Source organism: Corynebacterium pilbarense (assembly GCF_026930265.1).
GTDB classification, from domain to species: domain Bacteria; phylum Actinomycetota; class Actinomycetes; order Mycobacteriales; family Mycobacteriaceae; genus Corynebacterium; species Corynebacterium pilbarense.
The window spans coordinates 1-43,693 of sequence record NZ_JANRML010000015.1 but is presented as its reverse complement, the minus strand read 5'-3'; the positions used below and the strand labels follow the sequence as shown (position 1 = coordinate 43,693).

Annotated in this window: 37 protein-coding genes; 16 read left to right on the top strand and 21 right to left on the bottom strand. The window is 65.2% G+C overall.

Features of this window, described 5'->3' with window-relative positions:
• Positions 1–51: 51 nt before the first annotated feature.
• Both NUW87_RS09970 and NUW87_RS09965 read right to left on the bottom strand, forming a co-directional pair.
• Positions 52–459, bottom strand: a complete 408-nt coding sequence (locus tag NUW87_RS09970; RefSeq protein WP_269028349.1) for a hypothetical protein — start codon at positions 457–459, stop codon at positions 52–54.
• A gap of 83 nt (positions 460–542) precedes the next feature.
• Positions 543–1,052: a hypothetical protein gene (locus NUW87_RS09965; RefSeq protein WP_239357105.1), complete on the bottom strand. Its 510-nt coding sequence runs from the start codon at positions 1,050–1,052 to the stop codon at positions 543–545.
• A gap of 244 nt (positions 1,053–1,296) precedes the next feature.
• On the opposite strand from NUW87_RS09965, the gene NUW87_RS09960 reads away from it, so the two are divergent.
• A complete protein-coding gene (locus NUW87_RS09960; protein ID WP_181889102.1) occupies positions 1,297–1,620 on the top strand; it encodes a helix-turn-helix transcriptional regulator in 324 nt (107 codons plus the stop codon).
• A gap of 2 nt (positions 1,621–1,622) precedes the next feature.
• Here the strand turns inward: NUW87_RS09960 and NUW87_RS09955 are convergent, their stop codons facing one another.
• From NUW87_RS09955 to groL, 6 genes are all read right to left on the bottom strand, one after another.
• On the bottom strand, positions 1,623–2,132 hold the full coding sequence (locus NUW87_RS09955; RefSeq protein ID WP_239357104.1) for a hypothetical protein: 510 nt from the start codon (positions 2,130–2,132) through the stop codon (positions 1,623–1,625).
• 72 nt (positions 2,133–2,204) lie between these two features.
• Entirely contained in the window at positions 2,205–3,983 is a 1,779-nt protein-coding gene (locus NUW87_RS09950; RefSeq protein ID WP_269028347.1) for a metallophosphoesterase family protein, read from the bottom strand.
• A gap of 60 nt (positions 3,984–4,043) precedes the next feature.
• Entirely contained in the window at positions 4,044–4,943 is a 900-nt protein-coding gene (gene ppk2, locus NUW87_RS09945; RefSeq protein WP_269028345.1) for a polyphosphate kinase 2, read from the bottom strand.
• Positions 4,944–5,048: 105 nt separating this feature from the next.
• Positions 5,049–5,195: a hypothetical protein gene (locus tag NUW87_RS09940; protein ID WP_269028344.1), complete on the bottom strand. Its 147-nt coding sequence runs from the start codon at positions 5,193–5,195 to the stop codon at positions 5,049–5,051.
• 44 nt (positions 5,196–5,239) lie between these two features.
• On the bottom strand, positions 5,240–5,368 hold the full coding sequence (locus tag NUW87_RS09935; RefSeq protein ID WP_269028343.1) for a hypothetical protein: 129 nt from the start codon (positions 5,366–5,368) through the stop codon (positions 5,240–5,242).
• Positions 5,369–5,769: 401 nt separating this feature from the next.
• Positions 5,770–7,407, bottom strand: coding sequence for a chaperonin GroEL (groL, locus tag NUW87_RS09930; RefSeq protein ID WP_269028341.1), 1,638 nt, complete (start codon positions 7,405–7,407; stop codon positions 5,770–5,772).
• Positions 7,408–7,821: 414 nt separating this feature from the next.
• Between groL and NUW87_RS09925 the strand changes: the two genes are divergently transcribed.
• From NUW87_RS09925 to NUW87_RS09895, 7 genes are all read left to right on the top strand, one after another.
• Positions 7,822–9,165, top strand: a complete 1,344-nt coding sequence (locus NUW87_RS09925) for a dipeptidase (RefSeq protein WP_269028339.1) — start codon at positions 7,822–7,824, stop codon at positions 9,163–9,165.
• Between the two features lie 167 nt (positions 9,166–9,332).
• On the top strand, positions 9,333–12,317 hold the full coding sequence (locus tag NUW87_RS09920; RefSeq protein ID WP_269028337.1) for a Na+/H+ antiporter subunit A: 2,985 nt from the start codon (positions 9,333–9,335) through the stop codon (positions 12,315–12,317).
• Positions 12,318–12,812, top strand: a complete 495-nt coding sequence (locus NUW87_RS09915; RefSeq protein WP_239217923.1) for a Na(+)/H(+) antiporter subunit C — start codon at positions 12,318–12,320, stop codon at positions 12,810–12,812.
• Positions 12,802–14,598 carry a Na+/H+ antiporter subunit D gene (locus tag NUW87_RS09910; protein ID WP_269028334.1) on the top strand — a complete coding sequence of 599 codons (1,797 nt, stop codon included), beginning with the start codon at positions 12,802–12,804 and terminating at the stop codon, positions 14,596–14,598. The genes NUW87_RS09915 and NUW87_RS09910 overlap by 11 nt, the downstream gene beginning before the upstream one ends.
• Complete coding sequence (locus tag NUW87_RS09905) at positions 14,598–15,110, top strand: Na+/H+ antiporter subunit E (protein WP_269028332.1); 513 nt, start codon at positions 14,598–14,600, stop codon at positions 15,108–15,110. The genes NUW87_RS09910 and NUW87_RS09905 overlap by 1 nt, the downstream gene beginning before the upstream one ends.
• Before the next feature lies 1 nt (position 15,111).
• Positions 15,112–15,390: a monovalent cation/H+ antiporter complex subunit F gene (locus NUW87_RS09900; RefSeq protein WP_269028330.1), complete on the top strand. Its 279-nt coding sequence runs from the start codon at positions 15,112–15,114 to the stop codon at positions 15,388–15,390.
• Positions 15,387–15,767: a monovalent cation/H(+) antiporter subunit G gene (locus NUW87_RS09895; protein ID WP_239217916.1), complete on the top strand. Its 381-nt coding sequence runs from the start codon at positions 15,387–15,389 to the stop codon at positions 15,765–15,767. The genes NUW87_RS09900 and NUW87_RS09895 overlap by 4 nt, the downstream gene beginning before the upstream one ends.
• On the opposite strand, the gene NUW87_RS09890 is transcribed toward NUW87_RS09895, so the two are convergent.
• The 3 genes from NUW87_RS09890 to NUW87_RS09880 form a co-directional block, all read right to left on the bottom strand.
• A complete protein-coding gene (locus NUW87_RS09890) occupies positions 15,757–16,887 on the bottom strand; it encodes a glutamate--cysteine ligase (protein WP_269028327.1) in 1,131 nt (376 codons plus the stop codon). The genes NUW87_RS09895 and NUW87_RS09890 overlap by 11 nt on opposite strands.
• Before the next feature lie 278 nt (positions 16,888–17,165).
• Positions 17,166–18,296, bottom strand: coding sequence for a LytR C-terminal domain-containing protein (locus tag NUW87_RS11805; protein WP_269028326.1), 1,131 nt, complete (start codon positions 18,294–18,296; stop codon positions 17,166–17,168).
• A 58-nt stretch (positions 18,297–18,354) separates the two neighbouring features.
• Entirely contained in the window at positions 18,355–18,579 is a 225-nt protein-coding gene (locus tag NUW87_RS09880) for a DUF3263 domain-containing protein (protein ID WP_239217910.1), read from the bottom strand.
• Between the two features lie 15 nt (positions 18,580–18,594).
• Between NUW87_RS09880 and NUW87_RS09875 the strand changes: the two genes are divergently transcribed.
• From NUW87_RS09875 to NUW87_RS09855, 5 genes are read left to right on the top strand one after another with little or no spacing between them, the layout of a single operon-like run.
• Positions 18,595–19,173 carry a peptide deformylase gene (locus NUW87_RS09875; protein ID WP_035000125.1) on the top strand — a complete coding sequence of 193 codons (579 nt, stop codon included), beginning with the start codon at positions 18,595–18,597 and terminating at the stop codon, positions 19,171–19,173.
• Between the two features lie 18 nt (positions 19,174–19,191).
• Positions 19,192–20,262: a hypothetical protein gene (locus NUW87_RS09870; RefSeq protein ID WP_269028325.1), complete on the top strand. Its 1,071-nt coding sequence runs from the start codon at positions 19,192–19,194 to the stop codon at positions 20,260–20,262.
• 2 nt (positions 20,263–20,264) lie between these two features.
• Positions 20,265–20,861, top strand: coding sequence for a GNAT family N-acetyltransferase, cg3035/Rv0428c family (locus NUW87_RS09865; RefSeq protein WP_269028324.1), 597 nt, complete (start codon positions 20,265–20,267; stop codon positions 20,859–20,861).
• 5 nt (positions 20,862–20,866) lie between these two features.
• On the top strand, positions 20,867–21,658 hold the full coding sequence (locus NUW87_RS09860; protein WP_269028323.1) for an exodeoxyribonuclease III: 792 nt from the start codon (positions 20,867–20,869) through the stop codon (positions 21,656–21,658).
• Entirely contained in the window at positions 21,655–23,115 is a 1,461-nt protein-coding gene (locus NUW87_RS09855; RefSeq protein WP_269028322.1) for a phospholipase D-like domain-containing protein, read from the top strand. The genes NUW87_RS09860 and NUW87_RS09855 overlap by 4 nt, the downstream gene beginning before the upstream one ends.
• Before the next feature lie 188 nt (positions 23,116–23,303).
• Here the strand turns inward: NUW87_RS09855 and NUW87_RS09850 are convergent, their stop codons facing one another.
• The 4 genes from NUW87_RS09850 to NUW87_RS09835 form a co-directional block, all read right to left on the bottom strand.
• Positions 23,304–24,245 (bottom strand): endonuclease domain-containing protein, encoded by a 942-nt coding sequence (locus tag NUW87_RS09850; protein ID WP_269028321.1) that lies wholly within the window; start codon positions 24,243–24,245, stop codon positions 23,304–23,306.
• 195 nt (positions 24,246–24,440) lie between these two features.
• On the bottom strand, positions 24,441–25,172 hold the full coding sequence (locus NUW87_RS09845; RefSeq protein ID WP_239220014.1) for an ABC transporter permease: 732 nt from the start codon (positions 25,170–25,172) through the stop codon (positions 24,441–24,443).
• Positions 25,165–26,106, bottom strand: coding sequence for an ABC transporter ATP-binding protein (locus NUW87_RS09840; RefSeq protein ID WP_269028319.1), 942 nt, complete (start codon positions 26,104–26,106; stop codon positions 25,165–25,167). The genes NUW87_RS09845 and NUW87_RS09840 overlap by 8 nt, the downstream gene beginning before the upstream one ends.
• Positions 26,099–26,578: an NUDIX domain-containing protein gene (locus tag NUW87_RS09835; protein WP_269028317.1), complete on the bottom strand. Its 480-nt coding sequence runs from the start codon at positions 26,576–26,578 to the stop codon at positions 26,099–26,101. Before NUW87_RS09835 ends, NUW87_RS09840 begins: the two co-directional genes overlap by 8 nt.
• A 40-nt stretch (positions 26,579–26,618) precedes the next feature.
• Between NUW87_RS09835 and NUW87_RS09830 the strand changes: the two genes are divergently transcribed.
• From NUW87_RS09830 to NUW87_RS09820, 3 genes are read left to right on the top strand one after another with little or no spacing between them, the layout of a single operon-like run.
• Positions 26,619–28,001, top strand: a complete 1,383-nt coding sequence (locus tag NUW87_RS09830; RefSeq protein WP_269028316.1) for a GlnX family signal transduction membrane protein — start codon at positions 26,619–26,621, stop codon at positions 27,999–28,001.
• The gene (locus NUW87_RS09825; protein ID WP_269028315.1) at positions 27,998–29,008 is read left to right on the top strand and encodes a glutamate ABC transporter substrate-binding protein; all 1,011 of its coding nucleotides are present in this window, start codon (positions 27,998–28,000) and stop codon (positions 29,006–29,008) included. The genes NUW87_RS09830 and NUW87_RS09825 overlap by 4 nt, the downstream gene beginning before the upstream one ends.
• The gene (locus tag NUW87_RS09820) at positions 29,005–31,422 is read left to right on the top strand and encodes a serine/threonine protein kinase (RefSeq protein WP_336296922.1); all 2,418 of its coding nucleotides are present in this window, start codon (positions 29,005–29,007) and stop codon (positions 31,420–31,422) included. The genes NUW87_RS09825 and NUW87_RS09820 overlap by 4 nt, the downstream gene beginning before the upstream one ends.
• 285 nt (positions 31,423–31,707) lie before the next feature.
• On the opposite strand, the gene NUW87_RS09815 is transcribed toward NUW87_RS09820, so the two are convergent.
• The 6 genes from NUW87_RS09815 to NUW87_RS09790 all read right to left on the bottom strand — a co-directional run.
• Positions 31,708–34,131: a hypothetical protein gene (locus NUW87_RS09815; RefSeq protein WP_269028314.1), complete on the bottom strand. Its 2,424-nt coding sequence runs from the start codon at positions 34,129–34,131 to the stop codon at positions 31,708–31,710.
• Between the two features lie 4 nt (positions 34,132–34,135).
• A complete protein-coding gene (locus NUW87_RS09810) occupies positions 34,136–37,468 on the bottom strand; it encodes a Rib/alpha-like domain-containing protein (RefSeq protein ID WP_269028312.1) in 3,333 nt (1,110 codons plus the stop codon).
• 607 nt (positions 37,469–38,075) lie between these two features.
• Entirely contained in the window at positions 38,076–39,281 is a 1,206-nt protein-coding gene (locus tag NUW87_RS09805; protein WP_239220029.1) for an acetate kinase, read from the bottom strand.
• On the bottom strand, positions 39,282–40,625 hold the full coding sequence (gene pta, locus NUW87_RS09800) for a phosphate acetyltransferase (RefSeq protein WP_269028311.1): 1,344 nt from the start codon (positions 40,623–40,625) through the stop codon (positions 39,282–39,284).
• Between the two features lie 78 nt (positions 40,626–40,703).
• Positions 40,704–41,915, bottom strand: a complete 1,212-nt coding sequence (locus NUW87_RS09795) for an ATP-grasp domain-containing protein (protein WP_269028309.1) — start codon at positions 41,913–41,915, stop codon at positions 40,704–40,706.
• A gap of 326 nt (positions 41,916–42,241) precedes the next feature.
• Positions 42,242–43,693, bottom strand: a 1,452-nt coding sequence (locus NUW87_RS09790) for a hypothetical protein (RefSeq protein ID WP_269028308.1), incomplete at its 5' end; no start/stop codon positions are given.

Genomic DNA, 43,693 nt, shown 5'->3' with positions numbered 1-43,693 from the left:
CTTCGGTGACACCGTAGTCATTATCGGTGAAACTCCTTCTAGATCAGAGCCTCACACACAAACTTCCTGACACCCTCCAAGGGCGGACCAGACGTTAGGCAATCTGACCGTATGTGCCGCGCTGACCGGAACCTCAAGCACGTCTTTCGGCGTGCCGCTTGCAAGTTTCCCGAGCGCTGACTTGGAACCAGGGCATTTCACAACGTTGTATCCGCGCCATCGGTCAGGCGTGCGATCGCTGTCGATTCCCATCACGTCCACTTGAGGCCCCTCTTGATGACGAAACTGATGGAGAAACCCGTCTCGCCTCAGCGGCGTGATTTGCTCGTACCCTCTGTTCTCCAGCGTTTCCGCCACGCCGACCAGCGTCGAATGGTTAATCGGATCAACGACGACGTCCACGTCTTCCGTGGATCTTCCGTAGCCAACATCATTCAAGGTGCAATGCAGCTGGGTCATTGCCCCACCTACGAGCAACCAGTCCTCACCATCCAACACAGCTGCGACCTGGTGTAGCCCGGGGTACACGCCGCCCACCATGCCTATGCCGCGCTCGCCGCGTTCTCTCTGATGTATGTCCGGACTGCACCTTGCACACGTGCTCCCCCAAGCATGTAGGCATCTGCGAGCGCTTGCTTTTCTGAGCAATCTGGCTCTCTGACGAGGACACCTACGCGCGATGTCTGATCGCTCAGCCCTAAAATTCCTGCGTTGATGAGGTCCCTCAAACCAGCTGCCTGAACGTACCTCCGACCCCCTGGGGCAAGCCCCAACGCACTGGCATCCAACAGTCCGAGTTCAGCCGGGAGCAGCCGATCAGCGTGGTTGAAGTACTCCGCTTCAACAAAGCCGATATCCCGAGCAACGAAAGCCTGATCCGTACCGAAAAACTCAACAAACTCGTCGGACACATAGCGCGCCAACGCTTGGGCAAGCATGAGATTGACAGTCCCCTGCTCATCCAGAGCCACGCAACCGCTTTCAACGACACGCGCGATCTCATCGAAATCAGAGCGAAAGTAGTCGGCAGCCTGCGCTAACGTAACCCTCATCTCGCTTGCCCTCCTTTCTGGCCTCTCGGCTCAAGTGGAACTCAGCTTAAACGCTTGAGCTGCGTCTTTCTAGTCCCCTACTGCTGCACCCACCGCGGAATCAAGCGGTCCGGCGCGGGGCTTCGGCGGTGGGAGGCTCGAGCGCGGGCGCGTCAGTGCCGGCCCGAAGCATGCTAGCCGTTGCCCCAGGCGGTCAACTTCTGTACCATAAATGATACAAACCGTGACAAGAAGGGGGAGTCCTGTGAGCGATACATTCAACGCACTGCTGCGGGCACAAACAGAGAAGGACCCAGCGTTCGCTGAAGTCTATGAGCGTGAGCTGAAACGGATCCAAACCTACGACCGGATCGTCAACACGATTGAGGAGCACCGCGAAAATCTGGGGCTCACCAAAAAGCGCATGGCTCAGGATTCCGGCATCCCCTACTCTTCCGTTCGCCGGTTGCTTACCTCGTCTGGGCGTGAAGTGAATCCAACTGTTGGCACGCTCGCGGACTTGGCAGCATCTGTAAATCTACGTCTCACGCTAGAGCCTGATGCTGAACGCTTGGAAACACATTCGTAGGTTCACGTCCGAGCAATATAACTCGCAACCAGGCTAGCCGGGGCAAGAGACCGAACTGGCCGACCGTTTTCGTCGGGCCTGAAGTACTCGTCTCGAAGCTCACTTAATTCCACATAACGGCTCTCCGCGAATACCTCGCCATTCGGCTTCGAATCTGCGTCGATGACGGTTAACAGTGGCCGGTCCACGTTCTCCGCAAGAACATCGAGCACGCAGAACAGGCGGTAGTGCACGCCGTCGATCCTCGCCCTCACCTCATACATCCCAGTGCAGGTGCCATGCATTGCTTCCCACTTACCACCACCAGCGAACTTTTTCGGAGGAGCCTCTGCTACAGCAGCGAGGACAGGTAAGAGCTTCCTCGCTGCTTTATTTGGCCACGCGGCAAAGGTTTCAAGAGACGGCACTGCACCATCATCAGGACGCATGAAGAACTCAACCGAGTGCGATGCGTCGGACGAAAGCCGCGGTGTAGCCCTTTCGCGCGATTTCAACCGTTTACGTTTCCCCACCATTCCCCCTTGATGTTGGGGCAAACTTTAACAAACGCTGCGTCGACGCGCAGCCGAGTGTTCCCCTCAGCGCTACCGGAGCCCCGGGAGCAACCCGCGCAGCTGATCGCCGAACTGCGAGGCGACGAACGCGAAGGCCCCGCCGAGCGCGGCCACGATGCCGATGACCAGGGCGGCCTTCGCACCGGCAGAGGATCCCTCCACCGAAACGGAATCAGCATCTGCCTCCGGGGTGGGCTCTGCCGGGGGCTGCACCGGAGGCGTCGATAGGCGGTGCTGCTTGGCAAAGTCCTGGTACTTAATCATCTTCGCCTCGCCGTCGGGGTTGAGCAGGCTATGGCCGTCCTTGAAGTCCCAGGCCTCGACGCGGATGCGATCGTCGTAGACCTTCACGCGCAGGCCGGTAGCGGCCTTGTCATCCACAATCTCCTCGTCGTGGTCGCCGTCCGGCAAGTACTCGTTGAGGATCGCGCCGGTGTTGACCACGGGAAAGCCGATGGCGCCTTGCGGGGTGCCGTCGTAACGCCTGGTGCCCCACCAGTTGTTCTGCTTCAGCGAGGAATGCGAGTGGCTGGTAAACGCCACGATGTCGTTGTACTTGGACAGCACGTCCGAGATGGCCTGCTCGTCCTCGAAATCGTTCTGGTACCAGGCGGAATGGCTCATGGACACGGTCCCCGGCAGCAGCGGGTGCGTGAACACAAGCGCGGTCACGCCCTGCTTATCCCAGTGCGCGAGGCGCTCATCCAGCCACTTCAGCTGCTCGGCGGAGATGCGCTGGAACGGCTCCTTGCCTCCGCGGTCGACGTCCGAGTAGTACTCCGTGTTGATGGAAATCAGCGGCGTGCCATTCACCACCACCTCGTTCCACGGCCTCTCCTGCCCGGAGTATTTGAGGAAGCGCTGCATGTGCACCTCCGAGGATTCCTTGCCGTACATCTCGTGGTTGCCGATAGTCCACAGCTCCACGCCCGAATCATGCGGGACCTCCTTGCGCGCGGCGAGGAACTTGTCCCACTGCTCCTGGCTGCCGTTATCCACCAGGTCGCCGTTGATCACCAGCGCGCCCGCCTTCTCCGGCATGGCGTTGAGGCGCCGGACGGCCAGCTTGAAGTCCTCCGGGTCGTCCTGCGTATCGGAGATGACGTCGATGACGGTGTTCGGCTTCTCCGCGGCCTGGGTGAACGGCGCGCGCACCGCGACGTTGTCCACGGCCCACCAGTAGTCGTCGTTGCCGCCGAGGTAGCTAAACGTCACCTGCATCGTCTTCGCACCTTCCGGCACGTCGAGCTCGAAGTACTCGTGGGAGGAGTAACGGTTGCTAGTTAGCCTATCGACGACCTCCGGTTCCCCACCATCGAACCCCACCGCAACCAGTGCGGTTTGGCCCTTCTTACCCTGCCGGTAGTGCTGGTCGAACTCGAGGGCGACCTTGCTCTGGCCGGCGACGTCGATCGGCTCCGTGGTCATGCGCGCGTCCATGGAGTCGCGCTCGGCGAGGCGCTGCTGCTTCGAATCGATGATGGCGAACTGGTCGTGCCCCTGGGTGAAAAAGTGGCGCTCGTCGGTGCCGGCGGCCCAGGTCCAGTGGCGCACATCCGAGACGGTCCAGCCGTTCCAGCGGGCCTCGCCGGAGGACACGCCCTCGACGTCCTGCGACCAGCCGTCCGGCAAGTCGTGCGTGAAGTGGGCGGGGTTGTCCACCCCGTCGAAGCTCTGGAAGTACAGGTACGGGCGGGTCGATTCGGGGAACGCCTCCGGCTGGGCGGCGTTAGCGGGAACGGTTGTGGTGGCGGCTGTGGCGGTGAAAACGGCAGCGGTGGTGGCGGCGAGTGCGCGGCGGGACATCATGCGTCAAAAATTAGCGCCACCTGAGGGATCCCGCAGCGCGAACTCGGCCCGTGCCGCCTACTAGTCGCCGATCTGGTCGCGGCCGCGCTTCACGATCAGCGGATCCGGCTCGCCGACAACCTCGTGGTCCTTGTTCGTGTACTCGAACTTGCTCAGGATGTAGCGCATCGCGTTGAGGCGGGCGCGCTTCTTGTCGTTGGACTTAATGGTGATCCACGGCGACTCGTCCGTGTCGGTGTAGCGGAACTGCTCCTCCTTGGCGCGGGTGTAGTCCTCCCACTTGTCCAGGGATGCCAGGTCCATCGGCGAGAGCTTCCACTGGCGCACCGGGTCCACCTGGCGGATGGCGAAGCGGGTGCGCTGCTCCTTCTGGGTCACGGAGAACCAGAACTTAGTCAGGGAGATGCCGGAGCCGAGGATCATGTTCTCCAGCATCGGCACCTCGCGCAGGAACTCTGCATGCTGGGATTCGGTGCAGAAACCCATGACGCGCTCGACGCCGGAGCGGTTGTACCAGGAGCGGTCGAAGAAGACGATCTCGCCGGCCGACGGGAAGTGCTGAATGTAGCGCTGGAAGTACCAGGAGGTGGACTCGCGCGGGGACGGCTTCTCCAGCGCCACGGTGCGCGCACCACGGGGGTTGAGGTGCTCGTTGAAGCGCTTGATGGTGCCGCCCTTGCCGGCCGCGTCGCGGCCCTCGAAGAGGATGATGTGGCGCTGGCCGGTGTCCTTGGTCCAGTTCTGCCACTTCAGCAGCTCGATCTGCAGGGCGCGCTTTTCCTTCTCGTAGTCGTCGCGGGAAAGACGCTCGTCGTAGGGGTAGTTCTCGCGCCACGTCTGGATGGCGGTGCCGTCCGGCATGAGCAGGACCGGGTCGTCCTCGTCGGTGTCGTCCACAACCCAGCCTTCGGTCTGGGCAAGGTCGATCATCGGCAGTTCGTCGTCTTTGTTGTCAGCCATGTCTTCCAGTCTATTCGGCCCGGGATCGGTATGCCGGAGAAGTACGCGGGAATGCAAAAAGGCCCCGCCGCTTAGCGACGGGACCTTCGGCTATGCGCGTTACAGTTACGCGACCAGGCCCATCAGCTTGGAAACAGCCTCAGCCAGCTCGCCGAGGTTGCCCAGCAGCTCAACGAGAGCGCCCGGGACGCGGGTGACGCCGTTGTCGCCGTTACCGGAGGAAAGTGCAACCCAGTTGGTCAATGCTTCCATGATGATTCTCCTTTAGAAAAGTTTGTATTGAGTGGGGTGAAGGCTTACTTGGAGACCTTGTCAGCGAAGTCCTTGATGGTCTTCGGGGTCTTGGTGAAGAGCTTGGAGAGGTTCTTCGCGAAGGTTGCGAACTGATCCAGGGCCTTCTTAGCGGACTTGAGATCGAAAGGCATTGATTTCCCCTTTTCGATAGGTGCCAGTGTGTGTCTGGCAAAACTTGACAGGTACTGACACCCTGCGGGCGTCACAGGAGGAATTTTGCCACATCAACCAGCTACGTCAAGCGCTTTCTAAAAATAGGATTTGCGCCACACAGGCAGCTTCCAGCTGGTATACGTTCACCGAAACGTAACCTTTTCGCGACCGGGCCGATAACCTGCCCCGACCGATTTTCGAAAGTTAACACCAATTGAATACCCACCAGAACGTGTAACTCAAGCGGCCCTAATGGCGATCTGTACAGGTTCAAATTTCGACCACCGCCGTGACTTTTTACACCAATACGGGGGTGGGGCGGAGCTGACGTCGATAAGCAAAAAGCGCGCCCCGAAGGACGCGCTTTAGACGGGCTGATTTACATCATGCCCATGGCTTCCGGGTCCATGCCCGGGTTCGCACCAGCCGGCTCCGGCTTATCAGCCACGACAGCCTCGGTGGTGAGGAACAGTGCGGCGATGGACGCGGCGTTCTGGAGCGCAGAACGGGTCACCTTGGCCGGGTCGGCGATGCCGCTGGCCAGCATGTCCACGTACTCGCCGGTGGCGGCGTTCAGGCCCTCGCCGTCCGGGAGGTTGGCAACCTTGTCGGACACCACACCCGGCTCCAGGCCAGCGTTCAGCGCAATCTGCTTCAGCGGCGCGGACAGGGCCTCGCGGACGATCTTCACGCCGGTGGCCTCGTCGCCCTCCAGGCCGAGGTCGTCGGCGAGCTCATTGGCGGCCTGCAGCAGGGCCACGCCGCCGCCGGCGACGATGCCCTCCTCAACGGCAGCCTTCGCGTTACGCACAGCATCCTCGATACGCAGCTTCTGCTCCTTCAGCTCCACCTCGGTGGCGGCGCCGACCTTGATCACCGCAACGCCACCGGCCAGCTTGGCCAGGCGCTCCTGCAGCTTCTCGCGGTCATACTCGGAGTCGGAGTTGTCGATCTCGGCGCGGATCTGCTTCACGCGGCCGTCGATCTGCGCCTGCTCGCCGGCGCCCTGGACGATGGTGGTCTCGTCCTTGGTCACCACAACCTTGCGGGCCTGGCCGAGCAGCTCGATGCCGGCGGTCTCCAGCGACAGGCCGACCTCCTCGGAGATGACCTGGCCGCCGGTGAGGATAGCCAGGTCCTGCAGCATGGCCTTGCGACGATCACCGAAGCCCGGAGCCTTCACAGCCACGGACTTGAAGGTGCCGCGGATCTTGTTCACCACGAGGGTGGACAGGGCCTCGCCCTCGACGTCCTCGGCGATGATCAGCAGCGGCTTGCCGGACTGCATGACCTGCTCCAGCACCGGCACGAGCTCCTTGACGTTGGAGATCTTGCCGGAAACCAGCAGGATGTACGGGTCCTCGAGCACGGCCTCGCCGCGCTCCATGTCGGTGGCGAAGTATGCGGAGATGAAACCCTTGTCAAAGCGCATACCCTCGGTGACTTCGAGGTCCACGCCGAAGGTGTTGGATTCCTCAACCGTGATCACGGATTCCTTGTTCACGGCACCGTTGCCCACGGCGTACATCGCCTCGGCGATCTTCTTGCCGATCTCCGGGTCGGACGCGGAAATACCAGCGGTGGAGGCGATCTCCTCCTGGGTCTCAACTTCCTTAGCCTGGTCCAGCAGGTACTTGGACACCTTGTCGGTGGCGGCCTGGATGCCACGCTTGATGCCCATCGGGTTGGAGCCAGCCGCGACGTTGCGCAGGCCCTCGCGCACCAGGGCCTGAGCGAGCACGGTGGCGGTGGTGGTGCCGTCGCCGGCGACGTCGTCGGTCTTCTTGGCAACTTCCTTGACCAGCTCGGCGCCGATCTTCTCGTACGGGTCCTCGAGGTCGATCTCCTTGGCGATGCTCACGCCATCGTTGGTGATGGTCGGGGCGCCCCAGGACTTCTCCAGCACCACGTTGCGGCCCTTCGGGCCGAGCGTGACCTTCACGGCGTCAGCCAGGGTGTTCAGGCCGGTTTCGAGGCCGCGACGTGCTTCCTCGTCGAATGCAATCATCTTTGCCATGTGAGTGTGTCACTCCTTGTATATAGGCGTTCATGGACGATCACTCAGGTCGTCGGTGCAAGCAGGCGCCCGCGACGGCACGGCTGACGAGTGGTCTCAGCCTCACCCGCTCTATTCGTTTTATTTGGCACTCGGTTTGCGTGAGTGCCAGCCACATTTTTAGCACTCGGCGGGGTTGAGTGCAAGGAACGCAAGGGGTGTGGAGGATGCCGGGGCGAGGATGCTTACTGCTAGATGCTTACCGGTCCGAGGATGCTTACTGCAGGATGCTTACTTCTCGGGTAGCACGGGCGAGAACGCCGGAGGTTACTCGAACAATAAGCATCCTGGGGTAAGCATCTAGCTGAACGACACCGCCCCCAACCGCCCCCAATACCGCCGAACCGGCCCCGCCAACGCTGCTAGCGTGGTGCCATGACTACGCAGAACTACCAACCGCAACGCGACCGCATCTTCAACGACCTGTCCAAGCTGGTCTCCTTCAATTCCGTGCACTCCACCCCTGAGCTGGCGGATCAGCACGAGGACGCCTGCGCCTGGACGGTGAACGCCCTGAAGGATCTTGGACTGGACGTGACTCGCTACCCCACGGTGGATGACGCGGACACGATCGTCGCCAAGCGGGAGCCCAAAAACGGCGCACCGACGGTACTGTTGTACTCCCACTACGACGTCGTCCCCGCGAACAACCCGGACGCCTGGACGAACAGCCCGTTCGAGCTGACCGAGCGAAACGGCCGCTGGTACGGCCGCGGCGCCGCGGATTGCAAGGGCAACCTGGCTATGCACTTAGAGGCGCTGCGCCTGCTGGAGGAAAACGGCGGCACTGACCTGGGCCTGAAGGTTGTGGTCGAGGGCTCCGAGGAGCTCGGCGGCAAGGACGGTCTGGGCAAGCTCATCGTGGAAAAGCCCGAGGTGTTCGAGGCGGACGCGATCCTCATCGCGGACTCCGGCAACGTGGCTGTCGGTGTACCTACGTTGACCACCTCGCTGCGCGGCGGTGCACAGGTGAAGGTGACAGTGGAGACGCTGGCTAACCAGGTCCACTCCGGCAGCTACGGCGGCGGCGCCCCGGACGCCGCGCACGCCCTGGTGGTCATCGCGAACTCGCTTTTCGACGAGCACGGCCGCACCACCATCGACGGCGTGGACACCACCGCGAAGTGGGACGGCGACTCGTACGACCGTGAGTCCTTCCGCCAGGATGCGACTGTGCTCGAGGGCGTGCAGCTGCTCGGCACCGCGGACGACGAGCCGGCCGACCTGGTGTGGGCCCGCCCGGCAGTGACCATGATCGGCTTCACCTCCACCCCGGTGGCCGAGGCCATGAACGCGGTGAACGCCCGCGCGGAGGCCCAGTTCAACCTGCGCGTGCCGGCCGGCCAGAACGCCGCCGAGATCGCGCAGAAGATGGAGCAGCACATCAAATCCCACACCCCGTGGGGCGCCAAGGTCGAGGTTGAGGTCAGCGGCGTCAACGAGCCCTTTGCGACGGATCCTTCGGCGGGCGCCGTGGCCGCACTCGGCGAGTGCCTCAAGGAGGCCTACGGTGCCGACAAGCTGTCCGTGGTCGGCTCCGGCGGCTCCATCCCGCTGACCATCACGCTGCAGAACACCTTCCCGGACGCGGAGATCGCGCTCTACGGCGTGGAGGAGCCGATGTGCGGCATCCACGGCGTGGACGAGTCCGTGGACCCGACGGAGATCGAGCGCATCGCGGCAGCGGAGGCTGCCTTCCTGCAGCGTTTCGGCAAGTAGCACCAAAAATCGCTACAGTTAATTCCCAACGGCCGCGCCACCGGTGTTGACGCGTAGATACCCAGTTACCGCTGGAGTCAGTATTTTCTGTGTGAACTCAATGAGCTCCCCCGCTTGAGGCGCGGTGTGCCCTGCACGCACGCAACCAGAGGAGGGCCGCGCACCTCGTGCTGATACTGCTCATCGCGCTCACCGCTGCCACGCTGGCCGCCCCTGTGCTCATCCGCACGGTGGGCCGCGCCGCGTTTGGTCTCCTCGCGCTCGTTCCGCTGAGCGGGTTCATCTGGGTGGCGCGCCTGTTCGCCACCGGGATGTTCCGCGACGGCGGCGAGGTCAAAGCGGTGTTTACATGGATGCCGTCGACGAACCTCAACCTGGAGTTCCGCCTGGACGCCCTCGCGGGCCTGTTCAGCCTGATCATCCTGGGTATCGGCGCGTTGGTGCTGTTTTACTGTTGGGGCTACTTCGACTCCAACCCGCGGCGCCTGGCCAAGTTCGGCTTCGAGCTGACGTTCTTCGCCACGGTCATGTACGGCCTGGTCATCGCCGACAACTTCCTGCTCATGTACGTGTTCTGGGAGTTGACGTCCATTCTGTCGTACATGCTCGTGTCCTACTACGGCGAGCGAGCATCTTCGAGACGTGCCGCCATGCAGGCGCTGATGGTGACCACCATGGGCGGGCTTGCCATGCTCGTGGGCATCAACCTGCTGGGCTTCAAGGCGCAGATTTGGAAGCTGTCGGAGATCCCTCAGATCACCGATATTGAAAACACCCCGGCGATCTCCGCCGCCATCGTGCTGATCATGCTGGGCGCGCTGACAAAATCCGCCCAGTCCCCCTGGCATTTCTGGCTGCCCGGCGCGATGGCCGCGCCCACCCCGGTATCGGCGTACCTGCACTCCGCGGCGATGGTGAAGGCCGGCATCTACCTGGTGGCTCGCTTGGCGCCGGACTTGTCCGCGGTGAACACCTGGCACCTGGTGGTGTTGTCCACCGGCGGTTTCACCATGCTGCTGGGCGGCTGGATGGCGCTGAAGCAGCGGGACCTGAAGCTGATTTTGGCCTACGGCACCGTCAGCCAGCTTGGTTTTATCACCACCGTCATCGGCGTGGGCTCGCGCGAGGCCACCATGGCCGGGTTGGCCATCACGTTCGCGCACTCCCTGTTCAAGGCCGCGCTGTTCATGATCGTCGGCGCGATCGACCACGCCACCGGAACCCGCGACATCCACGAGCTGTCCGGGCTGGGCAGAAAGCAGCCGCTTCTGGCCACGCTGGCCGTCATCTCCGCAGCGTCGATGGCGGGCATCCCTCCACTGTTCGGGTTTGTGGCCAAGGAGACCGCGCTGGATGCCATCCTCCACGAGGAACTGCTCGTCGGTATGCCGGGCAAAATCACCCTGGTGGCGTTGGTGGCCGGCTCGATCCTCACCATGGCGTACTCGCTGTACTTCGTCTACGGCGCATTTGCCACCAAGGGCCAGCCGTGGGCGGACGGGCAGTCCCCGGCGGTGCGCGACATGCACTCCCCGGGCCCGAAACTGTGGCTTTCCCCGGCCGTCCTCACCGCCTGCACAGTGGGCTTCGGCCTGTTGCCGGTGGGGCTATCGGCCCCCATCAACGAGTACCTCAACGTGCGCTTCCCGGACGTCGAGGGTGTGGAGCTTGCACTGTGGCACGGGTTCACGGTGCCGCTGGCACTGTCCGGCGTAATCATCTTCGCGGGCGCCATCATGTTCTGGCAGAACGACGTGGTGGCCAAGGCGCAGTTCGAGCGCCCCGCACTCGGCGACGCCAACGCGGTGTGGGACGCCCTGATGGACACGCTGCGCCGCTGGTCGCTGAAGTTGACGGCATCCACGCAACGCGGCTCGCTGACCATCAACCTGGCCGTCATCTTCACCTTCCTGGCCGTGGTGCCGCTGGCCGCGCTGATCCTGGGTGAATCCAACAACATCCGCATGCAGGTGTGGGACAACGTCTGGCAAGGCCTGGCGGTCACTGTCATGGCCGGGCTCGCGTTTTTCGCCGCCGTGCAGCGCAACCGCCTCTCCGGCGTGATCATGGTGGGCCTGACCGGCTACTTCATGGCGCTAATCTTCGTGCTGCACGGTGCACCGGACCTGGCGTTGACGCAGGCACTGGTTGAGACCATCGTGATGGTGGTGTTCATGCTGGTGCTGCGCAAGATGCCAACGGAAACAGAGCAGCGCAACGAGGACAACCGCTTGCGCGCCTGGTTGTCCATCGGCACCGGCGTTTCCGTGGTCACGGTGGCCATGACGGCCATGTCCGCGCGCGTCGCCGAGCCGATTTCCAAGTACATGCCGGAACTGGCATACGAGATCGGCCACGGCCGCAACACCGTCAACGTGTTGCTGGTGGACCTGCGTGCGGCGGACACCTACGGCGAGACGCTGGTGTTGGTGGTCGCCGCCACCGGCATCGCCAGCCTGATCTTCGGCACCTTCCGCTTCGACCCAGAATCGCGCCGTCCCACCCTGTCCACCACCAAGGCGCGCTGGCTAGCCTCCGGCGTGGAAACGGAGACTGCGCAGAACCGCTCCATCCTGGTGGATGTGGTCACGCGCCTGCTCTTCCCGTCGATGATGCTGCTGTCCGCCTACTTCTTCTTTTCCGGCCACAACGCCCCGGGCGGCGGTTTCGCCGGCGGGCTCGTCGCAGCGCTTGCGCTGACGTTGCGGTACTTGGCTGGAGGACGCAGCGAGGCAGAGGAAACGCTCCCTGTGCACCCGGGCAAGGTGCTGGGCATCGGCATCATGTTCACCACCGCGGCCGCGGTGGCCCCGATGTTCTTCGGGATGCCTCCGCTGACCTCCTCTTACGCGGAGTTCAGCGTGCCGCTCATCGGCGACGTGACGGTGCCGTCCGCCCTGATCTTCGACGCGGGCGTCTACATCATCGTCGTTGGTCTGATCATGCACGTGCTGGCCTCCATGGGCGCCTACCTGGACCGCGAGGAGGACACCCGAAAGCAGCGCGCCCGCGACCGCGCGCGCGAACTGCAGGCGAAAAACGAGCAGCGCCGCAGGCTCATGTCCAGAAACCGCAGGGCGCGTTACGACGAGCGCAGGGCGGTGGCGGCCAGCGGGTCGTCTATAAGCAAACGCGAAAGGAGAGGCGAGTAAATGGAAGCGAACCTGTTTTTGCTCATCGGCTCCGGCGTGCTGATCGCGTGCGGCGTGTACCTGATGCTGGACAAGTCCATGACCCGCATGATCATGGGCGTGACCCTGATCGGCAACGGCGCCAACCTCCTGCTGCTGCAGTCCGGCGGGCCCGCCGGCTCCCCGCCGATCATCGGACGCGACTCCGAGGCGGCCGCCGACAGCGCGGACCCGCTGGCGCAGGCGATGATTTTGACCGCCATCGTGATCTCCATGGCCATGGTCGGCTTCATGCTCGCCCTGGCCTACCGCCAATACCGCTACCGCACAGACGACATCGTCGAGCGCGACGAGGAGGATCGCGCAATCGCCTCGCGGCCCAAATCAGCCTCCCCGGACCGCGACAAATCCGACGACGCGCAAACCGGTAAAGCCAGCCCGTCCGGCGACGCTTTTGGTCCTAAGCCGTTCGAGGACCCGGTGAAGGAAGTCAAGGGAGGCAACGATGCGAAATAGCTTCATGGCCTTCGCCGACTGGGTGCTGCCCGCCATGCCGTACCTGACGGTCATGCCGATCATCCTCCCCGCGTTCGCCGCCGGTCTGATCTTGCTGTTCCGCGGCGTGAACCTGCAACGTTTCATCGCTTTGGGCACCCTGGCCGCACTGACCGTGATCGCGGCGGTGCTTATCATCGTGGCCGACACCCACGGCATCCAGACAGTGCAGATGGGCGGCTGGGACGCGCCGGTGGGCATCACGATGGTGGCGGACCGGTTGAGCTCCATCATGCTGTTCGTCTCATCCATCGTGCTGTTCGCGGTGATGTGGTACGGCATCTCGCAGGGGCTTCGCGACGGCGACGAGGACGACCCCGTCGCCGTCTTCCTACCTACCTACATGCTGCTAAGCATGGGCGTGAACCTGTCGTTCCTCGCCGGCGACCTGTTCAACCTCTACGTCGGCTTCGAAGTCTTCCTGGTCGCCTCCTACGTGCTGTTGACCCTGGGCGCCTCGCCACAGCGTGTGCGCGCAGGCATCGGCTACGTCATGGTCTCCATGGCGTCCTCCATGGTCTTCCTGTTCGCGCTCGCGCTGGTCTACGCGTCAGTGGGCACTGTGAACATGGCGCAGGCCGGCATCCGCATGGAGGAGCTGCCCACCGGCACCCGCGCGGCCATCTTCGCCACCTTCATCGTGGCCTTCGGCATCAAGGCGGCGATCTTCCCGCTGGACGCGTGGCTGCCGGACTCCTACCCCACCGCCGCTTCCATCGTCACAGCCGTCTTCGCGGGACTTCTGACCAAGGTGGGCGTGTACGCCCTCATCCGCGTGCGCTCCACCGTGTTCACCGGCGGCGCCTTAGATTCCACGCTGATGGTGATCGCGCTTCTGACCATGATCGTGGGCGTGATGGGCGCGATCGCCCAAAACGACATTAAACGCTTGATGTCGTTCACCCTGGTCAGCCACATCGGCTACATGATCTTCGGCATCGCGCTCGGCTCGGTTGCGGGCTTGTCCGGCGCCATCTTCTACGCGGTGCACCACATTCTGGTGCAGACCTCCCTGTTCCTAGTGGTCGGCCTGGTGGAGCGCCAGGCAGGCTCCGCGCAGCTGCGCCGTTTGGGCTCGTTGCTCTACACCGCTCCCGTGATTGCGCTGCTGTACCTCATCCCCGCGCTGAACCTGGGCGGCATCCCGCCGTTTTCCGGCTTCCTGGGCAAAGTCATGCTCATCCAGGCTGGCGCGGAGGACGGCTCCTGGTTGGCGTGGGTGCTCATCGGCGGCGCGGTGGTCACCTCACTGCTGACCCTGTACGCCATGATGAACGTGTGGTCCAAGGGCTTTCTCCGCGACCGCGCGGACGCCCCCGAAGGCGACGTTGTGTTGGCGCGCCCCGCGAACCTGGCCGCGCGCGAGGAAACCGTCGCCTCGGGCGACCGCGACGACGTCGGCCGCGTGCCTACCGGCATGTTTTTGTCCACCGCGTTGTTGGTGCTGGCCTCCACAAGCATCACGTTTTTGGCCGGCCCGATCTCCAACATCACGGACCGCGCCGCCCAATCCGCCCAGGACCTGTCCATCTACCGAAGCGCCGTGCTTCTCGACGATCCTTCGGCCCCCACACGCAACCTCGACGCCTTTCGTGAACAGACCGGCGCCGGCGGCGGCCGAGACTCCCTCGAACAGCGGGACTCCTCGCGCCCTGCCGGCCCCACCAGCACCGGCGTCACCACCGAGATGGTGCCGGAGCCCGTGGACGCTGAGTCCAACAAAGAGCCGAACGAGGTGAGCCGCTGATGTTTTCCGGTATCGCCCACCGGTTCCGCCCGCTGACCGTGGCGTGGCTGACGTTCATGTGGATCCTGCTCATGGGTCAACTCAGCTGGGGCAACCTCGTCGCCGGGTTGGGCTTGGGCCTGCTCATCGTGCTGGCACTGCCTCTGCCGCCCGTGCCGCGCAGCGGCAACCGGGTGAACTGGCTCAAGCTGGCCGCGTTTGTGGCCGAGTGGTTCTTCGATCTGCTGGTGGCCTCGGCGAAAGTGGCGTGGCTCTCGCTGCGCCGCGCGCCGCAACCCCGAAACGCCGTGCTGCGCGTGCCGATGCGCCTGAGCAACGAGCTGGTGCTCTACCTAGCCACCTGCGCCTACAACCTGCAGCCCGGCGGTACTGTCACCGACATCGACCTGGCCAACCGCGAATGGACCGTGCACATCCTCGACGCCGACAGCGACGCCGCCATCGCCCGCGAAATTGAAAACGTGCAGAAATTGGAGCGCCAAATGATTGCCATCTTCGAAGGAGGCCGCTGACATGCACAGCACCGCCTACACCGTCTGCCTCACCGTGGCCGCCGTGTTGCTGGTCGCCGGGCTTTTCATCTTCGCCTGGCGCGCCATCGTCGGGCCCGACTCCATGGACCGCATGCTGGCCAACGACGGCATCACCGCCTCCCTCCAGTGCGCCCTAGCCCTGTACATCTGCTGGACGCTGGACACCACGGTGGTCAACGTGATGATCGTCATCGCCCTGCTCGGCTTCATCGCCACCCTGTCCGTGGCCCGCTTCCGCAAGAGGGACGGTTCCCTATGATCGCCGACGTCATTTCCCTGCTGTTTATTCTCCCCGGCGCGTTCATGGTCTTTTCCGCCGCCGTGGGCACCGCCCGGTTCAACTCCACCCTGGCGCGCGTGCATGCCATCACCAAGCCCCAGACCACCGGCCTGGTACTCATGATCACCGGCACCATCATCCGCGTCGTCACCGCCGAGGACTTCAGCGTCCACGAACGCGGCGACATCGGCATGATGGTGCTGCTCGTGATATTCGCCCTGATGACCAGCCCCGTCACCGCGCAGCGCCTCGGCCGCATCGCGCGACGCGAAGGCCTCTACGGCAACGACGAGCAACTCACCCGCAACGACCGCCCCGCCAGCTACCACCCGCGCCGCGTCAACCCTAAAGGCTAAGCTCCCACATCTCCGCGCAGGTCGCGTCCACGACGTCCTTCCAATCCCCGGTGCGCTGATAGATGGCGCGCTGGCGCTCGTAGCCCGCGCCGCGCTCGATGATCTCTCGGACCAAGTTCAGCTCGTCGACGCAATCGAGGTCTGCGGCGACGGGCGTGAGCTCGTCGATAAGCAACTGCAACTCGTGTTTCACCCAGTCCTCGTCGGTGCCACGACTAGTGATGACCAAGGCGTCCATGCCATAGCGGGCGCCTCGCCACTTGTTCTCCGCGACATGCCACTGCTGCAAAGTAGGCAGCTTTTCGCCGCGCTCGAGCATGCGGTCGTAGTGGACGACCAGGCAGTGCGTCAGCGCCACGACGGCCGCGAGCTCGCGCAAGTTACTCGTGGCGTCCGAGATGCGCACCTCGACGGTGCCCCACTTCGCGGCCGGACGCACGTCGAAATGCATGGAGCCGGTGTGGTTGATCACGCCCGACGTCTGCTGGTCGCGCATGAAATCAACCCACTCGTCCCAGCTTTGGAACTGGTACGGCATGCCCGCGGTGGGCAACTGCTGGTAGAGCATCGTGCGGTTCGACGCGTAAGAAGTGTCAATGCCGTCCCAGCCCGGGCTCGAGGCGGAAATGGCCAACAGGTGCGGGTACTTGGTCATCACCGCGTTGATGATCGGCCACACCTTGTCCTCGTGGCTGATGCCCACGTGGCAGTGGATGCCCCACAACAGCATGTGCTGTCCCCAGTACTGCGTGCGATTGACGATTTCCTCGTACGTGTGCTTCGGGCTCAGCGGGTTCGTGCGGAAATCCGAAAACGGGTGGCCTCCACTTGCCCAGAGCTTCAGGCCCATCTCGTCGGCGACCTCCTTGACCGCGTTGAGGTCTCTTTGCAGCGCGTGCACCGCCTCTTTGGTGTTGGCGCAAATCGGGGTGACCAGCTCGATGGTGTTCTGCAAAAACTCCGGCTCGAGGTGGATGTCTGGGTGGCGGGCCTGCACCTCCTCTATCACCTCGGCGGCGCGGGGCACCAAGTCGCATGTAACCGGGTCGACGAGGCAGATCTCCCACTCGACTCCAAGGGTGGGGCCGTCGGACCTGGAAAAATCGCGGAATGGATCCATAGACGACGAGCCTATCCCCTGCCGGGCCCTGGGCGGGTGCCAGAAGCTGTTTTATATGCGCGGGCGGCGTTGGGTGGCGGGGCGTTTGTGCGCTGCTAAGGCCGCCCCAAAACCGTCCATGCGCCGAAACCGGCTACCTAGAACCGGTTGCCAGCTTGATTGTTGCTTGGTAGCCGGTTCGAGGTAGCCGGTTTTGTGGGAGGGAGCACTCTGGGCAGGCGACGACTTTGCAAATGTGGGCAGCGGGCCTCAATCGGGCCAGCGTGCCCGGCGCGGAGCTAGCCCGCCAGGACCACTGCCACGGCGGCGCTGTTGTTCGCGGCCTGCTCCGGGATGCTCGTCGCGCCCTCGGGGAGGTCGCCCTTCGCGCGGGCGGCACCGCCGACTCGGCGGGCGATGTCGGCCGCAACCTGCTCGGCGCCCGGCACGGCCGGGTCGAAGAAGACGTAGGTCTCCGGGAAGATGCCGTAGACCTGCTCCGGCATGTTCATCACTGCGGCGTCGGCCGAGTTGTTGGCCACGTTGTACTGGCCCTTCAGCTGGTCGGCGGTGCGGCTTGCCAGCTCCGGAGTGCCGGAGTTGTTGTAGACGTACACCTGGGCCGAAGCGTTGTCGAGGCCGGCGCCCGCCGGAGCCGGAGCCGGAGCCGGTGCTGGCTGGCCGTTCTCGCCCTGGCCCTCGGCGCCTTCCGGACGCTGCGCGTTCGGATCCTGCGCGTTCGGATCCTGGGCGTTCGGATCGCCTGCGCGGTCGCCCAACTGGCCCGGCTGGCCTTCAGTGTTCTGGGCGTTTTGGTCGGTGCCTGGCTGACCTTCGGCCCCCTGGCCATCCTGGCCGCTCTGACCTGCGCCGTCGCCGGCGGGGGCGGCCTGGGAGGTGCCCACCACGGTCGACGAGGTCGGCGCGGCACCTTCACCGTCGCCGTCGCCGCCGCCGTTGCCGTCCTGCGTCATCTTCCAAATGCCCCACAGCGCCAGCAGCGCCGCAACGGCGATCAGGATCATCGCCAGGCCGCGCTTCGGCAGGCCGCCTTCCGCGGCGCCGCCAGCAGCAGCTGCCTTACGACGTCCCTTCGGCTCCCCCTCGTAATCCTCCTCGTAGGCGCCGTCGTAGGGCTCCTCGTAGATGGCGTCGTCGGCGTTGCGGGAGCGGTAGCGCGCCCCAACGGCGCCAGCGGCACCTGCGGCACCTGCACCAGCGGCGTAGTCGACGTCCTCGATGTACTCGGAGTCGTCGTCGCGGCGGTGGGCACCGCGGTACTCGGTGTCGGCGCCGGAAGCGGAGTAATCGTCGACGATTTCAGCGTCGATCGGCTCGGCGTCGTACGCGCCGTCGTAGGAGTCGGAGTTCCCTGTGTAGCGCGTGGAGCCGGAGTCGGGGCGGTTGTTGCCAAAGTTGTCGTTAGTCACATCAGCAACTCTAGCCACACTGCCGCGGGAAGCAGGAGCAACACACCGTAAAGTTGAACTAGAGGTTGGGGGACCTTTGGCCGTCGCGAAGCCTTTGCAAACGCCTCACGAGCTGAGGCTCGGCCGCGAGCGCATCGGGCGAGTCCAACAACCGATTCAAATGCTGGTAGTAGCGGATGGGCTGCATGCCCAGCTCAGAGCGCACAGCGTCCTCGCGCGCACCAATCGACCTGGGGGCGCGCGCGGCGAAGCGGAGCACGGAAAGGTCGGTGTCTGAAAGCATGCCTAATATATTGGCATGACCATCCGACCCATCGTTATCCACGGCGACCCGGTGCTGCACGAACCGACCAAGGAAGTCACGCAGCCCGTCGAGGAGCTGCAAGAGCTCATCGCCGACATGCACGAAACCATGGACGCCGCCCACGGCGTGGGCCTGGCCGCCAACCAGATCGGCGTGCCGCTGCGCATCTTCGTCTACCACTGCCCGGACGGCGACCAGATGCGCCGCGGCACCGTGATCAACCCGGTGCTGGAGACCTCCGAGATCCCCAAAACCATGCCCGCGGACACCGGCGAAGACGACGAGGGATGCCTGTCCGTGCCGGGCTACGGCTGGCCCACCGGCCGCGCGGACTGGGCGAAGGTGACCGGCCTGGACGAAAACGGCAACGAGATCGAGGTCGAGGGCACCGGCTTTTTCGCCCGCTGCCTGCAGCACGAGACCGGCCACTTGGACGGCTTCCTGTACACCGACGTGCTCACCGGCCGCTACAAAAAAGAAGCCAAGCGCGTGATTCGCGATAACGGCTGGAAGGAAGCCGGCCACACCTGGCTTCCGGGAACGGACGAAGATCCGTTCGGCCACGACGATTAACGCGCTAAGATATCCGCCATGCGTATCCCCGCCGCCATCGCCGCCGCGTCGCTCACCCTCACCCCCGCGGCGCCAGTGGAGCCAGTTGAGCAGTTGCTTGACGACGTCTCCGCCACCCACGAGTCCTCCATCACCGCCATCAACAGCGCGGAGACGGACGACGAGGTCCGGGACGTGCTCATCGCCTGGCGCAAGGAGCTCATCGCAGCCGCAGACGAGCTGACAGAGCTGCGCGAGGACGCCGCGGAAGACGGCCTGACCGAGGAAGAAAAGGCCGCCTTCGACGAGGCTGCGAAGACGCTCAAGCGCGAGCGCGCCGGCGTGCGCGAGCTGCGCGCGGAGCTTCTGCCTGACGACGCACCAGTGGTCGTGCCCGCCCCCATCGAGGGCCTCGACGGGATCCTGGGCACCACCGCGTTTGACGCGTTCGAACGCTCCGAGGCCGGCGACGCCCCGATCGTGTACGGCATCCCCGGCAGCGACTCGGATCGCCCTGAGCCGTCGGTGACCAAGCCGACGGTGACGTCGGTGACGTCGGTGACCAAGCCGACGGTGGTCGAGGAGCCGACGGTGGTCGAGGAACCGACCACCCCGAGCAGCACAACCACTACTTCGCCGAGCACCACCTCCGCCACGTTCGACCCCGAGGTGACCCACCGCGTGGAACGCCTCCAGGACAGCGACACCACCACGACCGAGACCACCACCACGGAAACGACGTCATCCTCCACGTCCACCACCACGGGTACGGCCACCGAGACTGAAACGTCCGCAACGTCGACCACCACGGATGGCTCCGCGACCACCACGGCCACCTCGTCGACTTCGAGCAGCTCCGCCCGCTCGGTGCTGGAAAACCGCACCACGTCGGCAACGTCCAGCTCGACGACCTCCTCGTCTTCGACAACCTCGTCCTCCTCAAAGACGTCGTCGACCACCACCACCGAGGATGACGACGAGCGCGACGGCGACCTCGCCGACACCGGCACCCCGATGCGCGCCCTGATCGCCATCGGCATGCTGTCGCTGATGATCGGCGCGGCCCTGGTGCTCACCGGCGCGATCCGCCCGCGCGGGGCCCGCAAGTAGACGTGTCCAGGATTTTCCGCTCGGACGAGGTGGCGGTGGGCGACCGTGTCGTGGTGCGCCAGCGCCGCGGCGAGCACGCCAGCGACATCATCGGGCACGTCCTCAGCCTCGATCCTCTGGTGATCCGCCCGCAGGAGGTCGGCGGCTTTCCCTCCTCAAAGGAGGCGATTGAGGTCACGGACCTGCACATCATCAAGAAACTCTCGCCGCGCACGGTGCGCAACTCCGAAATCCGCGAGCTGGAAAAGCGCCTCGCAGACCGCCTCAACGTGCGCGACTGGGCGTGGGCCGCCGGCTGGCTCATGCGCACAGGCGACACCGAGGAGGCCAACTCCGCAGTCCCGCTCGGCCCTTCGGCAGGCTTCGGGCCGTTGCCTATCGACGCCATCCGGTCCTTCTACGACCAGCGTGGCCTGCCGGTGCGGCTGACCATCCCCGAGCGGATCGGCAAACCGGCCCTGAAAGTGCTCGACCACTCGTGGGAGCTCCAGGACGAGCAGGTCGTGTGGGTTGCGGGGGAGGCCTTTGGTGTGACGTCGATAGGCAATGTGCCCGAAGGGGCGCTGGAACACCACCGTAGGCGGCTGGCGCTAGGCTAGGCCGCATGCGAATCGCCACATGGAACGTCAACTCGGTGCGCACGCGCGCCGAGCGGATCGCCGCCTTCCTCGAACGCGAGGACGTGGACGTGCTGGCGATACAGGAAACCAAAACCGCGGACAGCAAATTCCCCTACGCCACCTTCGAAGCCGCAGGCTACGAGGTCGCGCACGTGGGGGTCAGCCAGTGGAACGGCGTGGCAATCGCCTCGCGCGTGGGGCTGGACAACGTCCGCGACAGCTTCGAGCGCCAACCCGCGTTTGCCAAAAAAGGCGCCCCGTCGGTGGAGGCGCGCGCCGTGGGGGCGGTGTGCGGCGGGGTGGACGTGTGGAGCCTGTACGTGCCCAACGGCCGCGAAATCGGCGACCCGCACTACGACTACAAACTGCAGTTCCTCTGGTCCCTGGCCGATCAGGTCCAGCCCGGGGAGCTGCAGGTGTACATGGGCGACTTCAACGTCGCGCCCCGCGACGAGGACGTGTGGGACGTGTCGTGGTTCGAGGGCAAAACGCACGTGACTGAGCCTGAGCGCGCCGCGTTCCAGATGCTGCTCGAGGCCGGACTGCACGAGGTCACGCACGAAAACCAGTACTCGTTCTGGGACTACAAGGCCATGCGGTTTCAAAAGAACGAGGGCATGCTCATCGACTTCCAGCTGGCCACCAAGCCCATGTTCGACCGGGTCCAGCGCGCGTTCGTGGACGTGGAGGAGCGCAAAGGCAAGGGCGCATCCGATCACGCGCCCGTGATCGTGGACTACGACACCCGCGGCCTGGCCTACGACGAGGTGCGATGAACCTGGACCTTTCCTGGTGGCAGTTCGCGGCGATGGTCGTGGACTACGCCATCAAGTTCGTGATGATCGGCGTGGTGCCCGGCGGGCGCAAACCGTCCTCGGCCAACGCCTGGCTGCTGTTGATCCTGCTCCTGCCGGTGGTGGGCCTGCCGCTGTACCTGCTGTTCGGCTCCACGTTCGTCTCCCGGCGCCGCCACCGCATCCAGGTTGAGGCGCGCCGCGTGCTGGACGGGGCGTGGGCGGGCCCCGACGGCGCCATCGCCCACCTGCCGCCCGAAACCGCCTCGCTGGTCCACCTCAACCGCGAGCTCACCGGCTACCCCGCCGTCCGCGGCGAGGTGCGCGCGCTGTGGGCGGATTACCGCAAGACCATGCTTCGCATTGCCAAGCTTATCGACGAAGCATCCGCCTCCATCTCCATCGAAATCTACGCCGTCGCCTGGGACGACACGACGGACGTGGTGTTCCGGGCGCTGCAACGCGCCGTCGCACGCGGCGTGCAAGTGCGTCTGCTTTTCGACCACATCGGCTCCGCCAAATACCCCGGGTTTAGGAAATTGAAGCGGCGGCTGACCGACATCGGCGTGGACTGGCACATGATGCTGCCACTGGCCCCACTGCGCGGGCGCTGGCGCCGCCCCGACCTGCGCAACCACCGCAAGGTCGTGGTCATCGACTCGAAGGTTGCGTTCATCGGCTCGTTCAACCTCATCGACCGCGGCTACCTCATGCCCGGGCACGTGAGAGCGGGCCGCCAATGGGTGGACACGTTTGCGGAACTGGAGGGGCCGATCGTGGAGTCCATCGAGTCCATGTTCGCCGTGGACTGGTACACCGAATCCGGCGAACGGTTGGATGTGGTGGGGGCGTCGGAGGAAACGTCGACAAGCAATGGCGATGTGCTCCAGCTTGTCCCCTCCGGACCCGGCTACCTCACCGAGCCGAACCTGCGTATGTTCAACTCGATCGTCCACAACGCGAAAGAGCAGATCACGCTGTGCTCGCCGTACTTTGTGCCCGAGGAATCGCTGCTGGAGGCCATCACCTCCGCCTGCTACCGCGGCGTGCGCGTGGACCTGTTCGTCGGCGAGAAGGCTGACCAGTTCATGGTGCAGCACGCGCAATCTGCCTACTACGAGGCGCTGCTGAAAGCCGGGGTGCGCATCTGGGAATTCCCCGCGCCGTACGTGCTGCACAGCAAGTTTGTGCTGGCGGATCCGGGGCGCGAGGGCGCAGTCGGCGTGCTCGGGTCCTCCAACATGGACATCCGCTCGTTCTCGCTGAACTACGAATCCTCCCTGCTCGTCGCCTCCGGCGAGCTGATTACGGCGTTGGAGCAGCTGGGCGCGAACTACCAGGCCGTCTCGCGCGAGCTGACGTTGGAGCGGTGGTCGCGCAGGCCCTGGTACCGGAGGTACGTGGACAACGTGTTGAAGCTGACGTCCGCGCTGCAGTAGGGGTTGTGGCGCGCTGTGGTGCTCGGTGGTGCTCCCACCCAGTCGACCGCCCCGGTCCCCCGCCCCTTACTCGCCCCACCGCCAAACCGGCTACCTACAACCGGCTACCAGGCGTTTTATAGCATGGTAGCCGGTTGTAGGTAGCCGGTTACGGGCGAAAAATGCCGCGACACGGGTTCGACCGGGGCCTAGCGCGGGCGGCGAGTGGTAGCCGGAACTCGTACCGATGGGTTGGCATCCGCTTCCGCCTTGCTCGCCAAAATGCGGCGTATGCAATCTTCAGGGTCCTGGATGATTTCGGCGGGGAAAAGACGAATCACCGTATACCCTTGCTCCCTGAGCCACCGGTCGCGTTTCTCCTGCTTAATCACTGCCTCGAAAGGCTTCTCTTTGAACTTGAGATACCCGTCGATTTCGATGACCAGCGTCCCCCACAACAGGTCGACCCGGTAGTACCTCCCGATCCACATCTGCTCCCTCACCTTGATTCGGCGCAACGCCAACAGCACCCTAACGACGGACTCGAACGGCGACTCCGACAGCGATGAGCTCAAGGCGATGGCCTCTTTCACACGGCCAATCCCCCGTTTGCCGCGCATCCGCTGCGCTACCGCCAGAATTTCGTCGCACCACATCTGTTGCTGAAGCGGCGCCATTTCGCGGTATTGCCCGTCGATGGCCGCAGTAGCGTCCGGGACACCATGGAATCTGGCGATGTCTACTACGGTGCGGGGTGGCGTCGTCAGGCGAAGGGTTGCTCCCGCGCCCGCACGGTCAATCGGATCGCGGACCACGGTGTCGATCTCGGGAACGCTGATGTGCCGGTACAGCACCCCCTCTGGCCACTGCTTCTTCGGCGGAGGGTTGCCATTGCACTGTGCTAGCTCTACCAGCTCTTCCCGGTTGGGAACCACCCACATGCCGTGCATGCGGGCAGCAGACCGGCCGACGAGCACCGCCTTATACGCCGCGGCTGACACGGAGTAACAACGGAGATACTCCTGCTCGTGCGATTCCAACGCGTCCCAGTCTGTGGTGGCGATAAACTTCGTTGCGGATAGCTGCCGGCAGTCCTGAGCTTCGGCGGCTTGCCGGGACAACAGCATCCCGGTGAGGTGTACTCGATCCATGTTTCCCCCCCCTATGAGTCATCCCCCTGATGACGCGGCCAGAGTAACAAACCACGCTCGGTCGTGCCCGTGTTCCTCACGCCGCGCCACCCCGAACACAAACACCGGCTACATACCACCGGCTACCACGCCCTAAAACGCCTGGTAGCCGGTTGTAGGTAGCCGGTTTGGGAGTGGAGGCGCCAAGCCCCCCCCCTACGCGTCGCGGGTCTCCAGCAGCACCACGCCGACGATCCACGCCACTACAGCCCACACGGCGAAGATCAGCAGCGACACGGGCAGTGTCCAGTCCTGGGTGGGGCTGTTGGTCATGAACGCCATGAGGTTGCCAAACGGCAGGAACTTGGCCACGTCGGCGCCGTAGCGCGGGATGAAGCCGACGATGGATTCCACCAGCAGCATCATGCCCATGCCGGTGACCACGGCGCCGGAGGTGTTGCGCACGATCCAGCCAACCCCCTGCTGGAACAGGGTGATCAGGGCCATGCCGAGGGGGATGGCCCACAGGGCGCGTCGGGAGGCGGTGTTGCTCACCCAGTTCGCGGGCACGGGCGCGGTGAGATCGCCGATTGCGAAGGCGACGACAAGCCCGACGAAGGTCAGCAAAGCAGCCAGCGCAGCACCGAGCACAAGCTTTGCGACGGCCACCTGCCACCGCTTCGGAGCAACCCTGAAGTTTGTCGGCGGGATGCCGAAGCGGTACTCGGTGGTCACGGTCATGGAGGCCTGGACGATCACGATGATCGCCGTGGTCAGCGCCATGGTGGCGGCGACGGTCAAGGGCGCGTACGGCATGCCGCCGAGTTTGGATGCGGTGCCGAACAGGGCTCCGTAGAAGGCGCCGAAGACGATGATCAGCGCGGAGGTCCACCAGAAGGAGGCGGTGGAGCGCAGTTTGGTCCACTCGGCGGGAAACAGGTTAAGCATTGGTACCTCCGGAGACGTACTGGGCGTGGCCCTCGGTGGATTGCATGTAGGCCTCTTCCAGGGAGGCGCGGCGCTCGGCGAGCTCGGATAGCGGCACCCCGGCGGCGAAGGCGACGCGGCCGACGTCGTCGGAGCTGCGGTCCGGGATTTCGAACACGGCGCGGCCGTCGGCGTCCACCGCCCGTGTGAAGGGCATGGCCGTGTCGGCGTGCTGCAGCGCGGCGGCCAAGGCGGCCGCGGCGTCTTCGGTGGGGGTGCGCACGATGGTGGTCACGCCGGAGTTTGAGCGGATGAACTCGGCCATGGACGTGTTGGCAACCAGGCGGCCGCGGCCGATGATGATGAGGTCTTCGGCGGTCTGCGCCATCTCTGCGAGCAGGTGGGAGGACACGAGCACGGTGCGCCCCTCGGCCGCCAGGGACTGCAACAGCCCGCGTACCCAACGGATGCCGGCAGGATCGAGGCCGTTGACGGGCTCGTCCAGGATCAGGTATTCCGGGTCGCCGAGCAGCGCCGCCGCGATGCCGAGGCGCTGGCCCATGCCGAGGGAGAACCCGCCGACGTGTTTGCCGGCGACGTCGCTTAGGCCCACCAGCTCGAGCACTTCGTCTACGCGGGTGCGCGGCAGCCCGGCGGCTTGCGCTTGCCAGAGCAGGCTGGCGCGGGCGGAGCGGTTGGGGTGGACACCTTTGGCGTCGAGAAGCGCGCCCACTTTGCGCGCGGGGTTGGGAAGCTGGCGGTAGGGCACGCCGTCGATGAGCGCGGTGCCGGATGTGGGGCGGTCCAGGCCCAAGATCATGCGCATGGTGGTGGATTTACCTGCGCCGTTGGGGCCGAGGAAGCCGGTGACGACGCCGGGTTTGACGGTGAACGTGAGGTCGTCAACCGCTTGGACGGCGCCGTACCGTTTGGTCAGGCCTTGCACTTCAATCATGCGGTTCAGTATGCACCATGGCTCTTTCGAGCACATTGCTTAGCGACGCCGCAAAGCCCGGGTGCAGCTCAAACCCCGAAACCTCGTGCAGCCCAACCCAACGCAGTTCCTCCGATTCCTCGTTGGCGGTCACGGCCAGCGGTGCCTCGCACAGCGCGATGACGGTGGTGTAGCTCCACTCCGGCAGGTCTGTGGTGACTACTTCCTCGACTACCTCGATGCGCCCCGGGTCGATGGCGCACTCCTCCACGGACTCGCGCACCGCCGCCTGCGCTGGGGTTTCGTGGCTGTCGCGGGCACCACCGGGGATGCCCCAGGTTCCGCCCTGGGCGGTCCAGCTGGCGCGGTGCTGCAGCAGCACTTTCGCGTCCGCACCCTGACCGGCGATGAGGAAAAGACCTGCGGCGCCGAAGCGCCCCCAGAGTTTTGTGCCGTCGGGTGTGGTGACCCAGCCGTTTCCGTCGCCAAGCATGGCCCCCACTGTAGGTGGGAACAGTTATCATTGCGGAATGGTGACGCAAAGCAGGCCGAGCGACGACGCGTGGCTCGACGAGCTTGAAGCGCGCCCTGCGCACCCGCGCCTGCATGGCGTCCTCCACGGCCCGCTCGCCGGCCCCTTAAGAATGGGACGGCGCGGCCACGCTTTCGCGCAGACCACCCCGGGCAAGATCATCGTGGTGATGGTGCTGCTGACCGCCATGCTTTTGGCGGCGGGGCTATCCATGAGCCAGTCCATGTCCAGCCGCAACCAGGCGCTGGACACGGTGCGCGAGGCCACGGAGCCGATGAGCGCGGCCGCCCACCTGCTCTCCACCTCCCTGCTGCGCGCCGACACTATCGCGGCGGGCGGGTTTGTCCAGCCCGGGCCGCTGTCACACGAGGACGTGCAGGCCTACTCCGCCGCGCTGGATACCGCAGTCAGCTCCGCCAGCGAGATTTACACGGGCGCGGTGGAGGCCGACACCGCCACCAGCGAGCGCATCGAGGAGCTGGTCAACGAAATCCAGCGGGACCTTCCCGTCTACGCAGGCTTAAACGAGCGCGCCCGGGTGAACCAGCGCATAGGCAACCCGGTGGGCGTGGCCTACATGTCCGAGGCGTCCAGCATCATGCGCACCCGCATGCTGGTGGCCGCCTCCGAGATCAACGCGCTGACCCGCGAGGACGTGGCGAAGGAGATGCGGCGCTTGTCCGAACCGCAGTGGGTGCCGCTGTCCGGCCTGGTCGCGGCACTCGGGTTCCTCGTGCTCACGCAGTGGTGGCTGTGGCGAGTGTTCCGCCGCCGCCTGAACAAGGGTTTTCTCGCCGGCACCCTCGCGGTGGTGGTGGCGCTGAGCTGGGCCGCGGTGTCGAACTACCAGTCCTGGCGCAACGGTTCGGTCGAGTATGAGCGGGCGGCGAAGCCCTGGGAGGAGCTCACCGTCGCCCGCTTCGACGCGCTGCAGACGCGCACGGACGAGACATTCGCGCTGCTGCGCCGCCAGTCGGTGGTGCACTCGTCGCGGGCGTTTGACGGAACGTATGCGTCGGTGAGCGCAGCACTTGCAACGGCCGAGGAGTACGGCGGGGAGCAGCAGCTTATCGACGACGCACGCGATGCCCTGCGCACCTGGGCCTACGAGCACAACGAGCTGGTCGGCGCGCTGAACTCGGGCAGCTACGAGCAGGCGGCGGCGCTGCTGGCCTCCGGCGGCGGGGCGGGCGAGGCCCCATTTCGGGAGCTGGACGCGACCCTGTCCAAGCTCATCGCATCTTCAAGGGAGGGCACGCAGGCCTACATCGATGCCTCGTTGGACGCGACGCGGCAGGTCTCTGCGGTGGTGGCGCTGTTGTCCGTGCTGGCCGTGATCTGCACGTGGCTGGGCATCCGTAGAAGGCTGGGTGAGTACCTGTGAGAACGACGTGGACCGCGTGCGCGGCCGCTATGACGGTGGCGGTGCTGGCAGGCTGCTCCGATGAGCCGTCGCCGGTGCGCGCCACCATCGCCCCGGAGCAGGAAACTACAACCACCCGCGAGCTGCTGCCCCTGCCGCCCGGCGCGCAGCTCGAAGACGCGGAGGGGGTGCCGGCAGAGCCCTACGTGCCGTCGAAGCTGGACTGGGAAGGCTCGCTGAACCCGCGGGGCGCCGCGGAGGAAACCCCCAACGTGGACCGCATCAAACGCCGCGGCCGGCTGGTGGTGGGCATCGACCAGTCGCTGTACCTGCTGGCGTTCCGCGACACCGCGAGCGGCGAGCTGCGTGGGCTGGAGGTGGACCTCGCCCGCGCGATCGCCGCCGACATCTTCGGCGAGGACAACCCCGGCGTGAACCGGCTGGACCTGCGGTTCGTGGACTCGGCGGCGCGCGCCGAGGCGCTGAACCAGGGGGAGGTGGACGTGGTCATCCGCACCATGTCCATCACCCCGGAGCGCGCGGAGGCCATCGACTTTTCCACCCCGTACCTGACGTCGCGTGTGCGCGTGCTGGTGCCGCGGGACCGTGGTGTGGACGACATCAACCAGCTGAGCGGCAAAACGGTGTGCATCGTGGACGGCACCAACCTGACCCAGATCGCGCGCACCTTCACGCCGCACTCGAATATTCTGCGCACCCGCTCCTGGTCGGACTGCCTGATGGCCACCCAACAGTTCCAAGCGGACGCGATTATGGCGGACGATTCCATCCTGGCGGGCTTGTCCGCGCAGGACCCGTACGCGGCGATCCTGCCGGGCACGCTCGCGTCGCAGTACTACGGCGTGGGCATCCCGAAGGGCCAGGCGGACCTGGTGCGGCAGGTCAACTCGACGCTGGAGCGGATGCGTAACGACGGCACGTGGTCGCAGCTCTACTCCACCTGGCTCGGGGGCTCCATCGCGGAGTCCTCCCCGCCGCCGCTGATGTACCGCAAGGAGGAACAGTGAGCACCGAGCGAGACGACCTGGATCCGCTGGAGCAGCACACCGAGGCGGTAGCTTTCGACCCGTTCGCCGACGATGAGGATGAGGAGCCGGGCACCGAAGCCGTCGCGTACGACCCCTTCGCCGACGACGAGAACTCGGACGACGACTGGGGTTCCGACGGCGAGACGGACTACTCCGCCATGGGCGAGATGGCCGGCCTGCTCAAGGACCTGGACAAGCTGCGCAAGGGCGGCAACCGGGAGGACACCTCCCAGCGCTCGCGCCGCCTGGCTCTGGATACGTTCCGCGAACGCCGCGGCACCCGCCGCGCCACCCGCGTCGTCGCAGACGGCATGGTGGAGCTGCCCTGGGTGGAGCCCACCGAGCCGAAGGAAGCGCTGATCGACCCGGAGCCGGCCGTGGTGAAGAAGGGCATCGCCCCGCCGGCGCTGCACCCGGGCGACGTGGTGGCCAGCCAGTACGAGATCATGGGTGTCATCGCCCACGGCGGCATGGGCTGGATCTACCTGGCGCAGGACCACCACGTGGCCGGCCGTGTGGTGGTGCTTAAAGGCCTGCACTCCACCGACAACCCGGACGAGGCGGCGGCTGCCGCGGCCGAACGCGAATTCCTGGCGGAGATGACGCACCCCGGCATCGTGCAGATCTTCAACTTCATCGACGACCCGCGCGTGCCCGGCGGGTTCACGGTCATGGAGTACGTGGGCGGGCCGAGTTTGCGGGCATGGCGGAATGCGTCGACAAGCAAAGTGCTCCAACCAGACATCGCCATCGCCTACATGCTCGAAGTGTTGCCGGCGCTGGACTACCTGCACTCGCGCGGCGTGGTGTACAACGACCTGAAGCCGGACAACATCATCGTCACCGAAGACCACGTCAAGCTCATCGACATGGGCGCGGTCTCCGGCATCGGCGCCTACGGGTTCATCTACGGCACGAAGGGGTTCCAGGCGCCGGAGGTGGCAACCGAAGGGCCTTCCGTATCCTCCGACGTGTACACCGTGGGCCGCACGCTGGCCTCGCTGGTGGTGGACCTGCCGCAGACCGACGGGGTGTACGACCCGGGCCTGCCCTCCCCCATCGACGAGCCGCTGTTTCGCCAATACACCTCCCTGTACCGCCTGCTCGCCCGCTGCTGCAACGAGGACCCGGCGCAGCGCTTCACCAGCCTGACCGAGCTGGAGGCGCAGATGCTCGGCGTGCTGCGGGAAATCGTCGCCGTGCGCGACGGGCGCACTTACCCCGCGCAGCACTCCCTGTTCTCCCCGCAACGTACGACCTTCGGCACAAAACACCTGGTCTTCCGCACGGACCAGCTCATCGACGGAATCGCTCGCAGCGTGGACATCACCCCGCAGGAAGTTGTCGCCGCGCTGCCGTCGCCGCTGGTCAACCGCGACGACGTCGGCGCCGCCATGCTGCAGGGCTCCTCCTACGCCGAGCCGCGCGAAACGCTGGAGACGCTGCGCCAAGCCATGACCACCCCGCAGTACGAGCACTCCGTGGAAATCCCCTTCGGAGTCGTGCGCACCATGCTCGACCTCGGCCTAACCACCCAGGCGCGCACCTGGCTGCGCTCACTTTCGGAGCGCTTCGGCGACAACTGGCGCTACTTCTGGTACGCGGGCGTTGTAGAAACACTGTTGGGCGACTTCAGCTCCGCGAAGACCTCTTTCTCCGAGGTGCTCAATCAGCTGCCCGGCGAGGCCGCACCGAAACTCGCCCTCGCCGCAGTCAGCGAGCTCATCTTGCAGGAAGGCGGGTATCAATCGAGCGAGCTGCTTCACGACGAGCTCGCGCCCGCCGCCGCCGGCCTTAGCCAACACCTCCGCGACGTGCCGGACGACGTGTTCGAGCACATGGCCGCCGACGGCGTCACAGACGGCACCTGGTCGCTGACCGTGACCTCCCCCGAGGGGCTGCGCTTCCACGCCACCCGCCTCTACGCGCTGGTGTGGATGACCAACCCCACCACCGTCTCTTCCGCATTCGGCCTGGCCCGGATGCTCATGTGCGAGGGCGAGGTGGGCCTGGCCATTAAGGCTCTGGACAAGGTCCCCAACGCGTCGCGCCACTACCGCATGGCGCGGCTGACCGCCATTTTGTGCCTGGTTGCCGAGGGCACCACTGAAGACCAGATCCGGCTCGCTGCCCGCAGGTTGGAACAGATCCCCTCCACGGAGCCGCGGTTTTTGCAGATCAAAGTCGCCGTCATCGAAGCCGGCCTGACGTACCTGCGTTCCCACGAGGCGGCGACCAACGTGGCGCTCTTCGAGTACCCGTTCACCATCCGGGGGCTGCGCCGCGGCCTTGCCCAGACGCTGCGGGACCAAGCCCGGGTGGCGCCGTACCCGAAGCACCGGTACGCGCTGGTGGACCTCGCCAACAAGGTCCGCCCCGCCACCTGGTTCTAGGGGGTTGGGCGCCGTTCCCAAATTTGTTCACCCCGGCCGGGTGCTGTCGGTGAACAAATCCCCTTTTGGCGGTTGATTTGTTCATTTTCCGCAGGTCGCCCAAAACCTGAGGCAGATCTATTCATCGCACAGTGAATTAATCCCCGGGGCGGCGGGAACCGAGCGAGGCCGCTGGCCCGCCGACACTTCACGGCAGAATCTGTCAGGCGGGCCCCATCGGCCCAGGTCAGCGCAAACGGCCGCCGTAATCTGTCAGGATTACGGCGGCCGCTCCAGCGGAGGCGCTTAGATGAACCCGCCCATGACAGCTGCGGCGCCGCCGAGACCGACAACCGCCAGGATGGCGATGATCACGCCCACGATCGTGCCAACGCTGCTGCCGGCCTCCTTGCCGCCCTTGCCGCCCTTCGTGTTCGGGGTCGGCTCCTTCTGGCTCGGGGACGGCCCCGTCTTCGGAGCGGGTGCCGCGGACGGCTTGGACTGGGTCGCGCCGTTGAGCTCGGTCACGGCAGGGCCGCGGGTGCCGGGCTGCACCGGCTGGTTCGCGGTGGTAGGCACCGGTGCTGGCTTGGCCAGGGTCGGCTTCGCCGGATCCTTCTTGCCCACGGTGTCGCGCGCGGCCTGGAGGTGCTTGGAATTGTTCTTCTCCAGCTCCTGAACCAGCTCGTCCATCTGCTCGGTGGTGTAGTTGAGCACGGAGAACTCGTTGGTTTCCTCGGCGACCAGGTGGCCGTTGGCGTTGTACACGCGGAACTTCACCGGCATGGAGGAATCCTTGTAGCCGGCGGTGTTGGCAATCGGCACCTCGACTGACAGCTTGCTCTGCTCCTTCAGCGCGCCTTCCACCGGGTACGTCTCGCGGAACTTACCGCCCGGGTAGTCCACCTGCAGGGTGAATTCGTGCAGGTCGATGCCCAGGTTGGACAGCTCCAGGTGCACCTTGGAGTCGGAGCGGTTGGCGATGATGACGTTCTTGATGCCCTCGCGCTCGCCCAAAACGCGGATGCCGGCCTTGCCGTTGTTCTCTTCCGCGGCCAAGACCACGAGCTCGTCTACACCCGGGTGCTCGTGGCCGGACTCGTGCGGGTCCTCGGACACGCCGGTGGAGCCGGTGGCCTTGGCAATCTCGCCGTTGACAAGGTCCAGGTTGTCCCAGTCCGGGGCGATGTTGTAGGCGCCGGTGTAGCACTGCGTCGAGCCGTCGTAGCAGGCTTGCGGGATGCTGGTGTTGTCGTTGGCGGTGGAGTTCTTGTCCGAGTAATCGAAGTGGCTGAACTGGTACAGGTAGTTCATCACAGACTTGTACTTGGGCACGTAGGAGTGGTGCGGCTTATCCACGTTGGAGGCGCCAGAGTGGGTCAGGCCCAGGTTGTGGCCGAACTCGTGGAGGATGGTGTTTCGCATCTGCTCCTGGGACGTCATCAGGTAGTTCTTGGACACGTAGAACGCGCCATCGGAAATCAGGCCGTTGCCGGAGGACATGTTGCCCGCCTCCTGCTGGTCGCCGATGATGCCCACGCGGAAGACAGCCTGGCGCGCGCCGAGCAGGTTCTTGCGGTCCTTGACCAGGCGCACACCGGGGACCTCCGCGCGGCCCTTGTCGTCCTTGAAGTAGATCGGCGCGTACGGCAGCGTGTCGCCGCCCTGGGGTGTGATGCCCGGGATGTTGCTGTAGTAGTCGCCTGCGTCGATGTGGAGGTTGTAGCCGCGGCGGTCAAACAGGTCCACCAGGTCGTTGAGGATCTGGCGCGACGGGCGGTAGACGTTCACGTTCGCGTCGGCGCACTCCAGGAACTGCCCGAAGTCGTTCTCAGTGGCAGCGTACTGGCGCTTCTCGGAGCAGCCCATAGTCTCCCACTCGGACTTCATCCAGTTCAGCTGGAGGAAAAAATCCGGCTTGTTCGGGTCCGCGCCCCAGCGGTGCAGCGGGAACTCGTTGCCGTCGGGGTCGGTGTAGCCGTTGAGTTCCCACTCGTCGGGCAGGCCGTCGCCGTCGGAATCCTTCAGCGCCTCGTTGGCGTCGCCGGCGATGGTCATGCGGGCGCTCAGCGAGTCGTCGTGGCGCTCCCACACGCCCGCGACGTAGCGGTCGCCGTCGTTCGCGCCTGCTTCTGCGGATTGCTGGCTTTCGCCGGTGCCGGTGGAATCGGCGCCTTCGAACTTGGTGCGCAGCTGGTAGCGGCCGCCGACGTCGATGGTGTAGTCCTTCGCGCCCGCCGCATCGGAGGTGATCGGGAAGTCGTAGGACATCAGCCCGTCCGTGAGCACGAGCTTCAGGTCCCGCTTGCTGGCGCTTTTCAGCTCCACCCGCACGTCCACTTTCTTCGAGGTGACGGTGAAGGTGCGCACGAGCTCCACGCCGAGCTTCGGGTCGGTGTGGGTGAGGGTGACTACGTCGCCGTCGGCGTTGGACGCGGGCTGCACCGTAGTGGCCTCGCCCGCGAATTCGACCTTCTGGCCGTCCGCGTAGGCGTCCAGGTAGAACGCCGTGGGCATCAAGCCGGAGGAGAGGCTGTTGTACATCAGCCAGGACACGCGGCCCTTGTTCACATCGACGTTTTGGAAGCCCTCGCTAGAACCGGTGGTCACGCCGACCTGGTAGCTCTTGGACATGTCCACAGCTGCGTCGGCTGTAACCGGCAGCGTGACACCAGCGGTGAGGCCGAGTGCGACTGCAGCCGCGATTGCTTTCTTACCAGTGTGCATCATGCGCCTACGTCCACCGCTCTAAAAAGTGTTGAAAATTATCTCGGTTATCGTACAGAACTTTGCCAGCTGCGCTTAACAATCCAAGCGCCGCAAGCGCCCACACCCAGGGCGAGGGCTTCGGGGAGCCATTTTCGCTTTGCGACGACCCTCCGGCCGCCACGCCGTCTACCTTCACAGCCACCTTGAGCTGAGTCGTGGAGCCGTCGGCGAGCAACACGTTCACCGGTATCTCCTTGACCTGGCCAGTAGCGGAAGCGGGAACGTGGATGTCCAGCACGCCGCGGGTGCGGTCCAGGGAGACCTCCCAGCCGTCGGCGTCGAACTCGCCCAGGGTGAACGGGTACTCCGCGGCTGCCCGGGGCACCGGCAGGGTGACTTGCGTGGTGGTGTCGGGGCGGCCGACAGCGGAGACGTCGTTAAGCACGATGCTCTCGGCGAGCGTGCCCTTGCCGGTCTTGGTGCGGACCTCAACCCGGGCGGACGTGATGGTGCGCGAGGAATCCTCGAACGTGACCTGCACCGGGATGTCGCGCGGGCCCGGCACGGTGCCGTCGTAGCTGGCGACGGTCAGCTCGCCCGTGTCCGGGTCGACCTTCGTGCGCAGCCCCGGGACCGGTTTGATCAGGGAGAACGACGCGCCTGCGACATTCGGCCGCAGAATGGCGATCTGGCCGGCGTTGATGGTGACGCGCGGGTACGTCACCCGCGTCAGCGCCGCAGTGCCGCGCACGGTCGTTGCCGGCACCTCGACGACGCGCTGCGAGCCGTCCGCGAACGTCACCACCACCGGGATCAGCGTGGCCTGCGGGTCCTCCTCGTCGCCGTTGCGGGCGGCAGTGATCGCGCCCGTCTTTGGGTCCACGGAGGCCTGCCAGCCATCTGCGTCGAAGGACGCGGCCAGGGCGAACGTGGCACCAGCCGGGGCCTGGCTCGGCGCCACCGTAACCGGGGTTCCGGCCTCCGTGACCTGCACCGGGCGCCAGGACACGACCTGGCTGGCGGCCTCGGACTGCGTGGCCACCGGCACCGTGATCTCCTGCACGGAACCGTCCGGGAGCGTCAGCTTCAGCGGGATGTCGAAGTCCGCGCCAACCGGAGCGTCCTCCGGCACCTTCACGGTGATCGCGCCCGTTTCCGGATCGATCTCCACCGGCAGCGCCGTCAGCCCGGTCTGCTCGAACGTCGCGCCCGGAGGCATCGAGCCTGTGGGGAACATGCGGATGTTGCCGTCCTCGTCGAAGAACGGTTTGCCGTAGCCCGCGGGCTCGGAGGAGTCCGCCAGCGACGGGCCCGTCAGCGCCGCAATGCGGGCGAAGACGGTGGGCTCGCCGTCCTTGTCCGAAACCGTGCCGTCGGCGTACAGCACCGTCACCGGGACTTCGATCGGCTCCGGGTTCTCCTCCGGAGCAGCGGCGTAGATCGCGCCGGTGTCCGGGTCGATGCTGACATCCCAGCCCTTGTAGGCCTTGGCCGTGCCGAGCTCGTTGCCCTTGTCGTCATACACCGGGGCCAGCGCGTACTGGCCGACGTTCTCGCCGTCCTTGTTGACGGGGAACGTGCCGTCGAGAAGCGGCACCACCACAGTCTTGCCCGGTTGCGCGCCGAGCCCCTCCTGGTAGGCGGGCTTGTACGCCTCGTTCTGCGCGCCGGCATCGACGTGGAAAACCGCATCTGCCTTGCCCTTGGTGCCGTCCGGGTAGGTGAAGTCGACGGGGATCGTGATGGTCTCGCCCGCCGGGGTGCGCAGAGGCGCCTTCACCGTGACAACGCCGGTGTCCTTGTCGACGGTTCCCTCAGCACTGTCGGTGGAGAACTTCGTCCCCGCGGGAAGCGGCTGACCTTCGTACTCGATACCGTCGTGGTCAATGGATGCGATCGGACGGCGGCTGGATTGCTTCTTGCCCGCCTGGACGTACGTGTCCTTGTACTCCTCATCGCTGATGCGGTCTGCATCGCTCACCGGAGCCGTGACCTTGACCGTGACGGTGTCGCGCTCCCCTGCCTCGGAGACCACATCAACCGTGTACGTGTCCGGCTTTACGTCGCGGCCCGGTTCCGCCACGACCTGGCCGTCCGATGCCACGGACAGCCACTCCGGCGCGTCCCCGTCCACGCTCACGTTGACGGGCTGAGCCGGCCTGCGCGCCGGCACCGCAACCTTGGTAGTGCCCGCCTGCACGGTCAGCGTTTTCCATGCGAAGTCGTCCACTTTCGGTGCGGGCTTCGAGGTGGTGGGCTTGGTCGAAGTCGGCGTAGACGGTTTCGTGGTCGTCGGCTTCGTGATCGTCGGCTCAGTGGTCGGATCTTCAGGCGCCGTAGTAGCCTCCGCGCCATCCACCGTGATGTCGATGGTGTCGGTGATCACCTTGGCGTCGTTAGTAATGATCTCGATTTTCGCCGTGCCCGAGGTCTTCGGCTTGCCGGTGATCTTGCTCTTCTCGTCGTCGTAGGCCAGGCCTTCCGGAAGGTCCGTGACTTCAACAGAGGAGGCGTTGTCCGTGGGAATATCGATGTCCACGGACTCGCCGGGCTTCACCGGTGCCGGGTTTTCGACGATGTTCTCCTCGACCGGCGCAGGCAGATCGGCGGAGTCCTTCACCTCAATAGTGAACTCCTGCGCGAGATCACCGTTTGCACCTTGCATGACCTTGCCGTTCTCGACCAAGTGGGTCTTAACGGTGTAGGTCCCTGGCTCGGTGGGAGTGCCCTTGATGTAGATGTGCTTGATGTTGCCGAAATTGCGCAGGCTCGGCTCCAACCCCTCCGGCAGCTCCGAGCCCTCAGCAAACTCAAGCTTCGAAGTCCACGCAGCCCGATTCACCTGGACGTTAACGGTGTGAATCGGCTTACCTGTCCAGAACACCTTGGCATTCTGGCCAGCATAGACCGGGGCTGGTTCAAGCGCGACCGGGATCTCAAAAAACTTCTTCGATTCATCCTTGAAGGTGGCCTCAACCAGGATCTTGTCGTTCTCGCCAAGTTCGGCGCTGGGGTCAGGCGTGATAGAAACCGTGCCCGTCTTCGCATCAACTTTGGCACCCCAACCAGGGTTCACATCGTCGGAGAGCGTGTAACTCGCCGGCGGATAAACGGTAAAACGGTTGACATTTGGGCTTGCCGTGGCAGTCTGCCCGTAACGCACACTGGTCAACCTGGGGTACCTCACCCACGATCTATCGGCATCTGTCCTGTCCGAAAGCTGCGCCGACGCCTGCGAAGCGGTCTGTGGGGCTGCAACCGGCTGGACACCCGTCACCACAAGCGACAGGCCGAGCGCGCACGCGGCTACCGATGTCCCGCGCCGACGCGCAATCGCGCGGTCATGCTTTCCAGTCATGGCAAACCCCTTCTCGGAACTTTCATTTATCGCCGACGTAATCAACAGCCAACAATACGGTTTTTTCCAATCGTCAATCTATAGTGTGCAACCCCATAAAGACAACACAATTATGGTTTTTGGAGACGTTAGTCAGCACAATAGAGGCCAGCACAGTCCTCTGCCCTGCTACGCCCGAGACTTTGACAGTTTTTGTGCAATCGGTCACAAAAGACGGAATCGTCATACGTTTGTGCGGGGCACGGTCGATTCAGGCACTAGCAGATCAGCCCACTACCGACCCCGCTTTTCAATATCACCTGCAACAACACAAACTTGGACGCTTGATCTGCTAGTTCCAGCCTGCACATTGCCTATCGACGCATCCGTCACCCCCGCCAACAGCTCCCACCAACACCAAGATCGCTGATCGTCTAGCAGCACCGCACGACCTGCTAGACGATCCGCGAACCGGCTCCGCGTTTCCCCAGGTGATGATGGCATTGAGTTTCAGTATCAAGCTGACCGTCTAGCACTCTCCACACGCTGCTAGACGATCACGCAACAGGCGCAGCACTAAGCCCCGGCACCAGGTCTCGCAAACTGGTGCCGGGGCTGAAAAGCCGCACTACCCCACGCGGGCGGCGACAGCGGCGGCCTTCTGCGCGATGGCCAGCTCCTCGTTGGTGGGCACGACGAGGACCTTCACCTTGGAGTCGTCGGTGGAGATGATGCGCGGGCCGTCGTTGGGCAGCGCGTTCTTCTCCGGGTCGATTTCGATGCCGTACATCTTCAGGTTGTCCAGGGCGTCCATGCGCACGTGCTGGTCGTTCTCGCCAACGCCGGCGGTGAACGTGATGGCGTCCACGCGGCCCAGGGCGATCATGTAGGAACCGATGAAGCGGCGCAGCTGGTTCAGGTAGACCATGTATGCCAGCCAGGCGTTTTCGTCCTCTTCCTCGATCATGGCGCGCAGCTCGCGGAAGTCGTTGACGCCGGACAGGCCCTTCACGCCGGACTGGCGGTTGAGCAGGTTGTCAATCTCGTCGATGGACATGCCGCCCTGGCGCACCAGGTGGAAGATGATGCCGGGGTCGATGTCGCCGGAGCGGGTGCCCATGGCCAGGCCAGCCAGCGGGGTCAGGCCCATGGAGGTGTCAATCGGGTGGCCGTTGGCAACCGCCGACGCGGAGGCGCCGTTGCCCAGGTGCAGCACGATCTGGCGAGTGTGGTTCGGGTCGCGGCCGATCAGCTCCGGCACCTGGGACGAGACGAACTCGTGGGAGGTGCCGTGGAAGCCGTAGCGACGGATCAGGTTCTGCTCCGCCACCTCGGCGTTGATCGCGTAGAGGGCGGCGGCCGGCGGCAGGTCGCGGAAGAAACCGGTATCGAACACCGCGACGTGCGGGATATCCGGCAGCAGGGCACGGGCAACCTCGATGCCGTCGATGTTGGCCGGGTTGTGCAACGGCGCCAGCGGGATCAGGTCGCGGATCATGTCCACCACCGGATCCAGGATCAGCTCCGGCTCGGAGAAGACCATGCCGCCGTGGACAACGCGGTGGCCTGCGGCGACGATGTCGAGTTGGGTGGGGCCGATACCTTTGGCGTCGAGAAGCTTGAAGGTTTCCTGCAGGCCGTCAGCATGCGTGGGCACGGCCTTTTGCACGACGTACTTCTGGCCGTCGTACTTGATGGTGATGCGGCCCTGCGGTTCGCCGATCTGCTCGACCAGGCCGGAGACGAACGGGTCGTCGGAGGCGCCGGCGGCCGGGTCGACGATCTGGAACTTGATGGAGGAAGAACCAGAGTTAATAACGAGTACGTAGGACATTTACTTCGCCCCCGCCTGGATCGCCGTGATAGCAACGGTGTTGACAATGTCCGGCACGGTCGCGCCGCGGGACAGGTCGTTGACCGGCTTGTTCAGACCCTGCAGCACCGGGCCGACAGCGAGTGCGCCGCCGGTGCGCTGGGCGATCTTGTAGCCCGCGTTGCCCGCCTCCAGGTCCGGGAAGATGAACACGTTGGCCTGGCCTGCAACCGGGGAATCCGGGGCCTTCTTGGCGCCGACGCCCGGGTCGCAGGCGGCGTCGAACTGCAGCGGGCCGTCGATGGCGACATCCGGGGCGAGCTCCTTCGCCTTCGCGGTTGCCTCCACGGCGCGCTCCACATCCGGGCCGGAGCCAGAGGTGCCGGTGGAGTAGGACAGGATGGCTACCTTCGGGTCGATGCCGAACTGCGCGGCCGTCTTGGCGGACACGGCGGCGATCTCGCCGATCTGCTCGGCGGTCGGGTTCGGGTTCACAGCGCAATCGCCGAACGCCCAGAGACGGTCCTGCATGACCATGAGGAAAATCGAGGAGACCACGGACGCGCCCGGGGCGGTTTTGATGATCTGGAAGGACGGCTTAATCGTGTGCGCGGTGGTGTGCGCGGCGCCGGAGACCATGCCGTCGGCGAGCCCCTTGTGCACCATCATGGTGCCGAAGTAGGAGACGTCCTTCATGGTCTCGCGCGCCTCTTCGATGGTCACGCCCTTCTTCTTGCGCAGCTCCGCGAACTCGGCGGCGAACTCCTCGGCCAGCTCGGATTCGAGGTGGTTGACCAGGTTCGCGCCCGTGAGGTCCAGGCCCAAATCGGATGCGCGGCGGTTGATGTCGTCCACGTCGCCGAGGATGGTCAGCTCGGCCACGCCCTGCTTGAGCAGCTGGTCTGCGGCCTGCAGGATGCGGTCGTCCTCGCCCTCCGGCAGCACCACGTGCTTGCGGTTGGCCTTCGCCTGCTCGATCAGCTGGCGCTCGAACACCACGGGGCTCATCACCTGCTGGGCCTCGACGGGCTCAACGTTGTCAAAATCGCCATTGCTTATCGACGCCACGGTCGCCCCCAACTCCCCAATCCTCGCTACAGCGAGCTTGGCAGCCGCCTCGTCGCCTGCGGCGAGCAGCACCGGGGCACCGAGGGCTGCGGCGAGCTGAGCGTCGAAGTTGTAGTCGCCGGTACCCGCGTACAGCGCCGGCTCTTCGGTGACCTGTTCGGAGTTGAAGATTTCTGCCACGCTGTCACCCGAAAGTCGCACCAGGGGCAGCTCCAAGCGGCTGGCAAGCTGCTGCAGATCCAGTCCGTCGAAGGTGCGGTTAGCGAGGGTTACCAGCAATGATTGGCGTTGAGACATGGCTTCACCTTTCGTCGTGGGCAAACATGCAACAGTTTACCGGCGGGAGCCCCGTCAAGACGAACCGAATGGTGTGATCTAATTCTCGTCGGGTTTGCCGTCGATCTTGTGGATTTCCCGGACAGCCTCATCCGTGCGTTGGCGGGCCTCGGCTGCGGAATCGGCGGTGGCGAGGACCAGCGTGCCGTCGCCAAGCATTCGCACCGTAACCTCCTCCACCGCCATGGCCGCAGCGAGCGCGGCCTGCGACGGGTGCCCCTCCAAAAAGCGCACCGCACCAGGGCTGATCAGCGTCGAATCAATAGGCAAGCGCTGCGTGGCGCGCGCCTGCAGGTCGAACTGGTTGATGCGCTGCGTGACAAACGTGACCACGCCGTCGCGGCTCGGGCGCGGGGTGACCTGGGAGAAGTAGACGTCGTCTCCCGAGACGAACATCTCCACCGAGAAAATGCCGCAGCTGGCCAGCGCGCCGACGATGCGCGCGGCGATGGAACGCGCGTTGTCCATCGCGGCCTCAGGCAGCGGCGCTGGCTGCCAACTCTCCACCAGTTTGCCGTCGCGGTGGCGGGTGCCAATCGGCTCGCAGAACCACGTGGCCAACTCGCCCGTGCTCGGGTCAATCGAACGCGCCGCGAGGATGGTGACTTCGAAGTCGAAGTCGATGAAGCGCTCCACCACCGCGCCTTGGCCCGTCCCCCGATCGGCGGCGCGCCATGCGTCGGCGAGATCCGCGTCGCTGCGCACGACGCTAAAGCCCTCGCCGTCCTTACTGGTCGCCGCTTTGACCACGCACGGATACCCGATCCGCTCCACCGCGTCGTGCATCTCCTGCGGAGTGGCGGCGAACTCGTAGTCCAGGGTGGGAAGCCCCAGCTCCTCGTTGGCCTGCTTGCGCACCGCCATCCGGTCCGCGGTGTGGCGGCACGCATCCACCGACGGCGCCACCACCGCACCGACACGCTCCGAGATCTCCTGAACCGTCTCGATCGTGTCCTCCGCGTCGCCCGAGGTGACCATGATCCCCGGGTAGAACACCTCCGCGATACTCGCCGCCCCGACCCGGGTGTCAAAGCCCATGCGCTTGTAGGCCTGCTCTAGGTCGAGCGCCATCGCGGACTCGCCCAGGATCAGCGCGCGGCGCGGCATCTCCGGCGGTTCCTCGCTGGCAGCGGGCGCGGCGGGGACGGTGGGGATAGCGCCCGTGTCGTCGGCGGAGTGCTCGGCGTTGGGTCCGGTGTTGGGCCCGGCTGGGCGCTCGGAGGGGTGCTCTGCAGAGTGCGGAACAGTCATGGGAGCTGATTATCCCACAGTTCCGGGTGCGGGCTGGTACGCAAACGCGTGACGTGCGGGGATAGTCGGGTGCCGTACTGGTATTCGCTGGCACGGCCCGCTTACGTTTGCACGGGCCACTTGCTACTGTTCTACGCGAAAAGGCTCTACGGAGTCGGAGACTGAAAGCGGGTCTGTTGGTTTTCACCAGCACGGCCCGCTTTCGTTTTGCGGTGCCGGGGGACTGAGCGGTGCGAGGGTCACACGCATACGAAACGCCCCCGCCTCCCAGTGCGGGAAGCGGGGGCGCTCGGCTCGAGTGCTGCTAGGGCGCGAGCCCTACGCGGCTACTTCTTCTCGGAAGAACCGGCGTAGGTCTTGCCGGAAGAGCCCTTCAGCTCGAGATCCTTGACGGAGCTGCCGATGCCGCCCGGGGTGCAGTTGTCGTAGATGACCGTGCCGGTGAGGATGCCGGCGGCGATCAGCGCGAGGCCTGCGCCCACGGTTGCCACGTCCAGGCCGAACTGGCGCAGCTGCTTGTTAATCACCTCGACCTGCAGCGCAATCTCCGGGTTGAACACGCCCAGCTCCTGCTGGATCCGTGCGTTGGCCAGGCGGATCTGCTCGGAGTACTGCTCCACCACCGGGGACAGGCCCGGGATGGCGGTCTGGGTGGCTAGGCCGATCGGGATCAGCGCCAGCAGCGGCAGGCCGAAGCCGACGGAGGTGGCGATGCAGCGCTTGCGCTCGTCGTCGGTCAGACCCGGCTTCTCCGGCTTCGGCGCCGGCTTCTCCGGCACGTCCTGGCCCTCGGACGGGGTGGAGTTCACGTCGAGCGGGTTGGACTTGCCCTCGATCTCGTCGCGGTTGGACACGCCGTCGCCGTCAAAGTCGCCGTTCGGGTCCAGGATGGAGCGGCCGTCCTGACCCACCAGCTCAAACTTCGCCTCGCCGGTCAGCGGATCCTTCACGCCGTCGAGCGTGATGGTGCCGGTGGCCTTCGGGTTGGCGATGCCCTCGAACTGCTTCACAAAGTCGTCCCAGGTGGTCTTGCCGTTCGGGAACTTCTCGGTGAAGGAGTCCTGGAGCTGCTCGTTCGTCGGGGCCTGGCCGGTGATCACGCCGGAGGTGCCGTCGATAGTAAAGCTCCAGTTGTCCGCGCCCTCGGAGCCTTCGACCTCGGCGCCGGTGACCCTAGCGGTGAGGTCCTGGCCCGCGAACGGATCCTTGGACGTGCCCTTCTCGCCCGGCTTCACCGCGGTCGCGTCGCCGTAGTTCGGGGCGACGATGTTGACGCGCAGGTCGTACCCGTCCTTGTCGGTGACGCGCTTGCCGTCCTTGTCGCGCACGGCCACGAAGGCCTCGCGCGGGTCGGTGCCGGCCGGCACGCTCACCTTGATCTCGCCGGTTTCAGGATCGATCTCGACGACGCCGCCCTCGATCTCCTTGCCGGAGCGGTCCACGAGCTTGCCGGTGTAGCCGCCGTCCTTGTCCGGGTTGTTCACGCGGCCGACAACGTGGAAGTTGCCGTCAGCGGGCACGTCCGGGGTGCTCACGGAAGCGGTGTCGGAGTCGTTGTCGTCGCGGTTCTTCTCGTGGCCGTCCACCGGCACCTCCACCTCGACCGCGCCGTTGGGCAGGTTCGGGTCGGTGACGGTGACGGTGATCGGGCCGTCGACATCCTCGCCCGGGGTGAGGTGGATGTTGCCGTCCTCGTCGATTTCGGCCGGGATGTCCTTGCCGTCCTCGTCGGTGGCGGTGACCTCGGTGTCCTCGGACGGGTTGTTCACCTTGATGCC

Excerpts from the sequence above, each read along its gene's own strand:
- NUW87_RS09815 (WP_269028314.1), bottom strand. The coding sequence starts at position 34,131 with ATGATGCACACTGGTAAGAAAGCAATCGCGGCTGCAGTCGCACTCGGC.
- NUW87_RS09970 (WP_269028349.1), bottom strand. The coding sequence starts at position 459 with ATGACCCAGCTGCATTGCACCTTGAATGATGTTGGCTACGGAAGATCC.
- NUW87_RS09795 (WP_269028309.1), bottom strand. The coding sequence starts at position 41,915 with ATGACTGTTCCGCACTCTGCAGAGCACCCCTCCGAGCGCCCAGCCGGG.
- NUW87_RS09900 (WP_269028330.1), top strand. The coding sequence starts at position 15,112 with ATGCACAGCACCGCCTACACCGTCTGCCTCACCGTGGCCGCCGTGTTG.
- NUW87_RS09835 (WP_269028317.1), bottom strand. The coding sequence starts at position 26,578 with ATGCTTGGCGACGGAAACGGCTGGGTCACCACACCCGACGGCACAAAA.
- NUW87_RS09890 (WP_269028327.1), bottom strand. The coding sequence starts at position 16,887 with ATGGATCCATTCCGCGATTTTTCCAGGTCCGACGGCCCCACCCTTGGA.
- NUW87_RS09940 (WP_269028344.1), bottom strand. The coding sequence starts at position 5,195 with ATGGAAGCATTGACCAACTGGGTTGCACTTTCCTCCGGTAACGGCGAC.
- NUW87_RS09860 (WP_269028323.1), top strand. The coding sequence starts at position 20,867 with ATGCGAATCGCCACATGGAACGTCAACTCGGTGCGCACGCGCGCCGAG.
- NUW87_RS09810 (WP_269028312.1), bottom strand. The coding sequence starts at position 37,468 with ATGACTGGAAAGCATGACCGCGCGATTGCGCGTCGGCGCGGGACATCG.
- NUW87_RS09845 (WP_239220014.1), bottom strand. The coding sequence starts at position 25,172 with ATGCTTAACCTGTTTCCCGCCGAGTGGACCAAACTGCGCTCCACCGCC.
- NUW87_RS09805 (WP_239220029.1), bottom strand. The coding sequence starts at position 39,281 with ATGTCCTACGTACTCGTTATTAACTCTGGTTCTTCCTCCATCAAGTTC.
- NUW87_RS09935 (WP_269028343.1), bottom strand. The coding sequence starts at position 5,368 with ATGCCTTTCGATCTCAAGTCCGCTAAGAAGGCCCTGGATCAGTTCGCA.
- NUW87_RS09850 (WP_269028321.1), bottom strand. The coding sequence starts at position 24,245 with ATGGATCGAGTACACCTCACCGGGATGCTGTTGTCCCGGCAAGCCGCC.
- NUW87_RS09880 (WP_239217910.1), bottom strand. The coding sequence starts at position 18,579 with ATGCTTTCAGACACCGACCTTTCCGTGCTCCGCTTCGCCGCGCGCGCC.
- ppk2 (WP_269028345.1), bottom strand. The coding sequence starts at position 4,943 with ATGGCTGACAACAAAGACGACGAACTGCCGATGATCGACCTTGCCCAG.
- NUW87_RS09950 (WP_269028347.1), bottom strand. The coding sequence starts at position 3,983 with ATGATGTCCCGCCGCGCACTCGCCGCCACCACCGCTGCCGTTTTCACC.
- NUW87_RS09910 (WP_269028334.1), top strand. The coding sequence starts at position 12,802 with ATGCGAAATAGCTTCATGGCCTTCGCCGACTGGGTGCTGCCCGCCATG.
- NUW87_RS09895 (WP_239217916.1), top strand. The coding sequence starts at position 15,387 with ATGATCGCCGACGTCATTTCCCTGCTGTTTATTCTCCCCGGCGCGTTC.
- NUW87_RS09875 (WP_035000125.1), top strand. The coding sequence starts at position 18,595 with ATGACCATCCGACCCATCGTTATCCACGGCGACCCGGTGCTGCACGAA.
- pta (WP_269028311.1), bottom strand. The coding sequence starts at position 40,625 with ATGTCTCAACGCCAATCATTGCTGGTAACCCTCGCTAACCGCACCTTC.
- NUW87_RS09905 (WP_269028332.1), top strand. The coding sequence starts at position 14,598 with ATGTTTTCCGGTATCGCCCACCGGTTCCGCCCGCTGACCGTGGCGTGG.
- NUW87_RS09840 (WP_269028319.1), bottom strand. The coding sequence starts at position 26,106 with ATGATTGAAGTGCAAGGCCTGACCAAACGGTACGGCGCCGTCCAAGCG.
- NUW87_RS09965 (WP_239357105.1), bottom strand. The coding sequence starts at position 1,052 with ATGAGGGTTACGTTAGCGCAGGCTGCCGACTACTTTCGCTCTGATTTC.
- groL (WP_269028341.1), bottom strand. The coding sequence starts at position 7,407 with ATGGCAAAGATGATTGCATTCGACGAGGAAGCACGTCGCGGCCTCGAA.
- NUW87_RS09870 (WP_269028325.1), top strand. The coding sequence starts at position 19,192 with ATGCGTATCCCCGCCGCCATCGCCGCCGCGTCGCTCACCCTCACCCCC.
- NUW87_RS09915 (WP_239217923.1), top strand. The coding sequence starts at position 12,318 with ATGGAAGCGAACCTGTTTTTGCTCATCGGCTCCGGCGTGCTGATCGCG.
- NUW87_RS09855 (WP_269028322.1), top strand. The coding sequence starts at position 21,655 with ATGAACCTGGACCTTTCCTGGTGGCAGTTCGCGGCGATGGTCGTGGAC.
- NUW87_RS09925 (WP_269028339.1), top strand. The coding sequence starts at position 7,822 with ATGACTACGCAGAACTACCAACCGCAACGCGACCGCATCTTCAACGAC.